Origin of the sequence: Phaeobacter sp. JH20_26 (assembly GCF_048056275.1) — a bacterium.
GTDB classification, from domain to species: Bacteria; Pseudomonadota; Alphaproteobacteria; order Rhodobacterales; family Rhodobacteraceae; genus Phaeobacter; species Phaeobacter bryozoorum.
In genome coordinates this window covers 511,244-567,677 of record NZ_JAYMWL010000013.1, presented here as the reverse complement: position 1 = coordinate 567,677, position 56,434 = coordinate 511,244, and the positions used below count along the sequence as shown (strand labels likewise).

53 protein-coding genes, 1 tRNA gene and 1 other RNA gene (2 of these 55 cut by a window edge) are annotated in these 56,434 nt (G+C 62.8%); 33 read left to right on the top strand and 22 right to left on the bottom strand.

Translation table 11 applies throughout. The annotated features are described in order from the left end of the window. Positions 1-319: the start of a LysR family transcriptional regulator gene (locus VWY60_RS08465; RefSeq protein ID WP_416540278.1), read on the bottom strand. 617 nt of this gene lie to the left of the window's left edge; only the first 319 of its 936 coding nucleotides appear in the window; it begins with the start codon at positions 317-319; the stop codon falls past the left edge of the window. A 118-nt stretch (positions 320-437) separates the two neighbouring features. Here VWY60_RS08465 and VWY60_RS08460 point away from each other — a divergent pair, with 118 nt between their 5' ends. The 3 genes from VWY60_RS08460 to purN all read left to right on the top strand — a co-directional run bounded on the left by VWY60_RS08460 (position 438) and on the right by purN (position 3,178). Beyond that, positions 438-1,415, top strand: a complete 978-nt coding sequence (locus VWY60_RS08460) for an MBL fold metallo-hydrolase (protein WP_416540277.1) — start codon at positions 438-440, stop codon at positions 1,413-1,415. Between the two features lie 123 nt (positions 1,416-1,538). Then, on the top strand, positions 1,539-2,585 hold the full coding sequence (gene purM, locus VWY60_RS08455; RefSeq protein ID WP_416540276.1) for a phosphoribosylformylglycinamidine cyclo-ligase: 1,047 nt from the start codon (positions 1,539-1,541) through the stop codon (positions 2,583-2,585). Further along, positions 2,582-3,178 (top strand): phosphoribosylglycinamide formyltransferase, encoded by a 597-nt coding sequence (gene purN / locus VWY60_RS08450; RefSeq protein WP_340545378.1) that lies wholly within the window; start codon positions 2,582-2,584, stop codon positions 3,176-3,178. The genes purM and purN overlap by 4 nt, the downstream gene beginning before the upstream one ends. A gap of 29 nt (positions 3,179-3,207) precedes the next feature. On the opposite strand, the gene VWY60_RS08445 is transcribed toward purN, so the two are convergent. Continuing rightward, on the bottom strand, positions 3,208-3,402 hold the full coding sequence (locus VWY60_RS08445; RefSeq protein WP_416540275.1) for a hypothetical protein: 195 nt from the start codon (positions 3,400-3,402) through the stop codon (positions 3,208-3,210). 229 nt (positions 3,403-3,631) lie between these two features. On the opposite strand from VWY60_RS08445, the gene rnd reads away from it, so the two are divergent. After that, positions 3,632-4,789, top strand: a complete 1,158-nt coding sequence (gene rnd / locus VWY60_RS08440; RefSeq protein WP_416536108.1) for a ribonuclease D — start codon at positions 3,632-3,634, stop codon at positions 4,787-4,789. 99 nt (positions 4,790-4,888) lie between these two features. Here the strand turns inward: rnd and VWY60_RS08435 are convergent, their stop codons facing one another. Beyond that, the gene (locus tag VWY60_RS08435) at positions 4,889-5,413 is read right to left on the bottom strand and encodes a hypothetical protein (RefSeq protein ID WP_416540274.1); all 525 of its coding nucleotides are present in this window, start codon (positions 5,411-5,413) and stop codon (positions 4,889-4,891) included. Between the two features lie 163 nt (positions 5,414-5,576). On the opposite strand from VWY60_RS08435, the gene VWY60_RS08430 reads away from it, so the two are divergent. Then, positions 5,577-5,987, top strand: coding sequence for a SufE family protein (locus VWY60_RS08430; RefSeq protein ID WP_340545382.1), 411 nt, complete (start codon positions 5,577-5,579; stop codon positions 5,985-5,987). 33 nt (positions 5,988-6,020) lie between these two features. Here VWY60_RS08430 and VWY60_RS08425 read toward each other — a convergent pair whose 3' ends face one another. After that, a complete protein-coding gene (locus VWY60_RS08425; protein WP_416540273.1) occupies positions 6,021-6,731 on the bottom strand; it encodes a helix-turn-helix transcriptional regulator in 711 nt (236 codons plus the stop codon). A gap of 95 nt (positions 6,732-6,826) precedes the next feature. Between VWY60_RS08425 and VWY60_RS08420 the strand changes: the two genes are divergently transcribed. After that, a complete protein-coding gene (locus VWY60_RS08420) occupies positions 6,827-7,456 on the top strand; it encodes a glutathione S-transferase family protein (protein ID WP_416540272.1) in 630 nt (209 codons plus the stop codon). Positions 7,457-7,502: 46 nt separating this feature from the next. Here the strand turns inward: VWY60_RS08420 and VWY60_RS08415 are convergent, their stop codons facing one another. Both VWY60_RS08415 and VWY60_RS08410 read right to left on the bottom strand, forming a co-directional pair. Continuing rightward, positions 7,503-8,228: a DUF1638 domain-containing protein gene (locus VWY60_RS08415; RefSeq protein WP_416540271.1), complete on the bottom strand. Its 726-nt coding sequence runs from the start codon at positions 8,226-8,228 to the stop codon at positions 7,503-7,505. Between the two features lies 1 nt (position 8,229). Further along, positions 8,230-8,931, bottom strand: a complete 702-nt coding sequence (locus tag VWY60_RS08410) for a corrinoid protein (RefSeq protein ID WP_340545386.1) — start codon at positions 8,929-8,931, stop codon at positions 8,230-8,232. A 222-nt stretch (positions 8,932-9,153) separates the two neighbouring features. On the opposite strand from VWY60_RS08410, the gene VWY60_RS08405 reads away from it, so the two are divergent. Beyond that, entirely contained in the window at positions 9,154-10,260 is a 1,107-nt protein-coding gene (locus VWY60_RS08405; RefSeq protein WP_416540270.1) for a PA0069 family radical SAM protein, read from the top strand. 86 nt (positions 10,261-10,346) lie between these two features. Here the strand turns inward: VWY60_RS08405 and bmt are convergent, their stop codons facing one another. The 3 genes from bmt to VWY60_RS08390 all read right to left on the bottom strand — a co-directional run bounded on the left by bmt (position 10,347) and on the right by VWY60_RS08390 (position 14,041). Continuing rightward, positions 10,347-11,363 (bottom strand): betaine--homocysteine S-methyltransferase, encoded by a 1,017-nt coding sequence (bmt, locus tag VWY60_RS08400; protein ID WP_416536100.1) that lies wholly within the window; start codon positions 11,361-11,363, stop codon positions 10,347-10,349. Positions 11,364-11,453: 90 nt separating this feature from the next. Continuing rightward, positions 11,454-13,610: a phosphatidylglycerol lysyltransferase domain-containing protein gene (locus VWY60_RS08395; RefSeq protein WP_416540269.1), complete on the bottom strand. Its 2,157-nt coding sequence runs from the start codon at positions 13,608-13,610 to the stop codon at positions 11,454-11,456. A 113-nt stretch (positions 13,611-13,723) separates the two neighbouring features. After that, positions 13,724-14,041 carry a DUF1476 domain-containing protein gene (locus VWY60_RS08390; protein WP_340545390.1) on the bottom strand — a complete coding sequence of 106 codons (318 nt, stop codon included), beginning with the start codon at positions 14,039-14,041 and terminating at the stop codon, positions 13,724-13,726. A gap of 280 nt (positions 14,042-14,321) precedes the next feature. Here VWY60_RS08390 and purC point away from each other — a divergent pair, with 280 nt between their 5' ends. From purC to VWY60_RS08355, 7 genes are all read left to right on the top strand, one after another. Further along, a complete protein-coding gene (purC, locus tag VWY60_RS08385; RefSeq protein ID WP_340545391.1) occupies positions 14,322-15,083 on the top strand; it encodes a phosphoribosylaminoimidazolesuccinocarboxamide synthase in 762 nt (253 codons plus the stop codon). 102 nt (positions 15,084-15,185) lie between these two features. Next, a complete protein-coding gene (gene purS, locus VWY60_RS08380) occupies positions 15,186-15,419 on the top strand; it encodes a phosphoribosylformylglycinamidine synthase subunit PurS (RefSeq protein WP_416536096.1) in 234 nt (77 codons plus the stop codon). Further along, positions 15,416-16,084 (top strand): phosphoribosylformylglycinamidine synthase subunit PurQ, encoded by a 669-nt coding sequence (gene purQ, locus VWY60_RS08375; RefSeq protein WP_340545393.1) that lies wholly within the window; start codon positions 15,416-15,418, stop codon positions 16,082-16,084. The genes purS and purQ overlap by 4 nt, the downstream gene beginning before the upstream one ends. 37 nt (positions 16,085-16,121) lie before the next feature. Then, positions 16,122-17,891: an ATP-binding protein gene (locus VWY60_RS08370; RefSeq protein WP_340545394.1), complete on the top strand. Its 1,770-nt coding sequence runs from the start codon at positions 16,122-16,124 to the stop codon at positions 17,889-17,891. 29 nt (positions 17,892-17,920) lie between these two features. After that, on the top strand, positions 17,921-19,258 hold the full coding sequence (locus tag VWY60_RS08365) for a sigma-54 dependent transcriptional regulator (protein WP_340545395.1): 1,338 nt from the start codon (positions 17,921-17,923) through the stop codon (positions 19,256-19,258). Between the two features lie 565 nt (positions 19,259-19,823). Then, positions 19,824-22,739, top strand: a complete 2,916-nt coding sequence (locus tag VWY60_RS08360; protein WP_416540268.1) for an Rne/Rng family ribonuclease — start codon at positions 19,824-19,826, stop codon at positions 22,737-22,739. Positions 22,740-22,814: 75 nt separating this feature from the next. Beyond that, positions 22,815-23,237 carry a DUF4440 domain-containing protein gene (locus VWY60_RS08355; protein ID WP_416540267.1) on the top strand — a complete coding sequence of 141 codons (423 nt, stop codon included), beginning with the start codon at positions 22,815-22,817 and terminating at the stop codon, positions 23,235-23,237. A gap of 82 nt (positions 23,238-23,319) precedes the next feature. Here the strand turns inward: VWY60_RS08355 and VWY60_RS08350 are convergent, their stop codons facing one another. Further along, positions 23,320-23,553, bottom strand: coding sequence for a sulfurtransferase TusA family protein (locus tag VWY60_RS08350; protein WP_340545398.1), 234 nt, complete (start codon positions 23,551-23,553; stop codon positions 23,320-23,322). A gap of 93 nt (positions 23,554-23,646) precedes the next feature. Between VWY60_RS08350 and VWY60_RS08345 the strand changes: the two genes are divergently transcribed. The 3 genes from VWY60_RS08345 to VWY60_RS08335 all read left to right on the top strand — a co-directional run bounded on the left by VWY60_RS08345 (position 23,647) and on the right by VWY60_RS08335 (position 27,330). Next, entirely contained in the window at positions 23,647-24,399 is a 753-nt protein-coding gene (locus VWY60_RS08345) for a cytochrome c biogenesis CcdA family protein (RefSeq protein WP_416536090.1), read from the top strand. Between the two features lie 244 nt (positions 24,400-24,643). After that, positions 24,644-25,894 (top strand): hypothetical protein, encoded by a 1,251-nt coding sequence (locus tag VWY60_RS08340; RefSeq protein ID WP_416540266.1) that lies wholly within the window; start codon positions 24,644-24,646, stop codon positions 25,892-25,894. Beyond that, positions 25,894-27,330, top strand: a complete 1,437-nt coding sequence (locus VWY60_RS08335) for a cytochrome P450 (protein ID WP_416540265.1) — start codon at positions 25,894-25,896, stop codon at positions 27,328-27,330. Before VWY60_RS08340 ends, VWY60_RS08335 begins: the two co-directional genes overlap by 1 nt. Before the next feature lie 48 nt (positions 27,331-27,378). Here the strand turns inward: VWY60_RS08335 and VWY60_RS08330 are convergent, their stop codons facing one another. The 4 genes from VWY60_RS08330 to fumC are packed head-to-tail and all read right to left on the bottom strand — an operon-like array spanning position 27,379 to position 29,360. Beyond that, on the bottom strand, positions 27,379-27,546 hold the full coding sequence (locus VWY60_RS08330) for a hypothetical protein (protein ID WP_416540264.1): 168 nt from the start codon (positions 27,544-27,546) through the stop codon (positions 27,379-27,381). 29 nt (positions 27,547-27,575) lie between these two features. Then, positions 27,576-27,794, bottom strand: a complete 219-nt coding sequence (locus VWY60_RS08325) for a ribbon-helix-helix domain-containing protein (RefSeq protein ID WP_029601902.1) — start codon at positions 27,792-27,794, stop codon at positions 27,576-27,578. Then, positions 27,787-27,966: a DUF4169 family protein gene (locus VWY60_RS08320; protein WP_416540263.1), complete on the bottom strand. Its 180-nt coding sequence runs from the start codon at positions 27,964-27,966 to the stop codon at positions 27,787-27,789. Before VWY60_RS08320 ends, VWY60_RS08325 begins: the two co-directional genes overlap by 8 nt. Beyond that, a complete protein-coding gene (gene fumC, locus VWY60_RS08315) occupies positions 27,966-29,360 on the bottom strand; it encodes a class II fumarate hydratase (RefSeq protein WP_340545403.1) in 1,395 nt (464 codons plus the stop codon). The genes VWY60_RS08320 and fumC overlap by 1 nt, the downstream gene beginning before the upstream one ends. A 312-nt stretch (positions 29,361-29,672) precedes the next feature. Between fumC and VWY60_RS08310 the strand changes: the two genes are divergently transcribed. Beyond that, positions 29,673-30,215, top strand: coding sequence for a hypothetical protein (locus VWY60_RS08310; protein WP_340545404.1), 543 nt, complete (start codon positions 29,673-29,675; stop codon positions 30,213-30,215). 231 nt (positions 30,216-30,446) lie between these two features. Here the strand turns inward: VWY60_RS08310 and VWY60_RS08305 are convergent, their stop codons facing one another. The 5 genes from VWY60_RS08305 to VWY60_RS08285 form a co-directional block, all read right to left on the bottom strand. Next, positions 30,447-30,923: an SspB family protein gene (locus VWY60_RS08305; RefSeq protein ID WP_416538673.1), complete on the bottom strand. Its 477-nt coding sequence runs from the start codon at positions 30,921-30,923 to the stop codon at positions 30,447-30,449. 136 nt (positions 30,924-31,059) lie between these two features. Then, complete coding sequence (gene chrA / locus VWY60_RS08300; protein WP_416540262.1) at positions 31,060-32,367, bottom strand: chromate efflux transporter; 1,308 nt, start codon at positions 32,365-32,367, stop codon at positions 31,060-31,062. A 129-nt stretch (positions 32,368-32,496) separates the two neighbouring features. After that, positions 32,497-32,937 (bottom strand): nuclear transport factor 2 family protein, encoded by a 441-nt coding sequence (locus VWY60_RS08295; protein WP_416536086.1) that lies wholly within the window; start codon positions 32,935-32,937, stop codon positions 32,497-32,499. A 361-nt stretch (positions 32,938-33,298) separates the two neighbouring features. Further along, positions 33,299-33,651, bottom strand: a transfer-messenger RNA (tmRNA) gene (gene ssrA / locus VWY60_RS08290). 60 nt (positions 33,652-33,711) lie between these two features. Continuing rightward, positions 33,712-34,461, bottom strand: a complete 750-nt coding sequence (locus tag VWY60_RS08285; protein WP_340546313.1) for a FadR/GntR family transcriptional regulator — start codon at positions 34,459-34,461, stop codon at positions 33,712-33,714. A 226-nt stretch (positions 34,462-34,687) separates the two neighbouring features. On the opposite strand from VWY60_RS08285, the gene acuI reads away from it, so the two are divergent. Then, positions 34,688-35,680 (top strand): acryloyl-CoA reductase, encoded by a 993-nt coding sequence (gene acuI, locus VWY60_RS08280; RefSeq protein WP_416540261.1) that lies wholly within the window; start codon positions 34,688-34,690, stop codon positions 35,678-35,680. A 492-nt stretch (positions 35,681-36,172) separates the two neighbouring features. Then, on the top strand, positions 36,173-37,810 hold the full coding sequence (locus VWY60_RS08275) for a BCCT family transporter (RefSeq protein WP_416540260.1): 1,638 nt from the start codon (positions 36,173-36,175) through the stop codon (positions 37,808-37,810). A gap of 67 nt (positions 37,811-37,877) precedes the next feature. Here VWY60_RS08275 and VWY60_RS08270 read toward each other — a convergent pair whose 3' ends face one another. After that, positions 37,878-38,258: a VOC family protein gene (locus VWY60_RS08270; protein WP_416536081.1), complete on the bottom strand. Its 381-nt coding sequence runs from the start codon at positions 38,256-38,258 to the stop codon at positions 37,878-37,880. A 149-nt stretch (positions 38,259-38,407) separates the two neighbouring features. Here VWY60_RS08270 and VWY60_RS08265 point away from each other — a divergent pair, with 149 nt between their 5' ends. The 13 genes from VWY60_RS08265 (at position 38,408) to VWY60_RS08205 (ending at position 53,723) form a co-directional block, all read left to right on the top strand. Then, entirely contained in the window at positions 38,408-39,631 is a 1,224-nt protein-coding gene (locus VWY60_RS08265) for an aminotransferase class V-fold PLP-dependent enzyme (protein ID WP_416540259.1), read from the top strand. 32 nt (positions 39,632-39,663) lie between these two features. Continuing rightward, positions 39,664-41,103 carry a cryptochrome/photolyase family protein gene (locus tag VWY60_RS08260; protein WP_416540258.1) on the top strand — a complete coding sequence of 480 codons (1,440 nt, stop codon included), beginning with the start codon at positions 39,664-39,666 and terminating at the stop codon, positions 41,101-41,103. Positions 41,104-41,193: 90 nt separating this feature from the next. Then, on the top strand, positions 41,194-42,399 hold the full coding sequence (locus tag VWY60_RS08255; RefSeq protein ID WP_416540257.1) for a class I SAM-dependent methyltransferase: 1,206 nt from the start codon (positions 41,194-41,196) through the stop codon (positions 42,397-42,399). A gap of 15 nt (positions 42,400-42,414) precedes the next feature. Then, entirely contained in the window at positions 42,415-42,855 is a 441-nt protein-coding gene (locus tag VWY60_RS08250; protein ID WP_340545414.1) for a TrgA family protein, read from the top strand. Positions 42,856-42,884: 29 nt separating this feature from the next. Continuing rightward, the gene (locus VWY60_RS08245; protein ID WP_416540256.1) at positions 42,885-44,003 is read left to right on the top strand and encodes an NUDIX domain-containing protein; all 1,119 of its coding nucleotides are present in this window, start codon (positions 42,885-42,887) and stop codon (positions 44,001-44,003) included. Between the two features lie 90 nt (positions 44,004-44,093). Further along, positions 44,094-45,128 carry a cysteine synthase A gene (locus VWY60_RS08240; RefSeq protein WP_340545416.1) on the top strand — a complete coding sequence of 345 codons (1,035 nt, stop codon included), beginning with the start codon at positions 44,094-44,096 and terminating at the stop codon, positions 45,126-45,128. Beyond that, positions 45,125-47,653 carry a DUF3772 domain-containing protein gene (locus tag VWY60_RS08235; protein ID WP_416540255.1) on the top strand — a complete coding sequence of 843 codons (2,529 nt, stop codon included), beginning with the start codon at positions 45,125-45,127 and terminating at the stop codon, positions 47,651-47,653. The genes VWY60_RS08240 and VWY60_RS08235 overlap by 4 nt, the downstream gene beginning before the upstream one ends. Further along, positions 47,650-48,381 carry an alanyl-tRNA editing protein gene (locus tag VWY60_RS08230; protein ID WP_416540254.1) on the top strand — a complete coding sequence of 244 codons (732 nt, stop codon included), beginning with the start codon at positions 47,650-47,652 and terminating at the stop codon, positions 48,379-48,381. The genes VWY60_RS08235 and VWY60_RS08230 overlap by 4 nt, the downstream gene beginning before the upstream one ends. 92 nt (positions 48,382-48,473) lie before the next feature. Continuing rightward, positions 48,474-48,563 (top strand) — tRNA-Ser (locus VWY60_RS08225). Positions 48,564-48,759: 196 nt separating this feature from the next. Continuing rightward, positions 48,760-49,824 carry a LacI family DNA-binding transcriptional regulator gene (locus VWY60_RS08220; RefSeq protein WP_416540253.1) on the top strand — a complete coding sequence of 355 codons (1,065 nt, stop codon included), beginning with the start codon at positions 48,760-48,762 and terminating at the stop codon, positions 49,822-49,824. Positions 49,825-49,826: 2 nt separating this feature from the next. Continuing rightward, positions 49,827-51,131, top strand: coding sequence for a xylose isomerase (xylA, locus tag VWY60_RS08215; RefSeq protein WP_416540252.1), 1,305 nt, complete (start codon positions 49,827-49,829; stop codon positions 51,129-51,131). 39 nt (positions 51,132-51,170) lie between these two features. Further along, positions 51,171-52,607, top strand: a complete 1,437-nt coding sequence (gene xylB, locus VWY60_RS08210) for a xylulokinase (protein WP_416540251.1) — start codon at positions 51,171-51,173, stop codon at positions 52,605-52,607. Between the two features lie 423 nt (positions 52,608-53,030). Next, entirely contained in the window at positions 53,031-53,723 is a 693-nt protein-coding gene (locus VWY60_RS08205; RefSeq protein ID WP_416540785.1) for a Hint domain-containing protein, read from the top strand. Between the two features lie 9 nt (positions 53,724-53,732). On the opposite strand, the gene VWY60_RS08200 is transcribed toward VWY60_RS08205, so the two are convergent. Continuing rightward, positions 53,733-54,395 (bottom strand): nucleotidyltransferase family protein, encoded by a 663-nt coding sequence (locus VWY60_RS08200; protein WP_416540250.1) that lies wholly within the window; start codon positions 54,393-54,395, stop codon positions 53,733-53,735. Positions 54,396-54,640: 245 nt separating this feature from the next. Next, positions 54,641-56,434 carry the 3' portion of a GcvT family protein gene (locus tag VWY60_RS08195; RefSeq protein ID WP_416540249.1) on the bottom strand. It continues 624 nt past the right edge of the window, so only the last 1,794 of its 2,418 coding nucleotides appear in the window; the start codon falls outside the window, past its right edge; it ends in the stop codon at positions 54,641-54,643.

Below are 56,434 nucleotides of genomic sequence, written 5' to 3'. Positions count from 1 at the left end.
TCACACTGCGCCCCAGAAAGGAGTTCACGCTGATGCGGAAGGTGCCGGAGACGCTGCCTTCCAGGGCGTCCACTTCGGCTGTCATGCGGTTGTAGCCGGACAGCAGGGCCTGCGCATGGCTGAACACCAGATCGCCTGCGCGGGTGGCGTGAATGCCCTTGGCGGTGCGGTGCAGCAATTGCTGGCCCATCAGCGCCTCTAGTTGCTTGATCTGCTGACTAACTGCAGACTGGGTAATGCCGCGGCGCTGGGCAGTGCGGTTCAGGCTGCCTTCGTCCAGGGCGATGGTGAAGGTTTCCAGCAGGGTCAGTTTGTCCATGGGGGCCTATAAGAGTTGCTAATAACAGTTATCGGTGCTGCCGGGCTGCAAGCCGTGAAATTACGACCTTAAGTCCGGTGCACGGGAATATTTCCTGAAACAGATATTGGAGTTTCTTATGACAATCAATCGTAGGGCATTTCTGGGCGGGCTGGTAGCGGCCCCCGCGGCAGTGGCAACCGGGTTCGCGGGCGGCAGCTGGGCTTGGGCGGCAGAAGGGGCTGTAACGGCGAGCCCGGTTATCCACGCATTCACACTTGGGGATGCCAGAATCACGGTATTGCTGGATGGCCACTTGCCGCTGGGGACGCAGCTCTTCAACGACTACGATGCTGCCAAGGCCGAAACCGTCCTGGCACAGGGCCTGCACCGGCTTCAGAACGATGCGTTGCAGATCGCCGTCAACGGCTACCTGGTGGAGCGGGGCGGGAAGAAGCTGTTGATCGACACCGGCACCGCGCAGCTGATGGGGCCGGGGCTGGGGGCGCTGGGTGCCGGACTGGCCGCAGCGGGCGTCGCGCCGGAGAGTATTGATACTGTACTCTTGACCCATATCCACCCGGATCATTCCGGCGGGCTGATCACGCCCGACGGTGCTGCGGCCTTTGCCAGTGCTGAGCTGGTCGTGGCGCAGCGGGAATGGGATTTCTGGCATGACGATGCCATCATGGCGGGCGTACCGCAAAGCAACCGCGGTTTCTTTGAAATGGCGCGCCGCACGGTTGCCCCCTATGCGGACCGCCTGCGCCTCCTACAGGGCGAGGGCGAGGCCGCGCCTGGCTTCACCGCGCTGGAACTGCCGGGCCATACGCCGGGCCATACCGGCTTCATGCTGGATGCGGGCGGCGAGGGGTTGCTGTTCTGGGGTGACCTGATCCACAGCGCCGCGCTGCAGTTCGCGCTGCCGGAGTGGACCATCGCCTTTGACACCGATCCGGCCCAGACCGCTCAGACACGGCGGCGGATGATGGACCGGGCGGCGGCGGACAACCTGCTGGTCACTGGCGCGCATCTCGACTTCCCGGCGCTGGGCCGGGTGCTGCGGCAGGGGGACGCCTTTGCCTATCAGGCAGCGCCTTGGCAGTTTGGCATCTGAGACAGCTGTCCCGTCTTGAACAACAGCCTGCTGCGCCGTCCGGGATGGCGCAGCGGATTCCCTAGTTCCCTTCTGATGCGCCTTGCGCTAAAGGCTGCCCAACGTCTTTGAAGGAGCACTGAGATGACCAGCGGCAAGAACGGTTTGACCTACGCGGACGCGGGGGTGGATATTGATGCAGGCAACGCTTTGGTGGACCGCATCAAGCCCGCCGCGAAACGGACCAACCGTTCTGGCGTGATGAGCGGCCTTGGCGGCTTTGGCGCGCTGTTCGATCTGAAGGACGCAGGCTACAGCGACCCCATTCTGGTTGGCGCCACCGATGGTGTCGGCACCAAACTGCGGATTGCCATCGACACCGGTGTGGTGGATGGCGTTGGCATCGACCTGGTGGCGATGTGCGTCAACGATCTGGTCTGCCAGGGTGCTGAGCCGCTGTTTTTCCTCGACTATTTCGCAACCGGCAAGCTGGAAACCGACGTGGCGGCCCGCATCATCGAAGGTATCGCCGAGGGCTGCGTGCGCTCTGGCTGTGCGCTGATCGGCGGTGAGACGGCCGAAATGCCAGGCATGTACCCCGCAGGGGATTTCGACCTGGCCGGCTTTGCGGTGGGCGCAATGGAACGCGGCAGCGCGCTGCCTGCCGACGTGCAAGAAGGCGACGTGCTTCTGGGGTTGGCCTCTGACGGCGTGCACTCCAACGGTTACTCGCTGGTGCGCAAGCTGGTTGACGTCTCCGGCCTCGGCTGGGACGCGGACTGCCCCTTCGGCGAGGGCACGCTGGGTGCGGCGCTGCTGACGCCGACCCGTCTCTATGTAAAACAATGCCTGGCTGCGGTGCGGGCGGGCGGCGTTCATGCGCTGGCTCATATCACCGGCGGTGGTCTGACCGAAAACCTGCCGCGTGTCCTGCCCGAGGATCTGGGCGCTGACATCGACCTGAATGCCTGGGACTTGCCGCCCGTGTTCAAATGGATGGCCGAGACTGGCGGTATTGCCGAGGCAGAGATGCTGAAGACCTTCAACTGCGGCATTGGCATGATCCTGTCTGTCTCTGCCGACCGCGCGGATGAACTGGTGAAGGTGCTGGAAACCGAGGGCGAGACCGTCTCGCGTCTGGGCACCGTCACAGCAGGCGCCGGTATGCGCTATTCGGGCAAGCTGCTGTGAGCCACAAGAAGGTCGCGATCCTGATTTCGGGCGGCGGCTCCAACATGGTGTCGCTGGTCGAAAGCATGACCGGCGATCATCCGGCGCGGCCCTGTCTGGTCTTGTCCAACATCGCCAGTGCCGGTGGCCTGACGAAGGCTGCCGCCGCAGGCATTCCAACTGCGGTGGTGGACCACAAACCCTATGGCAAGGATCGCGCCGCATTTGAGGCGGAACTGGTCAAGCCGATCCTTGCCTCCGGCGCGGATATCGTCTGTCTCGCGGGGTTCATGCGCGTTCTGACTGATGGTTTTGTATCGCAGTTTCAGGGGCGGATGCTGAATATTCACCCCTCGCTGCTGCCGAAATACACCGGTCTCAACACCCATGCACGGGCACTCGCGGCGGGCGACCGCCAGCATGGCTGCACCGTACATGAGGTGACGGCCGTGCTCGACGACGGGCCGATCCTGGGGCAGGCGCGGGTCGATGTCGCTGCTGACGACACGCCGGAGAGCCTGGCCGCAAAAGTTCTGGTGCAGGAGCATCAGCTCTATCCGGCCGTGTTGCGTCGCTATGCCGCCGGAGATCGCACGCCAGTCTATCTGCCCTGACGATCTGCCCCGACGACTATCTTCCCGGTCTAATTGCTCGGTTCTGGCATAGGCAGTGTCGCGCTGTTGCCATGCCAGTCCGGCGTCGCCCCCTGTGGTGACGGGGCCATCAGGGCGGGCAGGCCAAGCACCAGGACAAGCGCCACTGCTGCCAGGCTGGCGGCGGACAACCCGGGGCAGGCGAGGGCAAGGCGGCTGGTTTCACAGGGGGTCAGGGCGGTCATCGGTCATGCTCCTTTTTGGCTATATGACCAACCTAGCCATCCGTTAGGTATTCCGAAAATGAATGTTTGATTGCCCTGTCATCACGTAAATTGAACACTTTCAGCGACTGTGCGCCTGCTACATCACGGCGGGGCTGAAATCCTCTGGCCCCCTCTGCACATGTTTGCATTGACCGGGACAAGCGCGTATCACGGCCCAATAATTCAGATAAAGAAAAAGCCGTAATTGATGAAAACTCTGACCTCTACCGAAGAACTGCAGGCCTTCTGCGAAGCTGCAGCGCAGCACGCCTATGTCACGGTGGATACCGAGTTTCTGCGTGAACGGACATATTATTCCAAGCTCTGCCTGATTCAGCTGGCCTTCTCCGGTGACGGAGAGACTGACGCCGTTCTGGTTGATCCGCTGGCTGACGGGATTTCTCTGGAACCGCTCTATGCGTTGTTTCGCAACGAGAATGTGGTCAAGGTGTTCCATGCCGCGCGGCAGGATCTGGAAATCTTCTGGGTTGACGCGCAGGTCTTTCCCAAGCCGCTGTTTGACACGCAGGTCGCGGCGATGGTCTGCGGCTTTGGCGAACAGGTGGGCTATGAGACACTGGTGCGCAAGATCGCCAAACAGGGGGTCGACAAGACTTCGCGGTTTACCGACTGGTCGCGTCGCCCGCTGAGCGAGGCGCAGAAAACCTATGCGCTGGCGGATGTGACCCATCTGCGCCAGATCTACGAACATCTCGCGGCCGAGCTGCAGCGCACCGAACGCGCCCATTGGGTGGCTGAAGAGCTGCAGGTGCTCACCGATCCGGCGACCTATGATGTCGACCCGCAAGAGGCGTGGCGGCGCGTGAAAACCCGCACCAACTCCGGCAAGTTCCTTGCAATCGTGCGCGAGCTGGCGGCTTTTCGCGAGAGCTACGCCAAGACCAACAATGTCCCGCGCAACCGTGTGTTCAAGGATGACGCCTTGGTAGAGCTGGCCTCGACCAAGCCGAAGAACAGCTCAGACCTCGGCAATTCGCGGTTGCTGCTGCGCGAGGCCCGCAAGGGCGCAATCGCCGAAGGCATCCTTCAGGCGGTTGCCAAGGGTGTGAACTGCCCGGCGGGATCACAGCCGCAACCGGATCGCAGCCGTGAGAAAATGCAGGTGAATCCGGCGCTCGCCGATCTGCTGCGGGTGCTTCTGAAGGCCAAGACCGAGGCCTCCGGTGTTGCGGCCAAGTTGATTGCCCCCAGCTCCGATCTGGACGCCATCGCGGCCGGTCAGCGCGATGTTCCCGCGCTTAATGGCTGGCGTCACGAGGTGTTTGGCGCCGATGCGCTACGTCTCTGCAACGGCGAGATCGCGCTGGCTGCAAAGGGGCAATACGTGAAGGTTGTAACCCTCTGATCGCTGCCCGATCACGTCGCCGGGGCACCGGAACATAAAACAATAAAGGCGCCTGTTGCAGGCGCCTTTTGCATATTCAGCCTATGTTGGGCGTGAACCTCAGCGGCGGCTTTCGCGTGCGTTCTGTGCGGCGACAACCCGGATGCTGCGTACGCTGGCAAGCTCCTGCTTGCTGAGGCTGAAAGCAGCGCGCAAGGTCCGGGTGCGGTCGCTGCCGACAGCCGTCCGATACTCGGGGTAGGTGGCGCGGAATGTGAAATCCAGCGTGTCGTCACGGGTGCGCACGTCGCGATCGGCCTCGTCCAGGCGCAGCTCGACCCCATAGGCGCCCTGCCGCGCGGCAATGCCGGTAGCATAGACGATTGCGCCGGTTGGCGTGCGTTCCACCCGCATCTCGCTGACGCTTTGCACCAGCACGCTGCTGTCCACCGCATCGGGGCGGGCAAAGACGCTGACGCGGGTCTTCACCGGGATCAGCGGATTGACCGGCTCACCGCTGGTCTCCTGCACCTCGACCTCATCGGAGCCGCCAAACCAGTTCAACGGGTTCACCCGCGAATCGCGAAACCCACAGCCAGATAGCGCCACGGCTCCAATCAGGAGGAGTGCGAGAGATCGTTGCATGATGGTTCACCCGTTCGATATGTCCTCGCATGTGGTTACCCGATTGCAAGCCACTTGAAAAGCAGTTGAAAAGCCATTGTTTGCGCCTTAGGTCCAGCGGTGCCGGTGGTTGCGTCGATCAGCGCAGGGCACCGGGCCGCAAAACCAGACGAGGAACACCCCCATGGCCAGTGCCGCCTTTGAAGAGATTGTCGAAGATTTCGAGTTTCTCGACGATTGGGAAGATCGCTACCGCCATGTCATCGAACAGGGCAAGGCGATGGATCCGCTGGAAGACGCGCTGAAGGTGCCCGCAACCAAGGTTGACGGCTGCGCCAGTCAGGTCTGGCTGCATCCCACCATCGAAAACGGTGTGTTCCACTTCGACGGTGAAAGCGACGCAATGATCGTGCGCGGGCTGATCGCGGTGTTGCGTGCGCTGTATAACGGCCTCTCCCTTGAGGAGGTGCTGGCGGTCGACGCGCGGGCCGAACTGGCGCGGCTGGGTCTCAATGATCATCTGTCGGCGCAGCGTTCAAACGGGCTGACTGCCATGGTCCAGCGCATTCGCGAAACGGCAGCGGCGGCCGTCTGATCCAGCGGGCCGGTCCCGGGTGATCATCGCCCGTCATCGGGCCGCGCCTTCGCCACCGCGATCCCGCGAATGAAGGTGGTCAATGAACGTACGCAGCAGGGTGACACGCCGGGGGCGAAAGCTTTCTCCGGTCTTGCTGTAACCATCAATCCGGGTCACATGGAAACTGCGGAAGTCCTCGCGTTTGCAGCACCAGGCCAGCAGCATCACGCTGCGGTCGTGATAGGACGGCGCCAGCGGATAGATCCGCCGCGTGGTCCGGGCGTCTTTCAGGTCGCGATAACCTATATCCAGCGCCTCCTCCGCCCACATCGCTTCGCGCAGGAGGGTCATGTCAATGGTGGGTTTGGCCGGTGCATAATAGCGATGGACCAGATTGACCGCATGCATGGCCTGCCGCTGCTGGCGTTCGGGCAATGTTGCGAGGATCTTGACCAGCGCATCTGTCGCTGCCTTCGCCAGATCGGGGTCGCCGCGCTGATTCACATCCGACAGCCCAAGGGTCAGCGCTTCCAGCTCGATCTGGGAAAAGGTCTGCGGCGGCAGCGCCGGATCTTCGGTCATCGTATAACCCAGCCCCGCCTCTCCCTCGATCCGCGCCCCTGCCGCGCGCAGGCTGTCGATGTCACGGTAGATCGTACGCTCCGACACCTCCATCGCGGCGGCAAGCCGGGCCGCCGTGACCGGCGGGCGCAACCCCCGGATCAGATGCAGCAGACGAAAAAGGCGATCTGTTTTAGGCATGGGTCCATCTATCCGCAAGCATCCTGACAGAATTTGGCAGGAGGGTAGTCGCATATCACTACCATCAGCAACATAACAAATGGAAAGTCATTGAAATGCCGACGCTTTATCATTGCCCCAACAGCCGCTCCTCTCGTGTCATTGCGCAGCTTATGCTCATCAGTAAACTGGATGCGGTCGAGGTCGTTCCCGTCAGCGTAGAGCGCTTTGATGGCACCGGTCGCCGTGATCCACGCAATCCTCATCCCGAGGGGAAAGTCCCCTATCTGGTCACCGATGAGGGGCAGGGTGTCCGCGAGAGCGCTGCCATCATGATGTATCTGGATGAGCTGTACGGTCAGCCGCTCAGCCCCAAGATAGGCACGCCGGATCGTGGCCGCTATCTCAGCTGGATGACCTACGCCGGCGGCGTGCTGGATCCGGTTCTGGTGGCGGCCTTCTCAGGCTTGGATCATCCGGCCATCAACGGGGCATATCGCGGTTTGGCTGAAGTCTGCACGGCGCTGGAAACAGCCCTGGCCGAAGGTGACTTCCTGCTGGGCGATACGCTCTGCCTCGCCGATATCCTGTTGGCGTCGCCATTTCAGTGGGCGCCGCATCTGATGCCCGACAGCGCCGTGATCAAGGCCTGGGTGGAGCGGGTCAGCGCCGCGCAGGACGGTCAGGCCATCGCGGCCTACGAGGCCGAAACAACCGCGCAGTTGAGCGCGCTGGAAGACGCCTGAGCGGGTCAGGGCAGCCACCCATTCCGATAAATCTGCGGCGCGCGGTCTAATCGCGCGCCATCTTATCGCTCCAGGCCAGCACCGCGGTTTTCAGATCCCCATACCCGGTGTGGCGATGTTCAAACGCCAGCCCCATGCGCTTGGCGCAGAGTTCGGCTTTCTCAACCAGTGCCGGATCATCGATCTGCGACTGGTAAACCAGCTTGGTGTAGTTGCCGAACACCATGTCCCGCAGTTCCGGGTGCTTATCCAATCCCATCGGCCGCCAGACAAAGGCGTCGAATTGCTTCACCAGAAAATCCGTCAGGTAAAAGGCGGTGATCTCTCCGGCCTCGCCATGGGCGGTAAATTGGTCGTTGCCTTCGAAGAACGAATAGCAATGCGGGCCGGCAATCATCTCGACACCGAGCTCGGCGCATTTGCGCTCCAGCGCGCCCCCCGTACCGCAATCGGCATAGACGACATAGATGCTGTCATAGACGCGGGAATGTTTGGCGACGGCCCCGTCCACCGCATCAACAATCTGTTCAGGGTAAAGGTGCAGCTTGGCCGGCAGGCAGGTGAGATCAATGTGATCAAGCCCGTTGGCATCTTTGATAGCCAGAATTTCCCGGGCCAGCGCACCGCAGGCAATCAACAGGATACGGCCCGTTTTTCTCAAAGGTGCGGCCAGGCCCCGCTCGGTGAGGGAGGTTTCCTCAAGCGACCGCCCGGTGGGCGGTTGGAACGCCGCCCGCTCAGTCAGGCGGGCGGCGCGTCCTTTGCGTGCCAAATCAGGCGCTCATCTGGTTGTGCTTGCGCGCAACGAAGTCCTTCGCCATTTCCACGGCCACAGCCGCGTCACGGCAATAGCCATCTGCGCCAATTGCCTTGCCGAATTCTTCGTTCAGCGGCGCGCCGCCGACCAGAACGATGTAATCGTCGCGTTTGCCCTGTTCGATCATCGTGTCGATCACGACCTTCATATAGGGCATCGTGGTGGTCAGCAGGGCCGACATGCCGAGGATGTCCGGCTTGTGCTCTTCCAGAGCTTCCAGATAGTTCTCGACCGGGTTGTTGATGCCGATGTCCACCACCTCGAAACCGGCACCTTCCATCATCATGGAGACGAGGTTCTTGCCGATGTCGTGAATGTCGCCCTTCACGGTGCCGATCACCATGGAGCCCATGCGCGGTGCGCCGGTTTCCGCCAGCAGCGGCTTCAGGATGGCCATGCCGCCCTTCATCGCGTTGGCCGCCAGCAGCACCTCAGGCACAAACAGGATGCCGTCGCGGAAGTCGGCGCCCACGATGGTCATGCCACCTACCAGCGCCTCGGTCAGGATCCGGTAGGGTGCCCAACCGCGCTCGAGCAGAATATTGACACTCTCTTCGATCTCTTCCTTGAGGCCGTCATAGAGGTCATCGAACATCTGCTGGACGAGTTCCTCGTCATTGAGATCTGCCAGGATGATGTCATCTGCGTCTTCCGACATGGGTGTATTCCTTGACTGGGCGGGGTGACCCCGGTTTGGCCTCGTTTAACTCGTATTGGTCCAGATTGACCCCAAGAGACTGCATTGTTTGCGACGTTGCCTTGGTCCGAACCGACGTATAGGCGCAAAAATGGCGGAATAATAATGAAGATTTCGCATGGAAATCTTCGGTTTCTTGCGTTTGTTCTTTATTTGTTCTCAACTTTGCGGCAAGATGCCCCAATGACCGAGATCTTGCCACCACCGCCACAACGTCGCAAAGCCCGCGCCAGCCTCAGCAATGCGGCAGGGCGGTTTGATTTGGCGCGAGATGCCATTGATGACGGTTGGGGAGGGCTGCAGGATTCGCGTGATGACGGCGATGATGGCGGCGCGCCGAGGATCGAAACCGATATCCGGCATGAGGTGGCGCGCTCGTTGATTTCCTATAATAAATCGCCCGATCTGCCATTTGATCGCTCGATCAACACCTACCGCGGCTGTGAACATGGCTGCATCTATTGCTTTGCCCGTCCCAGCCATGCCTATCTGGGGCTGTCGCCGGGATTGGATTTCGAAACCCGGCTGATCGCGCGCCCCAATGCCGCCGAGGTGTTGCGCCGCGAACTGTCGCAGCCGCGCTACAAGGTGGCGCCGATTGCCATCGGGACCAATACCGATCCCTACCAGCCGTGTGAGCGTGATCTCGGGCTGACCCGCGCCTGTCTGGAGGTGCTGGATCAGTTCTCTCATCCGGTCGCCATCGTCACCAAGGGGACCCTGATTGAGCGGGATCTTGATATTCTGTCGGCCATGGCCGGGCGTGGCCTTGTGCGGGTTGGCATCTCCGTCACCACATTGGATGCGGAGCTGTCGCGCCGCATGGAGCCGCGCGCGCCGACGCCCGCCCGTCGCCTCGCGACCATCCGGCGCCTGTCTGAGGCGGGTGTCCCGGTGCGGATCATGACCTCGCCCGTCGTGCCGGGGCTGACCGACCATGAGCTGGAGGCGCTGCTGGCCGCCGGGGCCGATGCCGGCGCCGATGCGGCAAGCTGGATCATGCTGCGGCTGCCGCGTGACGTGTCGGAGCTCTGGCAGGAATGGCTGGCGGAGCATGTGCCGCTGCGCGCCGAAAAAGTCATGGCACGGCTGCGCGAAATGCACGGAGGGCGAGACTATGACCCGCGCTGGGGGCATCGTATGCGTGGCGAGGGGCCTTATGCGGCGGTGATCGCCAACCGGTTCAATGCCGCGTGCAAACGGCTGGGCCTTGCGCAGCGCGCGCCTCAGCTGCGCTGTGATCTCTTTGCAAAACCGGCACAGGCCGGGGATCAGCTGGCGCTGTTCTAAAAGTCGTCGCAGGGCCGCGAAGGTGATCGCCCGAAGCCATCCTGATACCGCTTCGGGCTGAAAACGCAATGCCGGTCGGGCGGGTGTTACCCGCGCCTGCGGCCGCGACGGCTGCGCCGTTCGGGCGCGTTATCCTCGCCGGTGCCATCGCTGTCTGAGCTGAACGGCCCGAGGATCTGGACAATCTGCTCCAGCGTCGGCTGCTCGCCGCGAGGGCGGGTATCCAGTGCCTCGCGCATGGCGCGCAGATGATCGGGCATGGTGCCACAGCAGCCGCCAATGATCTTGGCGCCGCAATCGCGCGCCATGGCGGCATATTCGCCCATCAGGGCTGGCGTGCCGTCATAATGGATGTGACCATCGACATATTTGGGAATGCCCGCGTTGCCCTTGGAAATGATCGGGCGGCTGGTGCCCTGCGCAGCAAAGCCAAGCACGGTGCGCAGAATATCCGAGGCACCGGTGCCGCAGTTGGCGCCAAACGCCAGCGGTGCCGGATCAAACTCCTCGACCAGCTCCGCCATGTCGGATGAGGTCACGCCCATCATGGTGCGCCCTGCGGTGTCAAAGCTCATGGTGCCGCACCAGGGCATATCCGCGAGTTTGAACGCCTCCGCCGCGGCGCGAAATTCCTCGGGCGCGGAGATCGTCTCCAGCCACAGAACATCAACGCCGCCTTCCTTCAGGGCCTCGGCCTGTTCATGGAACATCTCGACGGCCAGCGCGTGGCTCAATTCGCCCACCGGCTGCATGATTTCGCCGGTCGGGCCAACGGATCCGGCCACCGCGATCTTGCGCTCGGAGCGATCGGCGACATTGCGACCCAGCTCTGCGCCGGCAATGTTCAGCTCCCGCACACGGCGCTGCGCGTCGTGCAGCTTCAGCCGGGCTGCGGTGCCGCCAAAGGTGTTGGTCAGAAACAGGTCGCTGCCTGCATCGACCGATCCCTGATAAAGCGCGGTGATCTTCTTGGGTTCGTCCACATTCCACAGTTCAGGCGCGTCACCGGATTGCAGTCCCATATTGAACAGATTGGTACCAGTGGCCCCATCGGCAAGCAGGGCGTCCTTGGTTTCCAGCAGGGTTGTGAAAGTATTTGTCATGGGATGTTCCTGTGGGGTGATGTCGGTTGTTTGGGCCGCGGCTCGCCGCTATCGGCACCTGGGGTCGGCTTGTGTCAATGGCCCGGTCTGTCATGCGCGGCGGGTGAGGGCAATTTCATTTTCTTCATCTTCATTATGAAGGCGATCACCATCGGGCGGCGGATCATCGCGATCTGCCGCGTCGGACCATCTGCCCGAGGCCTGCCTTCGGGCCGCGCGGGCAGCTGCTGCGCGGCGCTCGAATTTGCGCCACAGGCTCTCTTCGGTCCGGGCGTTTGTGTCGGCAACGCTGCCGTTCAGCCGCTCGCCATCCGGTCCACGGTCGCCATCGCGCGGTGCTGTGTCGCCGCTGCCATCGGTTTCGGTCGATCTGGGCCAATGGGGCAGCGGCGCAGGATGATGGACCAGCCGCAGCAGTTCGCCAAGGGCGATGAGCATGTGCAGGAATGTGGGCGCGGCCACATAGCGATCTTCCCACGTCGGGGCAAAGCTGGTCTTGAAGCGGCGCAAGCCGGGATCCAGGCGCTTGGCAAAACGATGATCGGGCACCGCGGCGAGTGACAGTCGCGAAACGCCGCTCTCCGCCGCCGCAGCAAGCGCCGCGCTGATCAGCGCGTGGCCGGTGCCATCGGGGGCATCGGGCAGCAGGCGCACCAGATCGAGGCACCATTCATGTGCGATGGCGTGAAAGCTGACAAAGCCGACCATGCGCTTGTCATGCCAGGCGATAAACACCTGCTGCTGTGCCAGATATTCTGCCTGAAACCGTCCCATCGTCGTGCCCTTGGCTTGTCCGTGGGTGGACTGCCAGGCGACATCGATGGCTTTCATCTGTTCAATCGGCAGCTCGGCGGCTGCGGGCAGGGCGCAGACGCCCGCCTTTTCGGCCTGCCGGAGTTTGCGTCGCAGCTGCCGCCGGCTTGAGCCTGTTTCGCTGAAGGTCGCGGGGTGAAGCACCGCCTCCTGAGCAATCCGAAGCACCCGCCAGCTGGCACGGCGACACTCAACCGCCTCGCGGGCCGTGCACTTATAGAGGCAGGCAACGGCATTGCGGTGTTTGGCATGGTGGTGAAGGCCCGGAAGAAGTTCGCTTAGATGACCGCTCACCGCACCAAAGAGCGCGATTGAGGCCTGCGGGCTGTCCAGCAGCGCCACCTGATTGAAGCCAAAAGCATGCAGATGTCCGCCATTCTGCTGGATCACGGCGGTTTCGGCGACAGGACGGATCTGCGGCAGCTGTGCGGCTGGGCGCATCCGACTGCCGCTGAGGGCATGCATGTCTTCGGGACCAGAGAGCTCAGCGTCGGGCGCATTGCTTGCCAATCGTCGTGGCAGTTCGGCCAGCGCAGGCCACCCGAGGCAGATCCCGCCAATGATCGCCGGCAGCAGGTAGTAGACCAGACGAAACCCGAGGATAGCCGCGATAACTTCGGGGGTGATATCTGCGGGCAACATCGCGCAAAGCGCCAGTTCGAATGCACCGGCGCCGCCGGGCGCCGAGGAAAGGATCGCAGCGCCAAGCGCCAGAAAATAGGCGGGCAACATTGCAGCAAGAGACAGCTCGACAGAGGCAGGCAGCAGCAGCCACAGCGCTGTGCCAGCTGCCACCACGTCGATCATGGCCCAGAACCCAAGCGCGGAAATCGCCATCAGCGAGGGCCAGCGCAGGGTCATCCGGCCGATCCGCACCACCGGCACCGCCACCATGGCAGCGGTCATGGCGAAAGTTGCAAGGAGAATAGCCGATCCCAGCCATGGGCTGGACACCGGGGGTGGGCTCAGGATCAGGGCACCGCCACAGATACCCGCCAGTGCAATCAGGAAGGTGATGGCGACCATTCCGGTCAGCTGGGCTGCACGGATCGGGCGCAGCCCCGTCAGCATGCGCCAGCGGGCAAAGGCGCCGGTGACCAGACCAAACCCAAGGGTTTGCGACACCGCGATGGCAATCATACCGGCGCGCCGCGCCTGCGGGCCATCCAGCCCGGTCCCGAGGTGCCTGTGCGCAACGCTGTCATAGCGGCCCAGAGCCCAGAAGCTTACCGCGGTGGCCATCAGCGCAGCGCCCCATTGCCACGGCGCAAGAGAGCGCAATATCCCGCGCAGTTCCGCCAGATCGGGCAGCGCCACATGGGCCTGCAGCAATGCCAGACAGCCGATCATGACGGCGACAGGCAGCATCAGGCGCAGACCGCGTGCGGCAGTCCGCGCAAAGATGCGGGCGGCAGGGGGCAGTAGGCTGGGCATCAGCATCCTTGTGTCAAATGGCAGGTCGCCATCCGACACGCTACACCTGATGGATTGTCACCCGGTTAATGCCAGTCCCATCGCTGCCGGTTCTGCGTGAAATGCGCGTAAAATCATGCGCTGTCGTTCAGAACCTGGTCCTTGGCCTCCGGCAGCAGGGCGGCCCGCTTCTGGCGTACCTCATCCGCGGTGGCCCGACCTTCCAGATCAGCACTGACCTTGCGCAGCACATCTTCAAACCCCGGTTCCTCGAAATCGGATTTGATCACCTCATGCGCATAGGCCTCGGCATCAGCGCCGGTTTTGCCCAGCAGCCCAGCGGCCCACAACCCGAGCATCTTGTTGCAGCGGGCCTGCGCCTTGAACTGCATTTCCTCGTCATGGGCGTATTTCGCTTCAAAGGCGTGTTCGCGGTCGTCGAAAGTGGTCATGGATCCTCCCTCAGGGCGATAAGTGTCGTAGATCATTGTGATATGTGGATGGCGCGCGGCGCCAACAAGAGGCGGGCGGGGCAATTGATCCCAGAATCCGAGTGGCTCCCCGACCACGCCGGGCCATCATAGCACAGCAAGCCCGCAGGGACGAAAAGCCCGTCTCCCCAATCGTGATTGCGGGCGGGCCGGGACCAAGCTTGCGGCACGGCCCCCCTTGCCGTATGAGGGCGACAGTTCCCGGGCATGAGATTCCCGCTTTTTTCCCGAAAGGCTCCGCATGGCACGTCGCAAGAAGATCTACGAAGGCAAGGCGAAGACACTTTATGAAGGTCCCGAACCGGGCACCATCGTTCAGTACTTCAAGGACGACGCCACCGCTTTCAACGCGGAAAAGCGGGATGTCATCGAAGGCAAGGGCGTGCTCAACAACCTGTTGAGCGAGTTCTTCATGCAAGGTCTGGGGCAGATCGGCGTGCCGACCCATTTCCTGAAGCGGCTCAATATGCGTGAACAGCTGGTGCGCAGCTGCGAGATCATTCCCTTGGAAGTGATCGTGCGCAACTATGCGGCCGGGTCGATCTCCAAACGCCTCGGCATTGACGAGGGCACCCAGCTGCCGCGCCCGATTGTGGAATACTGCTACAAGGACGACGCGCTGGGGGATCCTCTGGTCACCGAGGAGCATATCGCCGCCTTCGGCTGGGCCAGCCAGCAGGATATGGATGATATCCTCAGCCTCGCGCTACGGGTGAACGACTTCCTGTCCGGTGTCATGCTGGCGGTCGGGATCAAGCTGGTGGACTTCAAGATCGAAATCGGCCGGATCTATGACGGCGATTTCCAGCGTCTGGTCGTCGCCGATGAAATCAGCCCCGACAGCTGCCGTCTGTGGGACATGAAAACCGGTCAGAAGCTGGACAAGGATGTGTTCCGCCGCGACCTTGGCAATCTGACCGACGCCTATACCGAGGTGGCCCGGCGTCTGGGCGTGATGCCGAACAACCCGCCGGCGAGCGGCAAGCCGACGCTGGTAAACTGACCTGATTCATGGATCCCGCCCTGACCAAAGGGCGGGATTTTGACTATCTAACTTAGAGGCCCCTAATCCGGGCTTTGCCATCGAAACCTGAGGGAAAATGCGATGAAGGCACGCGTGCATGTAATGCTGAAAAACGGGGTTCTGGATCCGCAGGGCGAGGCCGTGCGCCACGCGCTTGGCGCCATGGGCTTTGACAAGGTGGGCGGCGTGCGTCAGGGCAAGGTGATCGACCTCGATCTGGCGGATGATGCCACCGAGGCGGATGTGACCGCGATGTGCGAAAAGCTGCTGGCCAACACCGTGATCGAATCCTACAGCATCGAGATGCAGGGATGAAGGCGGCTGTTGTTGTCTTCCCCGGGTCCAACTGCGACCGCGATCTGGCGGTGGCGTTTGAACAGGCGGGCTGTGACGTCTCCATGGTCTGGCACAAGGACAGCGCGCTGCCCGAGGGTGTCGATATCGTTGGCGTGCCGGGCGGGTTTTCCTATGGCGACTATCTGCGCTGCGGCGCCATTGCCGCCCAGTCACCGATCTGCCAAGCGGTTGTCGATCATGCTAATCGCGGTGGCTATGCCATCGGCGTGTGCAACGGCTTCCAGATTCTGACCGAAACCGGCGTGCTGCCGGGCGCGCTGTTGCGCAATGCCGGTCTGAAATACATCTGCCGCACCGTCGATCTGCAGGTGGCGACAGCCGACAGCGTCTTTACCGAAGGCTATGCGGCAGGTGATGTGATCGGCGTGCCGATCGCGCATCACGACGGCAACTACTATGCCGATGCCGACACCATCGCCGCCCTTCAGGATCAGGACCGCGTCGCCTTCCGCTATGTCGACAATCCCAATGGCTCGGTGGCCGATATTGCCGGTATCCTGTCGGAAAACCGCCGGGTTCTGGGCATGATGCCTCACCCGGAGCGGGCTGCGGATGCAGGCCACGGGGGTACCGACGGGGCGGCAGTGTTCCGCGCATTGGCTGGGCTAGTCACTGCGGCGTGACTTGTGAATGCGCGGCGGCTTGCGTTAGGTTTTGCCTATGACTGCCGCGCGTGACGCAACCCTATCCTCTGGAAAACCGCGCTCCCGCACGACCTCGTGGCGGGTGCGTCTTGCTTTGCTCTTGCTTATGGCCGTCGCTGCGGTGACCGTCTGGGTCACCAATCGGGCGCTGACCGATCGCTTCACCGAAAGCACCCGCAACCGGGCTGAGCTGCGTCTTGCGCTCTACTCCGGCAACCTGGTGAGCGAGCTGGGGCGGCACGCCATCGTGCCGCAGCTTCTGGCGCGGGATCAGGCACTGATCTCGGCGCTGCAATCGAATGATTTTTCGCTCTCGACCCAGCGGCTGATCTCCTTTGTCGAGGAAATCGGCGCCGCCTCCATCATGCTGATGGCGCAGGACGGGCGCACCGTGGCCGCCACCGATCGCAACCGGTTGGGCCAAACTCACCGCAATGCGGGTTATTTCGTCGACGCGCTGCGCTCCAAAACGACCGTGTTCTCGGCGATCCGCAGCGAGGTCGGCAGCTATCGTTTCACCTATTCGCGCCGCATCGTCGACACCTCCGGCATCCTCGGGGTGATCGTGGTGGAGGTCGATCTGCAGAAGTTCGAGCGCGCCTGGGCAGGGATTTCGGATGCGGTGATGGTGTCCGACAGCACCGGCACCATCATTCTGGCGACGGAGTCGCGCTGGCGCGGCCTGTCGGAGGCGGATGCGCTGCAATTGCAGACCCCTGAGGGCGCCATTCAGCGGGCGATCCGGGCCACCACGGATTGGACCGCGCTGCCCGCCGATGCCTATCTCCAGGGCGAAGCGGTGATGCGGCTGGAATCCCGGATCCCGTTTCAGGGCTGGCGGCTGACCTCTTTCACCACCTACGCGTCGATCCGCGAGCGGGTGAACACGGTTTTGGCGCTTGAGATCATGGGATTCGCCATTCTGCTGGCGCTGGCTTTCTATGCGCTGAGCCGTCGCACCGCGCTGCGCATGGCGCTGTTCCAGCGCGAGTCGGCAGAGCTTCGCGTATTGAACGCACGGCTACAGCGGGAAATTGCCGAACGCGAACGCATGCAGGAGACCCTCGCAGTCGCCGAACAGAGCCTCGCGCAGAGCTCGAAACTGGCCGCTCTGGGTGAGATGTCGGCGGCCGTCAGCCACGAGCTGAACCAGCCGCTGGCGGCGATGAAAACCTATCTGGCGGGGGCGCGGCTGCTGCTCAATCGCAACCGCCCCGAGGAGGCGCTGGCCTCCTTTGGCAGGATCGACGATCTGATTGAACGGATGGGCGCGATCACCCGCCAGCTGAAGTCCTACGCGCGCAAGGGCGGTGATACGTTCAGCCCCGTAAATATGGGCGATGCGCTTGCCTCCTCGCTGTCGATGATGGAGCCGCAGCTGCGTCAGCGGCACGTCAAGATCGCCCGTATCCTGCCCGAGGAACCGGTCTATGTGATGGGCGATCGGATGCGGATTGAGCAGGTGATGGTGAACCTGTTGCGAAACGCACTAGATGCTACAAAGTCAGTCGAAGACCCGGAGGTCGAAATCCTGCTGGCGGCGGGCGAGACAGCCACTCTGTCGGTGCGCGACAACGGGATGGGGATCAAGGACTTCGGCAGCCTGTTTGAACCCTTCTACACCACCAAGCAGCCGGGGGACGGGGTTGGGTTGGGGCTTGCCATCTCCTCGGGTATCGTGAACGACCTAGGCGGTCGGTTGACCGCCCGCAACGGGCAGAGCGGTGGCGCCGTATTTGAAATGCAACTGCCGATCCTTGTGGACGGTATCGAGGCCGCGGAATAGCGCGGTATCACTGGATGGAGGGCACGCGAATGGCACAGGCCATGAAAATCGCGATCGTCGATGATGAACAGGATATGCGGCAGTCGATCAGCCAATGGCTGGCGCTGTCTGGCTATGACACCGAGACCTTTGCCAGCGCCGAGGACGCGCTAAAGGTGCTGGGGCCGGATTATCCCGGGATTGTCATCTCGGATATCAAGATGCCGGGCATGGACGGGATGCAGTTCCTGAAGAAACTGATGGGCAGCGACTCTGCCTTGCCGGTCATCATGATCACCGGTCACGGTGATGTGCCAATGGCGGTTGAGGCGATGCGGGTTGGCGCATTCGACTTTCTCGAAAAACCCTTTAACCCGGATCGCATGTCGGAACTGGCCAAGCGCGCCACCGGGGCCCGCCGCCTGACGCTCGACAACCGGGTGCTGCGGCGCGAGCTCTCCGACGGCAGCACCATCATGAAGAAACTCATCGGCTCCAGCCCGGTGATGGAGCGCCTGCGCGAGGATATCCTGGATCTGGGGCAGGCGGATGGCCATGTGCTGATCGACGGCGAAACCGGCACCGGCAAGACGCTGGTGGCCCACGCGCTGCACGCGGTCGGCAGCCGGGCGGGCAAGAAATTCGTGCTGGTCTCCTGCGCCGCGCTGGAAGAGGAGGCGCTGTCCAAACGCCTGTTCGGTCCGATGCAGCCCGAAGACAGCTCGCTCCCCGCCATTGAGGAGGCCCGTGGCGGCACCCTGGTGCTGGAAGATGTCGAAGCCCTGAGCGAAACGCTCCAGGCCAAGCTGCTTAGCGTCATCAATGAGCAGGGCATTCCGGGGGAGACGCGCATCGTGGCGATCTCCAACCTGCAGGAAGCCGGCAAGACCTGCGAAGACGCGCTGCGCCCGGATCTGTTCTACCGGCTTGCCGCGCTTCGGATCACCGTGCCGCCACTGCGCCAGCGCGGCGAGGATATCCTGACGCTGTTCACCCGCCTGTCCGAACAGTTTTCCGAAGAATACGGCTGTGACGCACCTCAGGTGAGCGCCCAGGAGGCCGCGCAGCTGTTGCAGGCGCCCTGGCCGGGCAATGTGCGCCAGCTGATCAATATCGCCGAACGCGCGGTGCTTCAGTCGCGCCGTGGCTCGGGGACCATTGCATCGCTGTTGATGTCGGACCACGAGGACATGCAACCGGTGATGACCACCGAAGGCAAGCCGCTGAAGGAATATGTCGAAGCCTTCGAACGGATGCTGATCGACAACACCATGCGGCGCCACAAAGGGTCCATCGCCAGCGTCATGGATGAGCTGTGCCTGCCGCGCCGGACGCTCAACGAAAAGATGGCCAAATACGGGCTGCAACGTTCCGACTATCTGTCCTGACCGCCAAACCGCGCGTTAACCAAGATTGGGCCGCCTCCCTCCTGGGGGCGGTCCTTGTCGTTCCGGTAACGGAATATTCATGATTTTCAGCCTAGGAACCAAGAGGATAGCATTTAGATTGCAGGTGTGACGAATGACCATTGTCATTACCTATCCACAGGTCTTATGCTGCCTAAATGGGGACGGGACTAGAGTGATCCTGCCCCTCTTGATGAGATTCGCTGCCTTTGTTTTTGTCCGGCAAGATCCGAGAAAGCAAAGTCAGACCGATTGGCCCCGCAGTATTTCGGGGCAGTTTAGCACCTGACTGGGGTTTCCCAGCAGGGATATAATCAGGGCAGGGCGCGGATATTCCCACCTGTCGGAGAAGAAACGCGATGACGCGCGCGAGAGAGAACAGCAGACAGGCAGGAGGGCCGGACAGATGTTCCGGGGCTAACCGCTGTACTGCATGGGCCAATCGCGCGCTTCAAGACATCGCCCAGACAAGACACCACCCCAATCGTTCACGTCCGCCCGGAAACGGGCCAGATGCGCGCGTGCGCGGCAGGTGCACCAAGGACTCATGGCAAAGAAGATGCTTATTGATGCCACCCACGCGGAAGAGACCCGCGTTGTGGTGGTCGATGGAAACAAGGTTGAGGAATTTGACTTTGAATCCGAAAACAAACGTCAGCTCGCTGGCAATATCTACCTCGCAAAAGTAACCCGCGTCGAACCTTCGCTGCAGGCAGCTTTTGTGGACTATGGCGGCAACCGCCATGGCTTCCTCGCTTTTTCGGAAATTCATCCCGACTATTACCAGATCCCCGTCGCCGACCGTGAGGCCCTGATGGAGGAAGAGCGCGCCTATGCCGAGGCACAGCGCGCCCGTGATGACGAGGAAGAGGCAAGGCCTGCCAAGCGCCAGTCGCGGTCGCGTCGTGGTCGCACTCGGGCTGCCGAGGTGAAATCCGCCGATGTCGTCGAGACGAAGGATGTCAGCCCGGAGGCCAGCGAAGGCGGCGCCGACATCGCGGGTATGGAAACCATCGACCTGACCGATGACATGGCCGCCGCTGACACCAAGCTGGCGGATGTGCCCGAGGCCACAGACGGCAATGAGACCGCCGCCGCAGAGGTGGTTGTCGAAGAAGCGGTGAAGGAAGCTTCCCCAGAGCCGGAAGCACAGGACGACAGCTCCGCTGACGATCTCGCGGCAGAGGCAGAAGACGCTTCTGATGCGTCTGCCGATGACGACGGCGACGATGCCGAGACCGCTGCCGATGCGACGGCCAAGGATGAGAATATCGAATCTGTTGCCGAGGAAGACGACAGCGAAGACATTCGTCCGGTGCGCAAACCGCGCCCGCGTCGCTACAAGATCCAGGAAGTCATTAAAGTCCGTCAGGTCCTGCTGGTTCAGGTCGTGAAAGAAGAGCGCGGCAACAAAGGCGCAGCACTCACCACCTATCTGTCGTTGGCTGGCCGCTATTGCGTGCTGATGCCCAACACAGCGCGCGGTGGTGGTATCTCGCGCAAGATCACCAATGCCGCCGACCGCAAAAAGCTGAAAGATATCGCGGTTGAACTGGACGTGCCGACCGGCGCGGGGCTGATCGTGCGCACCGCCGGTGCCAAACGCACGAAATCCGAGATCAAGCGTGACTATGAATACCTCCAGCGCCTGTGGGAGCAGATCCGCGAACTGACGCTGAAATCCATCGCACCGGCTAAGATCTACGAAGAGGGCGATCTGATCAAACGCTCGATCCGCGACCTCTACAGCCGCGAGATCGACGAGGTTCTGGTTGAGGGCGAACGCGGCTACCGCATCGCCAAGGACTTCATGAAAATGATCATGCCGTCCCACGCCAAGAACGTGAAAAACTATCAGGATCAGCTGCCGCTCTTTGCCCGGTTCCAGGTCGAAAGCTACCTCGGTGCGATGTTCAATCCGACCGTTCAGCTGAAATCCGGCGGTTACATCGTGATCGGCGTGACCGAGGCGCTGGTGGCAATCGACGTGAACTCCGGTCGCGCCACCAAGGAAGGCTCGATCGAGGAAACCGCGCTCAAGACCAACCTGGAGGCCGCCGAAGAGGTGGCGCGCCAGTTGCGTCTGCGTGACCTTGCCGGTCTGATCGTCATCGACTTCATCGACATGGACGAGCGCAAGAACAACGCCGCCGTCGAAAAGCGCATGAAGGACAAGCTGAAGACCGACCGCGCCCGTATTCAGGTGGGCCGGATCTCCGGCTTTGGCCTGATGGAGATGTCGCGTCAGCGTCTGCGTCCCGGCATGATCGAGGCGACCACCGCGCCGTGTCCGCATTGTCACGGCACCGGTCTGATCCGGTCGGATGACTCGCTGGCGCTGTCGATCCTGCGCCAGATCGAGGAAGAGGGCACCCGCCGTCGTTCCCGCGAGGTGCTGGTGCGCTGCCCGGTCAGCATTGCCAACTATCTGATGAACCAGAAACGCGAGCATATCGCCCAGATCGAAACCCGTTATGGCCTGTCCGTGCGGATCGAGGGTGACCCGCATCTGGTCAGCCCGGATTTCTCGCTCGAGAAGTTCAAGACCGCCTCGCGTGTGGTTCCTGTTGTCACGACGCCGGTGGTATCCGTTGATACCTCGATCATGGATCAGGTCGACGCCGACGAGGCGGCCGAGGAGGCCGATGATGAGGTCGAGACCGATACCAATGACGCGGATGTCGCAGAGACCCAAGCCTCTGGCGACGAGGGCGATGGGGACAACAAACCCAAGCGCAAGCGTCGTCGTCGGCGGCGGCGGAAGTCCTCCGGCGGTGAGGGCGATGAGACCAACGGCGACGCTCAGGCGGATGCGAAATCTGATGACCAGAAGGCCGGAGACTCGGCAGATGGCGACGCAGACGACAGCGACGACAAAGCTGATGCCGCCGAAGGCAAGGACGCCGCACCCGAGGAGGGTGAGGGCGAGGTGAAGAAACGCACCCGCACCCGCACCCGTTCGCGCAGCCGCAAGAAGAAGACCGATGAGACCGTGGCAGCCGATGGTGAGACACCGGCCGAAGCCGGCGCAGAGGAAGCGGATCCCGCCCCGGAGCCCTCGGATGAGCAGGTGACGGCAGAGGAGGCGTCTGTGGAGGCCCCGACCGAGGAGGAGGTGGCACCCACACCAGCAGCAGCTCTCAACGGGGCGGCTCCGGTGGAAGAAACCCAAGCGGCAGACACCGTCTCCACACCCGAACAGCCAGACGCAGCGGAGGTTGAGCCGACCGCCGCGCAGGAGGTTCCAGCCGAACCGGCAACGGCCGACCCGATCGAGACCGATGAAGCGACCGCGCAGGATGTGGCGGCAGATCACGTCGAGGCGCCGACGGAGACCGCTGCCGAAGCGCCTAGCGAAGCGGCGCCTGAGGACCAGGCCGAACCTGCGCTGGCAGGCGCAGAGGCGGAGCCAGTCAGCCCGCCCAAGCCCAAGCGGCGCGGCTGGTGGTCGGTTGGCAGCTGATCAGCAAAACCAAAGAAAGGCGGGCGTTTAGCCCGCCTTTTTCATGTCAGATCTCAAGGCATCAGGAGCACCTCCATGCAGAGCGAGCCCCCCGTGATGGATCCGTTATTGGAGCAGCTGCTGGCGGCGGAAACCGCCGTCTGGACGGCGTTGCGGCGGGGTGATGTTGCCGCGGACCGCGCCGCGCTGCATCCGCAGTTTCTGGGCGTCTACCCCAGCGGCTTTGCCGGGCGCGACGATCATTGCGAACAGCTGGCCAACGGACCCACAGTGGCATGGTTCAGACTTGAGCAGGCGCGCGTCCTGTCGTTGGCACCCGATTGCGCGTTGCTCGCCTATCGTGCCACCTATGCCCGCCCGGACCAGACCGGCGGGGATGCAGAGGCCGCCGCAATGTATGTCAGTTCAATCTGGCAGCGCGTCGATGCGGTCTGGATCAATATCTTCAGCCAGGACACCGAGGCCCTGCCAGAGGGGGCGGAAAACCCGCTCCCCTAGGCGCTGGCGATCACCAGCCCGCCCAGGCGCGCAGCCTGTCCATATCCGTACCCCGAACAGAGGGTTGCACGGGCAGATAGGCTCAGCCGCCTTTGCGGATCAGATAGGTCTGATGCTTCGGATTGTCGCGGATTTCCAACAGCTCATGGCCCGCCTCATGACAGAAATGCGGGATATCCACCACCGCTGCCGGATCGTCGGCATGAACCTCCAGAACCATGCCAGAGGCCAATGGTTTCAGGCGTTTGCGTGCCTTCAGTACGGGCAGGGGGCACAGCAGCCCGATTGCGTCCAGAGTCTCTTTGGTGTCGGTCATACCTTGCAGATAATCCGGTTGTTTCATCCTGTCCACAAGGTTGTGACCGGCGCCCCCCGTGACCTTTGCAAGAGGCTGGTCTAAGGATTGGGCATGTTTGGTATTGAAATCATCGACGCAGGGCTGATCCCTGCCATGCTGGTGGCGCTGACGGCTGGATTGATCAGCTTTCTGTCGCCCTGTGTGCTGCCCATCGTGCCGCCCTATCTGGCCTATATGAGCGGCGTTTCCATTGGCGAGATTCAGGGCACGACCCATGCCCGGCGCAAGGCCATCGTCGCGGCGCTGTTCTTTGTCATGGGGCTGTCGACGGTGTTTCTGCTGCTTGGGTTCACGGCCTCGGCTTTTGGTGCCTTTGTGCTGCAGAATCAGGAACTCTTTGCGCAGATCTCAGGCGTTGTTGTAATCATTTTCGGCCTGCATTTCCTGTCGGTTTTCCGCATTCCGATCCTTGACCGCGAGGCGCGGATGGAAACCGATCAATCCGGCGGCTCGGCCGTGGGGGCCTATATTCTCGGGCTCGCCTTTGCCTTTGGCTGGACGCCCTGTATCGGCCCGCAGCTCGGTGCCATTCTTTCGCTGGCGGCGACCGAGGCATCGGTGGCGCGCGGTACGCTGCTGCTCGGGATCTACGCGCTTGGTCTTGGCGTGCCGTTCCTGCTGGCGGCGATCTTCCTGACCCGGTCGATGGTCCTGATGAACCGGATCAAACCCTACATGGGGGTGATCGAGAAGTTCATGGGCCTGCTGCTGATTGTTGTCGGGTTCATGCTGGTCACCGGCCTGTTCTCTGAGTTCTCTTTCTGGCTGCTTGAGACCTTCCCGGCGCTGGCCACCCTCGGCTAACCTGCCGTCCGGGCTGGCGGTCCCTTTGCGCCGTTGCCACGGCATCCCCGCCCGAGATCGCCCCGTCTGACAGAGGTCCGGCGGGGCTTACTCTTTTTGCAAGGCACCGCTAAGCTGGCGCGACGACAAACAGGCAAATCGGGTCGCGCAGTCCGTGCAAGAGCAAACAACCAAGACATCCGCCGTTGGCAAGCCCGATGCGCAAAAGAGTGGCGCCTCCCCGTGCGACGGGCAGGATCCGCCCGTGCGCCGCCGCAAGCTGTTCTACATCCCGGGCTATGATCCGATGCCACCGCGCCGCTACCGCGAGCTCTACCGGACGGAGGGCGCCCGGCAGGCGGAGATTTCCGGCTACCAGTTGTCGCTCTCGCCCCGATCTGAGAGACCGCCGGCAGCTGTCGCAACACCCGGGTTCGGCTGGCAGGTCACCGCACAGATCGAGGGCTGCAAGGTCCACACCGATGTTGATGTGCTGATCTGGTCCGACATTGTTCAGGGCAGCATGGCGCCGTCGATTGCGCAGACCTATTGGCAGATGCTGCGCACCGCCTGGATCTATATCTCCACCGGCACCCTGCGGCGGCTCATGTGGCTGCGCAAAGGCCCAGTGATCGCGGCGCTTTATCCTGTGGGTATGCTGCTGCTCCAGCTGGTGCTTGCCTGTCTGCTTGCCGTGGCCATCGCCCGGCTCGGGCAGGGCGCTGTTGCCTGGCTTGGTCTCTCCGCGGGCTGGGCTGCTGCGGCGGCAGCGGTGGTGTTCTGGGCGCTGGGGCTGATTGCGGCGGCGGCGCTGATGCGCTGGTTCCGGCGTCAGGACGGTCGGCTGTTTGCCTATTACCTGATGCATGATTACGCCCATTCCGCCGCGCTGCGCGGCGCCTATGCGCCCGAACTGGGACAGCGTATTGCGCAATTCGCCGGGGAGGTTGCCGTCGCCCTGAGTGACCCCAGCTATGACGAGGTGCTGGTCGTCGGTCATTCCTCCGGCGCCTATATCGGGGTCAGCGTACTGGCCGATGTGCAGCGCAGCGGGCTGGCCGGACGTCATGCCACCCTCGGCTTTCTGAGCCTCGGCCAGGTGGTCCCGATGGTCTCCTTCCTGCCCGAGGCACATCGGCTGCGCCGTGATCTGCACGACCTGTCCGGGCGCGGGGATCTGTGCTGGGTGGATGTCACCGCGCCGGGAGATGGCTGTGCCTTTGCGCTTTGTGATCCCGTTGCCGTGAGCGGCGTTGCTCCCGCGACAAAACGTTGGCCGCTGGTGATCTCGGCGGCCTTTACCCAGACCCTCAGCCCGGAACGATGGGCCGCGCTGCGGTGGCGGTTTTTCCGGCTGCATTTTCAATATCTCTGCGCCTTCGACCAGCCGGGGGATTACGATTATTTTCAGATCACGGCAGGGCCAAGGACGCTCGAAAGCCGCTATCGCAACCGCAACCCCTCGCGGTCCCGGATTGATGTCACCGCGTCCAAATATACTTCGTTGGGGGACTGATGGCGGGCAAAGGCAAAACGTCAGATCCAACCACAGCCATACCCGGCTCGGCGCCTGGTTCCGCAGGATCAACGGTAACCCCGCCGAAGCCGCCCGCGCGCGCCGACAAGGTCTCGCTCTGGCGCTATCTGCGGCTGTTTCGCGCCGATCTTCTATCGGCACAGCCCGCCAAACTCTACCGCGCCTGGATGGCAGAGTTTCGCACACCTTTCTTTCGCTCTTATCTGGTCAATCAGCCGGATCTGGTTGATACGGTACTGAAACAGCGCCCGGAGAGCTTCCCGAAATCCAGCCGCATCAGCGAGGGGCTGCGCCCGCTGCTCGGGAATTCGGTGTTTCTGACCAATGGCGAGGTCTGGAAGCGCCAGCGCCGGATCATTGACCCGGCCTTTGAAGGTGGCCGCCTGCGCCAGATCTATCCGGCTATCCATGACGCCGCCGAGGCCGCCGTGGCGCGGCTCACCGATCAACAGCGCGAAACCCCCGGCCACCCGGTCGAAATCGAATCCGTGACCTCTCACGCGGCGGCCGATGTGATCTTTCGCACGCTGTTTTCGATCCCGATAGAGCATCATATGGCGCAGGAGGTCTTTCATCGCTTTCGGGCCTATCAGCAGGCGCAGCCGATCCTCAATATTGCCGCCTTGGTGCCGCTGCCGCGCTGGATGCCGCGGTTTCACCGCCTTGCCACACGCCGCAACGCCGCGCGGATCCGGGCTCTGATCACCGATCTCACCCAACAGCGGATGGCGACCATCGCGGCAGGCGGCGCCCCGGATGATCTGGCCACCAAGATCATGACCACGGCGGATCCCGAAACCGGAGATCTGTTCTCAACCCAGGAGATGGTCGATCAGGTCGCGATTTTCTTTCTGGCCGGGCATGAAACCAGTGCCTCGGCCCTGGCCTGGGCACTCTATCTGGTAGCCCTTGCGCCCGACTGGCAGGACAGGATCGCGGCGGAGGCTCAGGATCTGTCACTCGACAGTTTCGCGGAAGTGGGCAAGCTCAGGGTCAGCCGTGATGTATTCCGCGAGGCGCTGCGGCTTTACCCGCCGGTGCCAATGATGGTGCGCGAGACGACCTGTCCGCAGCAATTTCGTGGCCGCACCCTGCCAAAGGGCGCTCAGGTCGTGCTCAGCCCCTGGCACCTGCACCGCCATACGCGGCTCTGGGAGAACCCGGACGGGTTTGATCCGAGGCGGTGGCAGACCGAGAATGGCAAGACCTGTCAGCGCGAGGCTTATATCCCCTTTTCGGCCGGACCACGCGTCTGTACCGGCGCGGGGTTTGCCATGGTCGAGGGGCCGCTGATCCTGTCGATGATCCTGCGAAGGTTTCGCGTGACGCCGGTATCAGGCAAAGAGCCGATCCCGGTGGCCCATCTGACAGTTCGGTCAAAGAACGGGATCTGGCTGCAGCTGACACCGCGCTAGCCAAGAAAATTCGAATTTTATTGGCACATTTCGTCTAAGATATTGGCGTCACTGAATGATGCGCATTGCGTCCTGATGGCAAAAGAGGATCACCTGACTTACGTTTTCAATCGCGTGAAAGCCCCTGCGTTTCAGCTCGCGCCGAAAACGCTCCCAACCCAGCAGCCGGTCGATGTCGCGCTTCTGGCGGCTGTCGGTGGTAGGCGGGGCGGGCATCGGTATGGCGATACGATCCCAAGCCCTGATTAACGTGACCTTAAGCGTCGCAAGACATGCAGGCGGATGGCCGAGGCCAGACCGCAATCCACGCCGCGCGTTTCGTCGATCTCGGCGGCCAGATCATTGATGGCGCGCCCGTCTTCGGCTGCAATCTCGCGGAAGGCCTGCCAGAATTCATCTTCCAGCGAGACCGAGGTGCGGTGGCCCCGCAGCGTCAGAGAGTGTTTTCTGGGCCGGTTAGTCATCGTCGCGCCGGTGCTTGTCCAGCCGGTCGATCTCCTGCGCAATGCGCGCCTTGTCGAGATCCTTCTCGGCTTTGGTCCGGCCATAGGTCACGGCGTTTCGGTCAGCGCGGGCCTTTTTCTCGGCCCGCGCCTTGTCTTTGCGATACCGGTTCAGATTGACCGGTTTCACCATCAGCCCTTGGGACCGATCATCTGCTCAGGCCGCACCACCGCGTCAAATGTCGCCTCATCCACGAAGCCAAGCGCAATGGCCTCTTCCTTCAGCGTGGTGCCGTTCTTATGCGCGGTCTTGGCAACCTTGGTGGCATTGTCATAGCCAATTGTCGGCGCCAGCGCGGTGACCAGCATCAGCGATTCCTTCATCAGCTTGTCGATGCGCGGCTCATTGGCCTCGATGCCGTTCAGCATCCGCTCGGTGAAGCTGTCCGCCGCATCGCCCAGGAGCTGGATCGACTGCAGGAGGTTGTAGGACATCATCGGGTTGTAGACGTTCAGCTCGAAATGGCCCTGCGAGCCTGCGAATTTGATCGCGGCATCATTGCCCATCACGTGGGCGGCAACCTGGGTCAGCGCCTCTGCTTGGGTCGGGTTCACCTTACCCGGCATGATCGACGATCCCGGCTCATTCTCTGGCAGGATCAGCTCGCCCAGACCAGAGCGCGGGCCGGAGCCGAGGAAGCGGATGTCATTGGCGATCTTGTAGCAGCTGCCCGCAATGGTCGCGAGCGCGCCGGACAGGAACACCATGGCGTCATGGGCGGCCAGTGCCTCGAACTTGTTCGGCGCAGTGACAAACGGCAGGCCAGTGATCTCGGCCATGTTGGCAGCGACCGTCTCGCCCCAGCCTTTTTGCGTGTTCAGTCCGGTGCCAACGGCGGTGCCGCCCTGTGCCAGCTCGTAGATGCCGGGCATCGCCGCCTCGACCCGGGCCAGACCCTGACGGATCTGATGGGCGTAGCCGCCGAATTCCTGGCCCAGCGTCAGCGGGGTGGCATCCTGCGTATGGGTGCGGCCAATCTTGATGATATCCTTGAAGGCCTCGGATTTGGCTTCCAGCCCTTCGGCCAGTTTCGTCAGCCCCGGCACCAGCACGTCGCGCACCATCATCGCGGTGGCGATATGCATCGCGGTGGGGAAGGTGTCGTTTGAGGACTGGCCCATGTTGCAGTGATCATTCGGATGCACCGGATCCTTGGAGCCGATGGTACCGCCGAGAATTTCGATGGCGCGGTTGGCGATCACCTCGTTGGAGTTCATGTTGGACTGGGTGCCGGACCCGGTCTGCCAGACCACCAGCGGGAAGTTGTCATCGAACTTGCCCTCGATCACTTCGCCCGCAGCTTGGATGATGGCATCCGCCAGCGTCGCATCCAGCGCGCCCGATGCCTTGTTGGCCATGGCGCAGGCCTGTTTGATCACCCCCAGCGCGCGCACGATGGCGACGGGCTGTTTTTCCCAGCCAATAGGGAAGTTCATGATCGAGCGCTGGGTCTGAGCGCCCCAGTACTTGTCTGCAGGGACCTCAAGCGGACCGAAGCTGTCGGTTTCGGTGCGGGTATCGGACATAAGTCTCTCTCCGTCTGATGATGACTAAATGTATGCGTTGGTATGCCGTCTACCCCGTGCCGGACCACGAGGCAATTGCGCAGTTTCGCGCAGCATAGCCATTCCGCACCCGAGGTATAGAGGCCAATGCGGGATGAGCCATTGCACCGGGGCAGAAGACCGCTAGATTAGGCTCAGACAATCCGACGTCAGCCCAAACCGAAGGATCCGCCTGTGCTCAGACACCGACCATTGCAGCCATCTCAGGCCATCTCACAGGGCAGGCGCCACTGCCCGCCCGAGGCGGCGACGCGGTGTGTATCACGGCTGCAGATGCGTCTTCAGGCCGGGTTTCTGACACTTGCGCTGATCGTGATTTTTGCCGGGCAGGCGCTGGCCGCTGATGTGCGGCCATTCTTTGGCCGCTATCAGGGCTCTCTGGTGGTGCCCAACGCTGACGGCAGCGAGGAACACCGTGATGCCACCGTGCAGATCGGCCCGATCGCCAAAAGCGATGAAGGCTTCTACGTGCAATGGACAACCACCTCGCTGAAGAAGGATGGGCGGCGCAAGACCAAGTCCTATAGTGTCGAGTTCCAGCCGACTGAGCGGGACGATATCTTTGCCGCCGCGATGAAACGCAATGTGTTTGGCCATACCGTGCAGCTCGATCCGATGAAGGGCGAACCCTATGTCTGGGGCCGCATCGTGGGCGATACGCTGACGGTTTTCTCGATGTTCATCGGCCCCAATGGCGACTACGAGATGCAGCAATATGACCGGACATTGGCAGAGGGCGGGCTGGATCTGGTCTATTCCTCTCATCGCAACGGGTTGCCGCGCAAAGAGCTGAAAACTTTCCTCGAACGTCACTGACCGCCGCGACGAATCCGGCGAAATATTTTATTAACAGTCTCTTGCGGCGCAAAGCTAAGGCGTCACGGGCGGCGTCAAACAGGCGCGGCTACGGGGCGTGTCAGGGCTGCACCGCACGAGACACCGTCTATCGAGGCCCATTCAGTGGCTCCACAGGAGCGCACCGATGCAAGCACCGGTTCACGAACCTTAGCGGTCAGATGTGAATGAATGGGCGCGTGGAACCGCGTGTTACTTGCGGAAACTGTCCAACGATACTACGTCGGCGGCCTTCTTCGCGTCCGGGTCTTCGTCGACCTCGATCTCGATGCCGTCGTCCAGTTCGGCAATCATCTCTTCGGCGTCGTCGTCATCCTCTGGCGTCTCAAACCTCAGGCCGAACTCAACCGAGGGATCGACAAAGGTCTTGATGGCGTCATAGGGGATATAGAGAGGCTCCGGCGCATCGCCGAAATTCAGCGTGATGGCAAAGCCGTCCTCGCCGACCTCCAGATTGTCGAACCAGTGCTGCATGACCACGGTCATCTCGCCAGGGTAGCGATCCGACAGCCAATCTGCCAGCTCCGCATCGGGGTGCGAGGTGTCGAAGGTGATGAAAAAATGATGATTTCCGGGCAGCCCGTGTTCAGCCACCCCATCCAGTACAGATCGGATCAGACCACGCATGGCCGAATGCATCAGATTTCCATAGTCAATTTCGCGGGACATTCCGATACCCTTAAGTCTCTATTGGTTTCAGAATACGGATTTCTACCGGAAACTAAAGGCCCGCTCGTTAGGGATTCGTAAATAATTTCTGACACTAGCAGAGGAATGCCCGACATTTGCGCTGGGATTGCGTTGCTCAGATGACCTGCGCCAGAAGGATGCCAAGTCCGCCCATCACCGGCAGTATCAGCGCCAGTCGTCCACCGCAGGCCAGCGCCACCACCGGTGCGGCCAGCACCAAAAGCGCAGCGCTGACATTCAGGCTGGCCATGACCGGCATCATCAGGGTGAGCGCGGGCAGCTCCAGAACCGCAATTTCGCGAAACAGCACATGCAGCAGGAACCAGACCGACAGGTTCAGGATGACGCCGACCACGGCCGCGGTGATTGCGCGCAGCGCAGCGCCCAGCCGGGGATGGCTGGCAATCCGCTCCACATGTGGAGCCGCGAGAAAGATCCACAGAAAACAGGGCAGAAAGGTCGCCCAAAGCGCGACCAGCCCGGCCGCAATCGCCATCAATGCCCCGGAGGCCAGCGCACCGGCCAGCATCGCCACAAATTGCGTCACCAGAATCAGCGGCCCCGGTGTGGTTTCCGCCAGCCCCAGCGCATCAATCATCTGGCCGGTATCGATCCACTGGTACTGCCCGACCACCGTCTGCGACATATAGGCCAGAACCGCATAGGCTCCGCCAAAGGTGACAACCGCCAGCTTGGCAAAGAACCAGCCGATATCTGCCAGCAGCTGCGGGCCGAACAGGCTCAAAGCAGCCAGCGGCAGCAGCCAGAGCCCGCCCCAGATCAGCAGTGTCGACCAGAACGGCGTTGCGGCCTCGGGCCCGTGACCGATCGGTCCGGCGGGAGAGGGGGGCGCCGACCGGGCCGCCAGCGCGCCGATCAGCGCAGCCGCCAGAACCACCAGCGGAAACGGCAGCCCGAACAGGAACAGCGCAACAAAGCCAAAAGCCGCCAGCCCATAATCGGTGACACCATGCAGCGCCTTCTTTCCCAGCCGTTGCAGCGCCTGAAGGACAATCGCGACCACCGCTGCCTTGATGCCGAGGAAAGCCGCCTGAGCAACAGGTTGGGTGCCAAAGTTCACGTATAGAAAGACCAGGGCGGCGATCACCAGCGCGCCCGGCAGGACAAACAACAGCCCTGCAATCAGCCCGCCGATGCCACCGCGCAGCCGCCAGCCGGCGTAGGTGGCCAGCTGCATCGCTTCCGGTCCCGGCAACATCATGCAGAACGACAGCGCACGCAGAAATCCGGCCTCGCTCAGCAAGGGGCGATCCTCGACCAGCTCCTTGTGCATCAATGCAATCTGCGCCGCTGGCCCGCCAAAGGACAGCAGCCCAATGCGGCCAAACACCCGGATCAGATCCGCCATCGCGATCTGGGGGGGGATTGGGCTGATCTCGGGGTCTGCGGACATGTCGGTCATAGGCGCACCATTGGCTGGACGCTGACCTTGTAGCATTCTGCGCGACCAGTGCCAGTGGCCGCGGACCGTGGAGAGGCCGAAAACCGAAGAGGTTACAGAAACTTCACAGTGCCGCCTGCGGCTGCCTGGTCAGGTGTCATCCATCCAGGTCAGCCGCTCACCGGTCATGCAGATCGGCAGACAGTCCTGTGGCAGCTGGCCGAGCTGCTCGAACATGGTCATATAGTCGAAGTTGGACAGGAATTCCCGGATCTGACCATCCTGCATCCGCACAATCAGCTGGCCGTAGTAGTCCAGTTTGTCATCCGAACTGCGGCCATAGCACCGCACGTGGACCCGGATCGCGCAATAGTCGCCGTCATCCAGCGCATGGGTCAGGGTCAGGTCAAGATCCTCCATGAGATTGTGCAGCGTGCCGACAATTTCGCGGTAGTCCGCAGCAATTGCGATTGCGCCATGCAGAGGGCCGTTTACCTCAAGCTCAGGATGAAACATCGGCTCAATCTGGTCGAGGTCCAGACCGACCCAGACATCGTGAAACCATCGAAAGAGCCGTTCACTGTTTTTCATTTATTCCCTAAGGGTCAGAAACTGACACCGGTTGAAGCATCGGGGTTGCGCAGGCAGCCTTATTCAGGGTTGCAGCATTGGTCAAAACAACGCCTGACGCGGGACTGGACCGTCGTCAGACATGAGACTGAAGCACAAGTGTTAACAACAATTCAATGGGCATTCGCACCGGATGGCGCTGCCCGCAGTCGAGTTTGATCGCCTCTGGTGCCTCCCGCATCTGCGCTGGTGTATCGACCTTCGGCGTGGCCCCGGATGTGGCGTCAGGGGGCGCCTGTGGTACCGAGATGCCTGCATTGTGAGAAACAGATATTGCGGTAGGGCCGAGGCCAAGATCGAAGTCGGGAGTAGGCGAGGAGGAAGTGCAGGTTTCTGTTGCCAGGTACCTGCGAACCCCGCCTTACGCGGCTAGGCGCAAGGACTTAGTTTCGGCGACATTAACAGCTTACGCTGCTACTGCCATTGCCGGAGCACGATTGTCATTTGCAATTGTACAAGTTTCGCCGATAACGGTGGCAGACAGCCGAGACAAAGCTAACCCCTTTAGACGTTCGTCGATCCTGTTTCGACCCCATGATCCCCAAATGAAGGATGTTTGGTGGAGTCGCCGGGTACCGCCCCCGGGTCCGATCCGCTTATTACGAGCGCGTTTATGTCCATAGTTCCCGAAGGAACACCCTGAATATAGGCCGTGCCGATACGGAGTTAAAGGGGAAATGACACATAAAATACGTCCCGGCGGGAGCGGCTGCACCACGACGCCGGGGCGGTGGTTTAGCCATGGTCGCCCCTGGTCGCTTCGGCAGCCCGCCGGGCAAAGACCGCAGCGGCCAGCGTGCGGGTCTCGTCCTCCAATGCGGTCAGCCCGGCAGTGGCGGCGGCCTCGTCGCGCCCCTCCAGCGCATCGGCAATGGCGCCATGCAGTGCCACCATCCGGGCGCGGTCGCGCGCGGTAAAGGTGATCATGTTCATCAGCGGCTGCATCGCCTCGACCGCTCCGGCCAGCTGGTAGGACAACACCGGATTGCCCGCCGCATCGACCAGCGCCCGGTGAAAGGCCACATCCGAGGCGCAGAACGCCTCATCCGTCAGCCCGGGCTGGCCCTGACGAAAGATCTCGGCGCGCATGGTCGCCAGCTGATCCGCCGTCCGACGTGCCGCCGCCAGCGGCGCGCAGGCCCGTTCCAGCGCATAGCGCGCCTCGCAGGCGGTGTCGAAACTAACAGCATTCATGCTCAGCAGCAGCGTCGATGTGGTCACCTGCTGGGCGTAGGCATCCTCAAAACTCAGCCGGTTGACAAAGGCGCCGCCGGTGGCGCCGCGCTGGGTGCGGATCAGCGCCTGCGCGGCCAGCCGCTTCAGGGCTTCGCGGACTGTTGGCCGGGACACCTGAAACTGCTCGGCCAGTTCGGCCTCCGAGGGCAGGCGCTGGTCCACAGGCAGGGCGCCGCTGATGATCGCATCGCGGATGGCTTCGGCAATCTGCGCCGACAGATCGGCGGCGCTACGGGGGTTCAGCTTCATGTCGGTGCCCTGTGTGGTGCCCTGTGTGGTGGCCAGTGTCTTCGCCTGTGTGATGATCTCTGTGATGACCTGTGGCGTGGCGCGCGTCTCGGCAGAAATCATTTGTCAGACATTTAAAAGTCTGACATTTGATTGGCAAGAGTTGAGTCGCCCGCCATCGCCGTTTCGGCTGCACGGCGGGTCCGCGCTCCTGGCGCGTCAGGTTGAATTCAGAGGAGGACCCATCATGTTCAACGCATTGGTTGTGACCAAGGACGAAGACAGCGGCGAGACATCCGCCGCCGTGCAAACGCTCAGCCTCGAGCAGCTGCCGGATGCCGAGGTGACCGTGGCAGTGGACTACTCAACCGTGAACTACAAGGATGGCCTCTGTCTTGGTCCGGGCGGCGGACTGGTGCGCAAATATCCGCATGTGCCGGGCATTGATTTTGCAGGCACGGTCGAGACCTCCAGCGATGAGCGTTACAAACCCGGCGACAAGGTTGTGCTGACCGGCTGGCGCGTCGGCGAAGCCCATTGGGGCGGTTATGCGCAAAAGGCCCGCGTGCGCGCCGATTGGCTGGTGCCCTTGCCGGATGGGATCGACACGCGCCAGGCCATGGCTGTTGGCACAGCGGGTTTTACCGCAATGCTGGCCGTCATGGCGCTAGAGGATCACGGGCTGACACCCGGCCGCGGTCCGGTGCTGGTGACCGGCGCTGCGGGTGGCGTGGGGTCGGTGGCAACCGCGATCCTCGCCAACCTCGGCTATGAGGTTGCGGCGGTCACCGGGCGCCCTGAGACATCCGACTATCTCACCGCCCTTGGCGCCACCCAGATCGTGCCGCGCGAAGAGCTGAACGAGACGGTAAAGCGCCCTCTCGAAAGCGAGAACTGGGCGGGCTGCATTGATGCGGTCGGTGGTGCGATGCTGGCGCGGGTTCTGGGCCAGATGAAATATGGGGCCTCGGTGGCGGCGGTTGGCCTTGCAGGCGGGGCCGGTCTGCCCGCCACGGTGATCCCGTTTCTGTTGCGCGGCGTCAACCTTCTGGGCATCGACAGCGTGATGCAGCCTTATGACAACCGCCTGCGGGCCTGGCAGCGCATCGCCACCGATCTGCCGATGGATAAGCTGGAGGCGATGGTGCAGCCGGCCACCCTGTCCGATCTGCCACAGCTGGGCGCCGATATCCTGAAAGGGCAGGTGAAGGGCCGCGTTGTCGTTGATGTGAACGGCTGACACGGCCTCTGCTGACGGGGCAACCCGCCTGAAGGTCGACAGATCAGAGATAGATCGGGCGATGATCACAGGGAAACCTGTCAGAACGCGCAGCCAGCCTGCGCGTTCTTTGCGCGTCCGCGGGGCCAGCTGGTCAATCCCCGCGTCATAGACCCGGCAACCGGGCGCATATCGCGCAGCGATTGCACCGCTGTCACGCAGATCGCCCCACAAGGCGCGACATTTGCATGGTTTTCTGCTAGGCTGGTGATCTGTCCATGGCCACGCCAGCCGCTGCCTGACCGCAGCGCGTGACTGGGCTGACGCGGATCTATCGGCGATCGTTGTCGGCATGAGCGCTGTGATGATCGCGCCCGACCGCCTGCTCAGCGGGCGCCGGTCATGGAGAGGCACCCGTGCGGGGGCTGCATTTTTTTCGCGATCGGCGGGAACCTGCGCAGCGCGCGACGGTTGAGACACTGGACGTTCACATAAGACAGAACAGGGACACCCATGACAGACGAAACGGCCAATCAGGGCATACCCGCCCCCGACGGTGAGGCCGCCGTCATCGACACCGAATATGAAATCGGACAGGACAATCTGGAAGGATCCGTGGGACCGATTGGATTTGACATCCATAACCCGGTTTTCATGGTCTCCGGCATCAGCATCATGCTGTTTGTGTTCTACGCGCTGGTTCTGCCGGAACAGGCGGCAACCTTCTTTGGCTGGCTGCGCCCCGCCGTGACCAGCTCGTTCGACTGGTTCTTCCTCAGCGCGGGCAATATCTTCGTGCTGTTCTGTTTCTTCCTGATCGTCTCGCCCTGGGGCAAGGTGCGCCTTGGCGGGGCCGACGCGGCACCCGATTATACCTACATCGGCTGGTTTGCGATGCTGTTTGCGGCCGGCATGGGCATCGGCCTGATGTTCTACGGTGTCAGCGAACCGATGAGCCATTACTCCACCGCCTTTGGTGGCGTGAGCATGGGTGAAAATGGCGCCCGCACCGATTGGGCGCCGCTGGGCGGCGCAGCCGGGGACAGCACCGAAGCCGTGCGTCTGGGCATGGCGGCGACGATCTATCACTGGGGCCTGCACCCATGGGCGATCTACGCGATTGTTGCCCTGTCGCTGGCGCTGTTCTCCTTCAACAAGGGGCTGCCACTCACCATCCGCTCGGCCTTCTACCCGATCTTCGGCGAGCGGGTCTGGGGCTGGACCGGCCATATCATCGACATTCTGGCGGTTTTCGCCACGCTGTTTGACCTTGCAACCTCGCTGGGTTTTGGCGCGACACAGGCCAATGCGGGCCTGAACGAGCTGTTCGGTGTGCCGGTTGGCTCGACCACCGAGGTGCTGCTGATCTCCGCCATCACCGCGGTTGCGCTGATCTCGGTTGTGCGCGGTCTTGATGGCGGTGTGAAAGTGCTGAGCGAAATCAACATGGGGCTGGCCTTCCTGCTGTTGATCTTCGTGCTTTTGGTCGGGCCAACGCTGCTGATCATCACCGGCTTCTTCGACAGTCTGGTGGCCTATGTGCAGTATCTGCCGGCGCTCTCCATGCCCTTCGGCCGCGAGGATGCCAACTACAGCCAGGGCTGGACCGCCTTTTACTGGGCGTGGTGGATCAGCTGGTCGCCGTTTGTCGGCATGTTCATCGCCCGCGTCAGCCGGGGCCGCACCGTGCGCGAGTTCATCATCTGCGTTCTGCTGATCCCCAGCCTGGTCTGCGTCCTGTGGATGAGCGTCTTTGGCGGCACCGCCATTCATCAGGTGGTGGCTGATGGCTATACCGGCGCGCAGGATGCCGCACTTGAGCTGAAGCTGTTCAAGATGCTGGATCAGCTGCCGCTGGCCTCGATCACCTCCTTTGTCGGCATCCTTCTGGTGATCGTGTTCTTCGTCACCTCTTCGGATTCCGGCTCGCTGGTGATCGACACCATCACCGCAGGCGGCAAGGTCGACGCGCCGCTGCCGCAACGGGTCTTCTGGTGCGTGTTCGAAGGTGCGGTTGCGATCGTGCTGCTGCTCGGCGGTGGTCTTGTGGCCCTGCAGGCGATGGTGATCTCCACCGGCTTGCCGTTCACCATCGTGCTGCTGCTGATGTGCTGGGCGATCCTGCGCGGATTGCAGACCGAGGCGCGCTGATCCCGCGCCGCCATCCCGGGACAGCAACGCCCAGAAACGCCCCGGAGAACTCCGGGGCGTTTGCCGTTCAGCTCTTGGCCTCATAGAAGCCGACCGAATTGCCGTCGGGGTCTTTGGCGTAGAAGAACTGCCCGTCGGGCAGCGGCACCGCCTCTGACACCACCTGCCCACCGGCGTCGGTCACCCGCGTCATCACATCGGCCAGCGCACCTTCGGCGGCCAGATGCAGGGTCGGGCCAACACCATCCGGGGCCGGGGTGCCGGGATAGATGCTCAGCGCGACCCCGGTTGCCGGGTCCTTGGGGCGAAACAGCAGCATCGGGTTGGGGCCATCGCTGACCAGTTCCAGCGCGGCGCCGGTCACATGCTCGTAGAACTTGCGCGCGCCGTCCATGTCGGTGACGGGGATTTCTCCCCAGACCAGAAAATCCTTGGGCGTATAGGCCATCATCTGCATCCTTTCGTGTTGATGTATCCCCTAGCTACCCGCCACTGTTGACAGAAAATGACATCAGGTCAGCGGTGGCCGCAGTCTCTCCGCGCTTGACCTTGCGCATCATCGCCGTCACTTCTTCTGAGACAGAAAGAGGAGAGACCATGGCCCTTGATATCGACTTTGTCCGCAGCCAGTTTCCGGCCTTTGCAGCGCCCAACCTGCAAGGTCAGGCCTTTTTCGAGAACGCCGGTGGCTCTTATACCTGTCAGCAGGTGATCAACCGGCTCACCCGTTTTTATACCGAACGCAAAGTGCAGCCCTATGCCCCCTATGAGGCCTCGACGCTGGCGGGCGACGAGATGGACGAGGCGCGGCACCGGCTTTCCGGCATCCTCGGGGTGGCACGGGATGAGCTGAGCTTTGGCCCCTCGACCACCCAGAATACCTATGTGCTGGCGCAGGCCTTTCGCCAGTTCCTGTCTCCGGGGGAGGCGATCATCGTCACCAATCAGGATCACGAGGCCAACAGCGGCCCGTGGCGGCGCCTTGCGGATGCCGGGATCGAGGTGCGCGAATGGCAGATCGACCCGCAAACCGGCCATCTGAACCCCGCAGATCTGGAAAATCTTCTGGACGAAAACGTCCGGCTGGTCTGTTTTCCGCATTGTTCCAACGTGGTCGGGGAGCTGAACCCGGTCACCGAAATCACCGCTCTGGCCCATGCGGCCGGCGCCTTTGTCTGTGTCGATGGTGTCTCTTACGCGCCCCATGGCCTGCCCAATGTCGGCGAGCTGGGGCCGGATATCTATCTGTTCTCCGCCTATAAGACCTACGGGCCGCATCAGGGGCTGATGGTGATCCGCCGCGCCCTGGGGGAGCTGCTGCCCAATCAGGGACATTTCTTCAACGGTGACACGCTCTACAAACGCTTCACTCCGGCGGGGCCGGACCACGCTCAGGTCGCCGCCTGCGCGGGCATGGCCGACTACATCGCCGCGCTGGCCCATCATCACGGCGGCCCGCTGACCGAAGGCGCGGCACAGGGGGCCTTTGTCCACGATCTGATGCGCGCCCATGAGGTGGAGCTGCTGCAACCGCTGCTCGATATGGTGAAGGACCGCAACGATCTGCGCCTGATCGGCCCCTCTGATGCCAGCAGACGCGCGCCCACCGTGGCACTGGCGCTGGATCGCCCCGCCGAAGCCGTAGCCGGTGAACTGGCCGAACATGGCATCATGGCGGGGGGCGGTGATTTCTACGCCCTGCGTGCCCTGAATGCGATGGGTGTCTCTACCGTTGACGGCGTGCTGCGGCTCAGTTTTACGCATTACACCTCGAAAAAAGAGATGACACAGTTGATCGAGGCCCTAGATCGCGTGTTGTGAAAACCGCAGCGATACAGGGACCTTGATCTTTCATGACTGACCATACCCCGCCACAGGCGCCGGTGATCTGGTGGCTGCGCCGAGACCTGCGGCTCGCCGACAACCCCGCCCTTGAGGCGGCCGTCGCCCGGGGCACCCCGGTGATCCCGCTCTTTGTCTTTGACACGCTGGATGAACACCTAGGTGCTGCGCCAAAGTTCCGGCTGGGGCTGGGGCTTGCCCATCTGGCCAAGGTGCTGGAGCAGCGCGGCAGCCGCCTGATCCTGCGGCGTGGTCCGGCAGCCGAGGTGCTGGCACAGGTGATCGCGGAGACCGGGGCAGGGGCGGTGCACTGGAGCCGCGCCTATGATCCCGACGCCATCGCCCGCGACACCACCATCAAGGAACAGCTGAATGGGCAGGGCGTTGCGGCGCAGTCTTTTGGTGGTCATCTGCTGTTTGAACCCTGGACCGTCGAGACCAAGACCGGCGGCATGTACCGGGTCTATTCGCCCTACTGGAAATCCGTGCGCGACCGCGATGTCGCGGATCTGATCGCCGCCCCATCCCGAATACCCGCGCCGGAGCAATGGCCCGCCTCTGATGATCTGGACAGCTGGAAACTCGCCGCTGATATGCGCCGCGGCGCTGACATCGTGGCGCAATATTGCCGGGTCGGGGAAGATGCCGCGCAGGAGCGGCTGGCGGAATTCCTCGACTCCCGCGTGGCCGACTACAAACCGGACCGAGACTTTCCCGCGGTGGATGCCACGTCCGGCCTGTCTGAAAACCTCGCCTGGGGAGAAATCAGCCCGCGCCGCATGTGGCATCACGGGCTGGAGGCACGTCGCGCAGGCAAATCCGGCGCTGAGCATTTTCTCAAGGAAATCGTCTGGCGCGAATTCGCCTACCACCTGATGTTCCACACTCCGCATATCCTGACCCGCAACTGGCGCCCCGAATGGGAGAGCTTCCGCTGGTCCGAGCAGGACGACGACCGGGTAGATGCCTGGCGGCGTGGTCAGACCGGTTACAATTTCGTCGATGCCGCCATGCGCGAACTCTATGTGACCGGCAAGATGCACAACCGCGCCCGGATGATCGTGGCCAGTTTCCTGACCAAACATATGCTCACCCACTGGCGCATCGGTCAGAAATGGTTCGAGGAGTGTCTGGTGGACTGGGATCCGGCCTCCAACGCCATGGGCTGGCAGTGGGTGGCCGGCTCCGGCCCCGATGCCTCGCCGTTTTTTCGGATATTCAACCCCGACGGCCAGCTGGAGAAATTCGACCCCAAGGGCCGCTACCAATCCGCGTGGATCGCCGAAGGTCAGGACAGCCCGCCGCAGACGGCGCTGGATTTCTACCGCGCGACACCCCTGTCCTGGGAGCTGTCGCCGCAGGACAGACGCGCCAGCCCCTTCGTTGATCTGAAAGAGGGTCGCGCCCGCGCGCTTGAGGTCTACGGCCAGCGCGAGCTGCCCGAGGACTGATAGATCCCTTGCCAGAAGCGCCTGATTTGGCCTAGCCTTTTCTCTGGACAGGGGCCGTGAACCCACCGGACCCGTCTAGGGGAGGAGAGAATGGCGCTCACACAGACCGAAGGACAGGCCAATCTGCCGCGCTATTTCGCGGCGATCTTTGACCAGTTGCAGGCGCTGGAGGTGGGGCAGCTGGACATCCATCTGCCGGACGGCCGGGTGTTCCGTGTCACTGGCGACCGCCCCGGTCCGGTGGCCGATCTGCGCATTCACAACCCCGATTGTTTCGCCCGGCTGATCCGCGAGGGGGATCTGGGGTTCTCCGATGCCTATCTTGATGGCTGGTGGAGCACATCCGATCTTCAGGCCTTCATGGATCTGGTGCATCTGGGGTCTGAAACCGTCTATGATGGCTTTCCGGGACGCGGGCTGATCCGCGCCTATGAACAGTTCCGCTTCTGGCTGCAACGCAATCACCGCGCGCAGGCCAAGGCGAATATCTCCTATCACTATGACCTCGGCAACGCCTTCTACGGGCTGTGGCTTGATGACACGATGACCTATTCCAGCGCCCTGTTCAAAACCGGGCAGGAAAGCCTGGAGGCGGCGCAGACCGCCAAATATGCCTCCATGGTTGACCAGATGGGCGTGCAGCCCGGCGATCACGTGCTGGAGGTCGGCTGCGGCTGGGGCGGGTTTGCCGAATATGCAGCCCGCGAACGCGGCCTGCGGGTCACGGGCCTGACCATCAGCGAAGAACAGTTGAAATACGCCCGCGAGCGCATTGAAAAGGCGGGGCTTTCCGACAGGGTCGAGCTCAGGATGCAGGATTACCGCGACTGCGAAGGCACCTTCGATGGCATTGCCTCTATCGAGATGTTCGAGGCGGTGGGCGAAAAATACTGGCCCGCCTATTTCAGGATGATCCACGACCGGCTGCGCCCCGGCGGTCAGGCCACCTTGCAGATCATCACCGTCGCCGACCGGCGCTGGACGGTCTACAAACGCGGCGTTGATTTCATCCAGAAACACATCTTTCCCGGCGGCATGCTCCCTGCACCCGGGATCTTGCGCCAGCAGGTTGAAAATGCCGGGCTAAAGGTCATGAAATCGCTCGAATTCGGTGATAGCTACGATCAGACGCTGCGGCGTTGGCACACCACCTTTAACAGTCGCTGGGACGAGATTGCGGCCATGGGATTTGATGATCGGTTCAAAAAGATGTGGAATTTCTATCTCACCTCCTGCGCCGCCGCGTTCAAGGCGCAAACCTGCGACGTGACCCAGATCACGCTGGCCCACCGCTGAACGAAAGCCCGGATCATGCCCACAGCCGCCCGTCTTATCGCCGCCGTCAGCATGGCGCTTGTCGCGATTGCCGCCTCTTTCCTGATCATGCCACTGATGCCCGAGGGCACCGATTTCGGCTATTTCGTGCCGCTCAACGCCGCGCTTGGCGCGCTGATCGGCTGGGTCTGGGTCGGCCGCCATGTCGGCCGCGGCGTGGTCAATGCGATCAACAACGGCGTCACCGGTGTGGCCCTGCTGGTGCTCTGGGGGCTGTTCCTGCAAGGCGCCTGGGAAATGTTTCGCCTCGCCATGCGCAACCGCTATGACGGCCCGTTTGAGGCGCTTTCGGCGATTTTTGTCATCGGTTTGGATTTCTTTTTCGTGATGGCGGTGCCACATGTGTTGCTGGCGCTGGTGATCGGCGGCATCTTCAGCGGTCTGGTGACCGAGAATGCCGCAAGACGCTGGCGCTGAGATAACAGAATTCCAACAGGATACAGACCGTGGTTGATCTTTTTGTCTATGGCACGCTGCGCCATATGCCGCTGCTTGAACTGGTGTTGGGGCGGTCCGGTGCCGCGCTGGATGTCACCCCTGCACATCTGCCCGATCACGGTGCCTTTGCGGTGGTGGATCAGCCTTTCCCGGCGATAGAGGCCCGCGTCGGCCACCGCGCACCGGGGCTGCTGCTGCGCGGTCTCACCCCGGACGATATGGCGGCGCTGAATTTCTACGAAGGCGGGTTCGACTATACGCTGCGCCCTGTCACGGTCGCGCTGGACGCAGGCGGCAGCGCCCCGGCGGAGGTCTATTTCCCAGAGCCGGGCCTGTGGCAGACCGGGGCGGCCTGGGATCTGGGCGACTGGCAGCAGAAATGGGGCGCCTTGTCGCTGCGCGCGGCAGAGGAGGTCATGGCCTATCGCGGTCGCCTGACCGCCGCCGAGGTGGCCGAGCGGTTCCGCCCGATCCGCATCCGCGCCGCCGCCTGGCTCGCGGCGCAGAACCGCCCCGGCGATCCAGATCACGATCTGGCCCGCGACGTCGTCGTCCACCAGCATAAACGCGCCTATCTCAACTTCTTCGCGATGGAGGAGATGGACCTGCAATTCCGCCGCTATGACGGCAGCCTCAGCCCGGTGATCAACCGGGGCGTCGCGCTGGTGGGGCAGGCGGCGGTGGTGCTGCCCTATGATCGCCGCCGCGACGCGGTTTTGCTGATCGAACAGTTCCGCGCCGCCACCTATATCGCGGGCAACCAGCGCCCCTGGATGTGGGAGCCGGTGGCCGGGCTGATCGACCCCGGCGAAACCCCCGAACAGGCCGCCCGCCGCGAGGCGATGGAGGAGGCGGGGCTGAAGATCGACCAGCTGGAAACCGTCGCCCAGGTCTACCCCTCCAGCGGCGCCTCAGGCGAATTTCTGCATATTTTTGTGGGTCTCTGCGACTTTGACGAGATCGCCGGCGGCGGCGGACTGGAGAGCGAGGGCGAAGATATCCGCAGCCAGATCCTGCCCTATGAGGCGCTGATACAGGGCGTAGATGACCAGACCTATCAGGACATGCCACTGGTCACCGCCGCCCTCTGGCTGTCACGCCATCGTGAGCGCTTGCGGCAGGGCTGACCCCGCCAACCGCGCGGCGCGCCGCTATCTCGGCTTGTGGTTGTCCAATGCCTTGGCTACACCTCAACTGGAATGATCGAAAGGGATACCATGCGCATTGCACATGATCTGGCCGACGCGATCGGCCACACGCCTCTGATCCGCCTGAACCGCGTCAGCGATGAAACCGGATGTGAGATTCTGGGAAAGGCCGAGTTCATGAACCCCGGCCAGTCGGTCAAGGACCGCGCCGCACTTTATATCATCAAGGACGCCATCGCGCGCGGTGATCTGAAGCCGGGCGGCACCATCGTCGAGGGCACTGCCGGTAACACCGGGATCGGCCTGGCGCTGGTTGGCGCGTCGATGGGCTTCAAAACGGTGATCGTGATCCCCGAAACCCAGTCCGAAGAGAAAAAGGACATGTTGCGACTGGCCGGCGCCCAGCTGGTGCAGGTCCCCGCAGCGCCTTATCGCAATCCCAATAACTTTGTCCGCTATTCGGAACGTCTGGCCAAGGAACTGGCCAAGACCGAACCCAATGGTGCGATCTGGGCCAATCAGTTCGACAATGTCGCCAACCGGCAGGCCCATATCGAAACCACCGCACCCGAGATCTGGGAGCAGACCGACGGCAAGGTGGACGGCTTTGTCTGCGCGGTCGGTTCTGGCGGCACGCTGGCAGGTGTGGCCGATGTGCTCCAGCCCAAGGGCGTGAAAATCGGCCTTGCCGATCCGATGGGCGCGGCGCTTTATTCCTACTACACCACCGGTGAAATCGTGACCGAAGGCGGCTCCATCGCAGAAGGCATCGGCCAGGTGCGCATCACCAAGAACCTTGAAGGGTTCAAACCGGATTTCTGCTACCAGATCGAGGACCGCGACGCGCTGCCCTATGTCTTCGACCTCCTGCACGAAGAGGGTCTGGTGCTGGGCGGCTCCTCGGCGATCAATATCGCCGGTGCCGTGCGCATGGCCAAGGACATGGGACCGGGCAAGACCATCGTCACCGTGCTCTGTGACTACGGGACGCGCTACCAGTCGAAACTGTTCAACCCCGACTTCCTGCGTGAAAAGAACCTGCCGGTGCCGGATTGGATGACTCACACCCCGGCCTCTATCCCCGGCGTGTTCGAGGACGTATGATCGCCCTCATGCGTGGTTTTGTGAAATGTCTGGCCGGGCTGGTTCTTCTGATCAGCCTGGCCTTTCCCGCTCTGGCCCAGCTCGATGCGCGTTCGAAATCCTATTACGAGAATTGGCTGCGCACCGCGAACCGGGCCGAAAACGTCATTGATGCCAGCCGCGCCTCCAATATCGCCTTGGAACAGCTGCGCAGCGAGCTGGCCGAATTCCGACAGACCTTCCAGACCAAGCGTGGGGAAAACGGCGAGCGTATCCAGACCCTTCAGGGCCAGCTGGACGCGCTTGGCGCCCCACCGGGCGAGGGCGAGGAAGAGCCCGAAGACATCGCCCAGCTGCGTGACGCGCTGACCCAGCAGCTCAATGAGCTGCGGGTGCCGCGTATCGTCGCCGAAGAGGCCTACAGCCGCGCCGACGGCCTGATCAACGAGATCGACAAGATTGTCCGCGAACGGCTGACCAAACGACTGTTTGAACGCGGCACCTCGCCGCTCAACCCCGAACATTGGCCCGGCGCGCTGCGGGATCTGGTCCACGCCAGCCGCGCCGTGGGCAATGAAACTCTGTCGCAGCTGCGCAATGACACCACCAGCGAACGCATCAGCGGCGATCTGGTGGGCATTCTTGTGCTGGTGCTGATCGGTATGCTGCTGATCCTGCGCGGGCGCCCATGGGCGCATCTGGCGGGTGATTACCTGCGGCGCTACGGCGCGCGGGGCACCGGCGTCTGGACCTTTGTCGTCTCGCTGCTACAGGTGCTGCTGCCGCTGATCGGTGTCATCTTTCTGGTCGCAGCGGTCGATCTTTCGGGCATTCTTGGGGTGCGCGGCAGCATCTTCCTCGAATCCGTGCCGGCCTGGGCCTTTATCATGCTGTCGTTCCACTGGCTGGGTGAGCAGCTCTATACCAATCAGATCGAGAATGATCTGCTGCCCGTACAGGAGGGCAATCAGGCCGAGACCCGCTTTCTGATCGACATGATGGCGGTGATCCTGGTGCTGCAGGATGTTTTTGCCACCATCGAGCGGATCCAGAACATCCCGGACAGCAGTTCCGCGGTCTATGCCTTTCCGCTGATCAGCTGTGCTGCGCTGATCCTGCTGCGTCTGCACCGCATCGGGGCCAAGCAGCGTCAGGCACAGAGCGAGGAGGAGCCCGAGGAAGGCGCCATCGCCGCCGGGGCCAATCGCATCATCGCGGTGGTGCGCCGGGCGATCTACCTTCTCGGCTTTGCTGGGCCGCTGCTGGCTGCGGTGGGCTATCTCAACGCGGCCGAGGCGGTGATCTACCCGGCCATGCTGACGCTGGCGATGCTGGCGGGCCTGTTTGTCCTGCAACGGTTCTTTGCCGATCTCTACGGCTTTGTCACCGGCAAGGGTAGCGCCGCCCGCGACTCGCTCTTCACGGCGCTGATCGGCTTTGCGCTGGCGCTGGTGGCGCTGCCGATGCTGGCGCTGATCTGGGGCGCGCGCGTTGCGGATCTGACGGAGCTGTGGTCGAACTTCCTCGAGGGCTTCCAGATTGGCGACACCCGTATTTCGCCCACCGCCTTTCTGACCTTTGTGACCATCTTTGCCGTCGGCTACGGTCTGACCCGGCTGGTGCAGGGCAGCCTGCGCAACGCGCTGCTGCCCAAGACCCGCATTGATGTCGGCGGCCAGAATGCCATCGTCTCCGGCATGGGCTATGTCGGGATTTTTCTGGCCGCTCTGGTGGCGATTTCGATGGCCGGTCTGGATCTGTCCTCGCTCGCCATTGTCGCCGGTGCGCTCTCTGTGGGCATCGGCTTTGGTCTGCAAACCATCGTGTCGAACTTTGTCTCCGGCATCATCCTTCTGGTCGAGCGCCCGGTGTCCAAGGGCGACTGGATCGAGGTTGGCGGCCTGATGGGCTATGTGCGCGATATCTCCGTGCGCTCCACCCGGATCGAGACCTTCGACCGCACCGATGTGATTGTTCCGAACTCGGATCTGATCACCGGCACCGTCACCAATTACACCCGCGGCAATACCGTGGGCCGGGTGATCGTGCCTGTCGGCGTCAGCTACGGCACCGACCCGCGCAAGGTCGAGGCCATCCTGATCGAGGTCGCCAAGGCACATCCGATGGTGTTGATGAACCCGCCGCCATCGGTGGTGTTTCAGGGCTTTGGGGCGGACAGTCTCAACTTTGAGATCCGCGCGATCCTGCGCGATGTGAACTGGGTCCTGTCGGTGAAATCCGACATGAACTACGACATCGCCCGCCGCTTCGACGAGGCCGGGATCGAGATCCCCTTCGCCCAGCGCGATATCTGGATCCGCAACCCCGAGGCGCTGGCCGGGGCGGCGGCGGCGGCGCCTGAAGCTGCGCCCGACTCTGGCCCCGGATCTGGCCCCGGATCTGTTCAGGACAGCGCGGCCCGGCCATCACCGGCTGCGGCAGCGGCGCCCGCCAGCAAACGCCCCGAAACCCCGGATCTGGAGGACCTCTCCAACCGGGACGATGCAGCTGACAGCGGCGATGAAGACGGAGACGGCGATCGATGACCGACCAATTGTTCCTGACGGATGCCTATGCACAACAGGCCCCGGCGCAGATCATTGACCACACAAACGAAGGCGGGCTGGTGCTGAACCAGTCCGTCTTTTACGCAACCGGGGGCGGGCAACCGGGCGATACCGGTCATCTCAGCTGGTCCGATGGGGCAGGGGCGCACCGCCTGACGATCACTAATACGGTAAAGGGGGAGGCGGGCGCCATTGTCCTGCTGCCGGAACCTGACCAGCCGCTGCCCAGCGTCGGGCAGGAGGTGACGCAGACCCTCGACTGGGACCGCCGCCTTGGCCATATGCGCATCCATACCGCGCTGCATCTCCTCTCGGTGGTGATTCCCCTGCCGGTCTCCGGCGGTTCCATCGGCGCCGACAAGGGGCGGCTTGACTTCAACATGCCCGAGGCGCCGGAGGACAAACAGGCGCTGGAGGATGCGCTCAACGCCGTCATCAGCCGCGATCTGGAGGTCAGCGAGCGCTGGATCACCGAGGAGGAGCTGGATGCAAACCCCGATCTGGTGAAAACCATGTCGGTGGCGCCGCCCCGTGGCAATGGCCGCATTCGGCTGGTGCGGATCGGTACGACGCAGGAGCAGATCGACCTGCAACCCTGCGGCGGCACCCATGTGCGCAGCACCGCTGAAATTGGTCCTATCCGCCTTGGAAAGGTTGAAAAAAAGGGCAAGCAGAACCGCCGTGTCTACCTGCATCTGGGGGCTTGAGCGCGGGCTGCAAATAAGTTTCTGCAAGAGTGAATTTTTTGCTGTTTTCGCTCTTGCAATTGCTTCCGTGATCCGTCAAAAGTCCGCCCAACGGAGAGGTGGCCGAGTGGTCGAAGGCGCACGCCTGGAAAGTGTGTAGGCGGGGAACCGTCTCCAGGGTTCGAATCCCTGTCTCTCCGCCATAACATCTAGACCAAGATGGTTTTATAACAGCCGCCACAGCATGTGGTGGCTTTTTGCGTTTCAGACCTTGCCCCCGTGATCCATCAGCCACCTGTCAGATCGTGGCGACCGCGGCTTGATCGACAAAATGATAGACGTCTATCAGAAAATGATATACGTCTGTCAAAAACTGCCGGAAACAGATGGGCTGCAAGGATGGGAAAACCAACCCTACATGATGTCGCTGCCGCGGCCGGGGTCAGCTACGCCACGGCGGACCGGGTGCTGAACAATCGCGGCGGGGTGGCGAAAAAATCGCAGGACCGGGTGCGCGCGGCCATTGCCGAGCTGGGCTATCAGCGCGATATCACCGCCGCCAATCTGTCACGCCGTCGCCGCTACCGGTTTGCCTTTCTGCTGCCGATGGCGGGCGAGGGCTTCTTTGCCCGGCTGCATGAGCATCTCCAAAGCGAACAGACCCGCCGCGCGCAGGCGCGCCAGCAGATCACCATCACCCATGTGCCTGCCTTTGATGCGGCGGCGCTGGTGCGGGCGATCGAAAACTGCGCCGCCGAGGATTACGACGGTCTCTGCCTTGTGGCGGTGGAGGATCCGCAGGTTGAGGCCGCGCTGACCAGCCTGCGGGCCAGGGGTGTTGCCGTGGTCACACTGGTCGCCGACAGCCCGGAAACCACGCGGGATGCCTATGTGGGGATCGACAACCGGACCGCAGGTCGCACCGCAGGCGACCTGATGGTGCTGGCCCATCGCGGAGCGGCCTCCGAAGGGCGGGGCCGGATCCTTCCCATCACCGGCAGTCTCAGCGCCCGCGATCATGCCGACCGCTACGCCGGGTTCTGCGATGTGGTCTCGCCCGGTCTGCCGGTGCTGCCACCGCTGGAGACAGGCGACGACCCCGATGTGCTGGAACAGGCGCTGCGCCGCGCGCTTGATGCAAACCCCGACATTACCGGGGTCTACAATCTGGGTGCCGGCATTCCGGGGCTGGTCGCGGCCCTGTCGGCGACGGAACGGCCGCACCCTCCGGTGGTGATCAGCCACGAACTCTGCGCCGCGACCCGCGATGCCGTGGCGCAGGGCCTTATTGATGCGGTGATCGACCAGAAACCGGCGCAGGAAATCACCGCCGCCCTAGCGGCCCTTGTCGCGCTCAGCGACGGGCTGCCGTTCGACCCGCTGACCGCGCAGATCATTCCCGCCGTCCATTTCAAACACAACATGCCCCCGCAGCCTGCGGTCGGGCCAGAAGAGAGGGCCTGACCATGGCTGGCTATTTCGACGACATCGCAGCAGTCACCTACAATCCAGATGGCAACGGGCTGGCCTATCGCCACTACAACCCCGATGAAATGATCATGGGCAAACGGATGGAAGACCACCTGCGCTTTGCCGTCTGCTACTGGCACAACTTTGTTTGGGAGGGGAACGACCCGTTTGGCGGGCAGACCTTTGATCGGCCGTGGTTCCCCGCCGATACCATGGATCTGGCGCGCATGAAGGCGGAGGCCGCCTTTGACATGTTCCGCATCCTCGGCGTGCCGTACTACTGTTTCCACGACCACGATATCCGGCCAGAAGGCGGAAGCCTCGCCGAAAGCCACAAACGCCTGAACCAGATGGGCGATCTGCTGGAACAGAAAATGGCAGATGGTGGCCCGAAACTCCTGTGGGGGACGGCCAATATGTTCTCCAACCGCCGCTATATGGCCGGCGCCAGCACCAATCCCGACCCGGATGTCTTTGCCTATTGCGCCTCCACCGTGCGCGCCTGCATGGATCTGACCCATCGTCTGAACGGCGAGAACTATGTCCTTTGGGGCGGACGCGAGGGCTATGAAACCCTGCTCAACACCGATCTGTCGCGTGAGCTGGAGCAGATGGGCCGCTTCCTGTCGATGGTGGTCGATTACAAACACAAGATCGGCTTCAAAGGCGCAATCCTGATCGAGCCAAAGCCGCAGGAGCCGACCAAACATCAATATGACTATGACGTTGCCACCGTTTACGGCTTCCTCAAACGCTTTGGTCTTGAGGATGAGGTGAAGGTGAACATTGAACAGGGTCACGCCATCCTCGCCGGTCACAGCTTTGAACATGAGATCGCCATGGCCAATGCGCTGGGGATCTTTGGCTCCATCGACATGAACCGCAACGACTACCAGTCCGGCTGGGACACCGATCAGTTCCCCAACAACGTGCCGGAGGTGGCGCTGGCCTATTATGAAATTCTGCGCGGCGGTGGCTTTACCAGCGGCGGCACCAATTTCGATGCCAAGCTGCGCCGTCAGTCGCTGGATGCCGAGGATCTGATCGCGGCCCATGTGGGGGCCATGGACGTCTGCGCGCGGGGGCTACGCGCCGCCGCTGCCTTGCTGGAAAGTGATAGCCTTGAGGCCAATTGCCGCGACCGTTACGCCGGTTGGACCACTGCCGAGGCGCAGGCCTATCTGGCCGAGGGCGCAACGCTGGAGGCCATCGCCGATCAGGCCGAGGCCAGGGCGCTTGATCCGCAGCCGGTCTCTGGCCGTCAGGAACAGCTGGAGGCGCTGGTCAACCGTTTCGTCTGAGGCGGCGGAACCATGGCGTAATGGGGAGAGGGCACAGATATGTATCTTGGCATTGATCTTGGCACATCGGGACTGCGTGCGCTGATGACCGGTGCGGCGGGCAGGCCCGTCGCCTCGGCTGAGGCGCAGTATTGCGTGCAGACCCCCCATCCCGGCTGGTCGGAACAGGATCCCGGCGACTGGATCACCGCGCTGGATCGCGCGATGGACCAGCTGCGGGATACCCCCGGCTATGGTCAGATATGCGGCATTGCCGTGGCAGGGCATATGCACGGTGCGGTGCTGCTGGACGGCGCCGATCAGGTGCTGCGGCCCTGCATCCTGTGGAACGACACCCGTTCCGCCGCTGAGGCGGCTGAGCTGGACGCGACGGCGAAGGTCCGCGATCTGAGCGGCAATATCGTCTTTCCGGGGTTCACCGCGCCGAAACTTTTGTGGGTGCAGCGCCACGAGCCGGAGATTTTTGCCAATACGGCCAAGGTCCTGCTGCCTGCGGCCTATCTGAACCTGCATCTGACCGGGCGCCATGTGGCCGACATGTCCGACAGCGCAGGCACCTCCTGGCTGGATGTGGGGGCGCGGGACTGGTCGGAGCCCCTGCTGCGCGCGGGTCGCATGCGGCGTGATCAAATGCCGGATCTGGTCGAAGGCTGCGAGCCTGGTGGTATCCTGCGTCCCGAACTGGCCGCGCGCTGGGGATTTGGCAAAGACGTGACCGTGGCCGGTGGCGCAGGCGACAATGCCGCTGCGGCCTGTGGCACCGGGGTGATGGCACCGGGGCAGGGGTTTGTCTCGCTTGGCACCTCCGGTGTGGTGCTGACCGCGCGCGACGGATTCCACCCGGATCCGGCAACGGCGGTGCATACCTTCTGTCACGCGATCCCGGAGCGCTGGTATCAGATGGGGGTGATGCTCTCGGCCACCGATTGCCTGAACTGGCTGGGCCGGATCACCGGACGCAGCCCTGCGGATCTGACAGCAGGTCTTGGCGATCAGCTGCGCCCCCCCGGCGAGGTGACATTCCTTCCCTATCTCTCCGGTGAGCGCACGCCGCATAACTCGGCAAGCCTGCGCGGTGGGTTTCAGGGGCTGTCGGTCGCGACCACGACCGAGGATATGGCCCGCGCGGTGATGGAGGGTGTCTGCTACGGGCTGCGCGACTGTCTGGCGGCGCTGCGCAGCACCGGCGCTGAGCTGGACAGCTGTCTGGTCATCGGCGGCGGCAGCAGATCACCCTATTGGGTCAAGCTGCTGGCCACGGTGCTGGACCTGCCGCTGCATCTCCCGCAGGGGGGCGAGTTCGGCGCCGCGCTTGGTGCGGCGCGACTGGCCCGGCTGGCGGTGACATGTGAGGATCCCGCCGAGGTTCTGACCGCGCCGCAGATCGCGCGCACGGTCACCCCCGATGCTGCCCTGCGCGATGGTTTTGACGCAGCCTATGCGACCTTTCGCCAGCGGGTCAGCGACATGATCTGAGCGCTGGTCGGCGCCTCAGGCGGCGTCACGGGGCCGGGCGAATCGTAAATCAGCCCGTGGTGGCGACAAGTTGTCTAAAATTCTCCCCATTGTTGCGCGCCATGGGACAACCCCTGCGCCCAGCGGTTCGCGTGATGGATCTGACAGAGGGCGGCTGTGCGCTCTGATGATCTGCCATTGTTTGCAGGATGGCGACAAACGGAGGTTGTTTCGCGGCGGTGACGGCAGATTCTGCGGGATCGCCCGGTGACGGCGGTCAGACCGGAAACAATCCCCGGCCTCTGGGGACGGGATCATCGGACGGCCGGGCCGGCGGATGCACGCTGATTAAGATTTTGTTCTTTTTTAGGCAGATTTGCCCGCGTAGGGTAATCCCATGCTGCCACAGGATGAGTGGCGCTCTCTTCAAAGCTGTACCCCGAGGTGTGGCGCCCCTTTGCAATACCAAGGCAGGCTAGGGACCGGTTGCACGGCTGTGCGACCGGGGTGGTCGGGCTTTTGGACGGAGATCATGACGTGCCTTGCTTTACGCCCGGAACAACTGTTGCGACCCCTCAGGGGAGCTGCGCCGTGGAGGATCTGAGCGTCGGGGACCGTGTGGTGACCCGTGACAATGGTCTGCAGCCCATTCGCTGGATCGGGCGGCGGAGGCTGGATCGCAGCGCCCTGCAGGCGGCGGCACATCTGCAACCGGTGCTGATCGCGGCAGGGTCGCTTGGCAATGGGATGCCGGAGCGGGATCTGCTGCTCAGCCCGAGCCATCGGGTGCTGATCGGCAATGACAAGACCGCGTTTTATTTCGAGAATCGCGAGATACTGGTCGCGGCCAAACATCTGACCGGATTGTCCGGAGTCGATGCGGTAGAGACCACCAGCATCGACTATCTGCATTTTGTCTGTGAGGACCATCAGGTGGTCTGTGCCGACGGGGCGTGGATCGAGTGTTTTCAGCCTGCCGACCAGTCCCTGCGCGGGTTGGATCGCGCCCAGCGCGATGAGGTGCTGATGCTGTTTCCCGAGTTGCAGACACGGCCGCCGGTGCCCGGTGCGCCCCCTGCGCAGCCGTCACGCCGACGGCCGGGGTGCAAGGCGGGGGCGCAGTGGTTCATCCACTAGCCCTGTGGCCTAATCGCTTTTGAATGTCGTTCGCGCGCGGCGCCAGGCCGTCCACGCCTCGGGCGTGTCCAGATCGGTGAGCGCATGGGCCTCGGGCAGCGGCACCGGGTGAATGGTCTCTCCCTGATCCTGTGCAGCCTGTAGAACCGCGCGGGCGCCCTGATCGCCGCTGAGCTGGCCGAGCGCGGCGAAATACCGGCGGGGAAAGACCACCGGATGTCCAAACCGCTCCTGCGCCCCGGTGATTGGGCCTGTGGCTGCACCGGTTGCTGTCCCGGTCGCGCGCAGGATCCGGTCTGGCAGCGCCATAGCGCTGCCCGCGACCTGCGCCAGATCGGCTTGCGTCAACTCCGGCATATCGGCAGGCAGGATCATCACCGCCTCGTAGCTCTTGGTCAGACCTGCGATGCCTGAGCGAATGGAGGCGGCCATGCCCTCCTGCGCGTCCGGCACAAAGAGCGCTGTTGCAGCGGGGCAGGCGCGGCTGAGCAGCTGGGCTCTTGGGTGGGGTGCGGCTGGCAAGGTGACATAGGTGTCCTGCCCGGTGCCAAGGGCCGCCCCGCAGATCCAGGCCAGAAGCGGTGTTCCGTCGATCTCCTCCAGCAGTTTGTCACGCCCGCGCATCCGCGAGGCGCTGCCGGCAGCGAGGATCAGAATGGCGATGGCGGTCATATCTGTCGCCTCCCTGGCGTGGTGCCGCGCTGTCGGAAGCCTCCGGCGGGGATATTTAGGGCCAGAAGAGGAGAGGGGTCCAGCAAAAGTGACAGGGCAAGTCAGTGAGGCTGACATAATGTTTCGCGTGCGAAACATTGGGGCCGGGGCAGGACCTATCTGTTGCGCGAAAGCGGCGGCCCGGCGCGCGCCGACATGGCAACAGTGGGGGAGACGGGTCAGAAGTATTGACCCGCCTGCTGCTGTCAGCCGCGCATCCGGGCGCCGTCGGCATCAAACAGCGGCCTGGTGATCAGTCGGGCCTTTTGCATCTTGCCCAGGATCTCGATCTCGACCTCGAGCCCGTCCTGAGCGCGGTCGGTGGGGACAAAGCCCAGTGCGATGGATTTCTGCGCGTGGTGGGAGTAGCCGCCGGAGGTGCAGAAGCCCACAACTGCGCCGTCCAGCCAGATCGGCTCATAGGCGGTCACATCTGCGTCGTCAGCCTCCACCTCAAAGGCGCAGAGCCGGCGGGCTGGCGGTGTGTCGCGTTCGGCCTCGGCTGCAGCGCGGCCAATGAAATCAACGGGTTTCTTGAAGGAGATAAAGCGGTCCAAGCCGGTTTCCGCCGCCGTGTAATCGGGGGAGAATTCGCGCAGCCAGGAGCCGAAGAACCTGTCGAGCCTGAGTGACATCATCGCCCGCATGCCGAAGGGCTTCATGCCATGCGGCTGGCCAGCATTCCACAGCGCATCCCACAGGGCGCGCTGGCTGGGCAGGTCGCAGTAGATTTCATAGCCCAGATCCCCGGTATAGCTGACCCGCTGAACGATACAGTCGGCCATGCCCACGGTCAGGCGGCGCACATCCATGAAGCGCATGTCCGAGATGTCTTGCCTTGTGCAGGCTTGCAGGACCGCGCGCGCGCGGGGGCCTGCGATCTGGAAGCCTGTGCGGGTGTCGGAGATGTTCTCAATGCTGATGCCGTCGTCGTTATTCTGCAGGAACCAGCGCATATGGTAGGCCTGCGCGCCGTAAGAGGCGGTGAGCTGGAACTCGTCCTCGGACAGGCAGGAGATGGTGAAATCACCGATCAGGCGACCCTTTGGCGACAGCATCGGTGTCAGCGACAGGCGGCCCGGCTGTGGCAACCGGCCGGCCATGATGCGGTCGAGCCAGGCGCGGGCGCCTGCACCTTTGACCCGGTATTTGCCGAAATTGTGGACCTCGTTGATGCCGACGTTTTCGCGCACCGCTTTCACTTCGCGTGCAGTGGCCGCGAACGCGTTGGAGCGGCGGAAGGAGGGGGTTTCATAGCGCGGCTCGTCGCCTGTGGCGAAGTAGTTCGGGACCTCCAGCCCGTATTGGGCACCCCAGACCGCGCCCATGCCATCGAAGATGTCATACATCGGGGTGCTGCGGAACGGGCGGGCCGCAGGCAGCTCCTCGTTCGGGTAGGCGATGGAGAAGCGTTTCTGATAGTTTTCAATGACTTTGGGCCGAGTATAGCCCGGAGTGATCCAGCCGCCGAAGCGGGCGCAGTCCATTGCAAAGGTATCGCGCTCGCATTCGCCCTCAACCATCCATTGCGCCAGCATCAACCCGACGCCGCCGCCCTGGCTAAAGCCGGCCATGACGGCGCAGGCTGACCAGTAGTTGCGCATCCCCGGCACCGGGCCGACCAGCGGGTTACCGTCGGGGGCAAAGGTGAAGGGGCCGTGGATCACCGATTTGACGCCTGCGCGTTCGAGCGCCGGGAAGCGTTTGTAGGCGAAGGCGATGCTGTCCTCGATCTTGTCGAAATCATCGGGCAGCAGTTCGTGGCCGAAGTCCCATGGCGTGCCATCGACGGCCCAGGGTTTGCAGGGCTGTTCATAGAAGCCGATGCAGAGGCCGCGGCCTTCCTGACGGAGGTAGCTTTCGCCGGCCGGGTCCATCACATGCGGATGCTCGCCCCCTGCGTTGATGATTTCGGCGATCTCCGGCACCTCGTCGGTGACGATATATTGATGCTCCATCGGGTGCAGGGGCATGTAGATGCCTGCCATGGCGCCCACCTC

Bases quoted from the DNA above. Each gene is read 5' to 3' on its own strand.
- VWY60_RS08275 (WP_416540260.1), top strand. From the start codon at position 36,173: ATGACAGACGAAACGGCCAATCAGGGCATACCCGCCCCCGACGGTGAG.
- VWY60_RS08270 (WP_416536081.1), bottom strand. From the start codon at position 38,258: ATGGCCTATACGCCCAAGGATTTTCTGGTCTGGGGAGAAATCCCCGTC.
- VWY60_RS08285 (WP_340546313.1), bottom strand. From the start codon at position 34,461: ATGAAGCTGAACCCCCGTAGCGCCGCCGATCTGTCGGCGCAGATTGCC.
- VWY60_RS08310 (WP_340545404.1), top strand. From the start codon at position 29,673: ATGCGTCTTCAGGCCGGGTTTCTGACACTTGCGCTGATCGTGATTTTT.
- fumC (WP_340545403.1), bottom strand. From the start codon at position 29,360: ATGTCCGATACCCGCACCGAAACCGACAGCTTCGGTCCGCTTGAGGTC.
- VWY60_RS08355 (WP_416540267.1), top strand. From the start codon at position 22,815: ATGCAGAGCGAGCCCCCCGTGATGGATCCGTTATTGGAGCAGCTGCTG.
- VWY60_RS08460 (WP_416540277.1), top strand. From the start codon at position 438: ATGACAATCAATCGTAGGGCATTTCTGGGCGGGCTGGTAGCGGCCCCC.
- VWY60_RS08435 (WP_416540274.1), bottom strand. From the start codon at position 5,413: ATGCAACGATCTCTCGCACTCCTCCTGATTGGAGCCGTGGCGCTATCT.
- VWY60_RS08430 (WP_340545382.1), top strand. From the start codon at position 5,577: ATGGCCAGTGCCGCCTTTGAAGAGATTGTCGAAGATTTCGAGTTTCTC.
- VWY60_RS08235 (WP_416540255.1), top strand. From the start codon at position 45,125: ATGATCGCCCTCATGCGTGGTTTTGTGAAATGTCTGGCCGGGCTGGTT.
- VWY60_RS08345 (WP_416536090.1), top strand. From the start codon at position 23,647: ATGTTTGGTATTGAAATCATCGACGCAGGGCTGATCCCTGCCATGCTG.
- bmt (WP_416536100.1), bottom strand. From the start codon at position 11,363: ATGACAAATACTTTCACAACCCTGCTGGAAACCAAGGACGCCCTGCTT.
- VWY60_RS08445 (WP_416540275.1), bottom strand. From the start codon at position 3,402: ATGACCGCCCTGACCCCCTGTGAAACCAGCCGCCTTGCCCTCGCCTGC.
- VWY60_RS08420 (WP_416540272.1), top strand. From the start codon at position 6,827: ATGCCGACGCTTTATCATTGCCCCAACAGCCGCTCCTCTCGTGTCATT.
- VWY60_RS08370 (WP_340545394.1), top strand. From the start codon at position 16,122: ATGACTGCCGCGCGTGACGCAACCCTATCCTCTGGAAAACCGCGCTCC.
- VWY60_RS08330 (WP_416540264.1), bottom strand. From the start codon at position 27,546: ATGCCCGCCCCGCCTACCACCGACAGCCGCCAGAAGCGCGACATCGAC.
- VWY60_RS08220 (WP_416540253.1), top strand. From the start codon at position 48,760: ATGGGAAAACCAACCCTACATGATGTCGCTGCCGCGGCCGGGGTCAGC.
- VWY60_RS08240 (WP_340545416.1), top strand. From the start codon at position 44,094: ATGCGCATTGCACATGATCTGGCCGACGCGATCGGCCACACGCCTCTG.
- purC (WP_340545391.1), top strand. From the start codon at position 14,322: ATGGCACGTCGCAAGAAGATCTACGAAGGCAAGGCGAAGACACTTTAT.
- purM (WP_416540276.1), top strand. From the start codon at position 1,539: ATGACCAGCGGCAAGAACGGTTTGACCTACGCGGACGCGGGGGTGGAT.
- xylA (WP_416540252.1), top strand. From the start codon at position 49,827: ATGGCTGGCTATTTCGACGACATCGCAGCAGTCACCTACAATCCAGAT.
- VWY60_RS08365 (WP_340545395.1), top strand. From the start codon at position 17,921: ATGGCACAGGCCATGAAAATCGCGATCGTCGATGATGAACAGGATATG.
- VWY60_RS08265 (WP_416540259.1), top strand. From the start codon at position 38,408: ATGGCCCTTGATATCGACTTTGTCCGCAGCCAGTTTCCGGCCTTTGCA.
- acuI (WP_416540261.1), top strand. From the start codon at position 34,688: ATGTTCAACGCATTGGTTGTGACCAAGGACGAAGACAGCGGCGAGACA.
- VWY60_RS08395 (WP_416540269.1), bottom strand. From the start codon at position 13,610: ATGCCCAGCCTACTGCCCCCTGCCGCCCGCATCTTTGCGCGGACTGCC.
- VWY60_RS08230 (WP_416540254.1), top strand. From the start codon at position 47,650: ATGACCGACCAATTGTTCCTGACGGATGCCTATGCACAACAGGCCCCG.
- VWY60_RS08200 (WP_416540250.1), bottom strand. From the start codon at position 54,395: ATGACCGCCATCGCCATTCTGATCCTCGCTGCCGGCAGCGCCTCGCGG.
- VWY60_RS08260 (WP_416540258.1), top strand. From the start codon at position 39,664: ATGACTGACCATACCCCGCCACAGGCGCCGGTGATCTGGTGGCTGCGC.
- VWY60_RS08325 (WP_029601902.1), bottom strand. From the start codon at position 27,794: ATGACTAACCGGCCCAGAAAACACTCTCTGACGCTGCGGGGCCACCGC.
- VWY60_RS08425 (WP_416540273.1), bottom strand. From the start codon at position 6,731: ATGCCTAAAACAGATCGCCTTTTTCGTCTGCTGCATCTGATCCGGGGG.
- chrA (WP_416540262.1), bottom strand. From the start codon at position 32,367: ATGACCGACATGTCCGCAGACCCCGAGATCAGCCCAATCCCCCCCCAG.
- VWY60_RS08295 (WP_416536086.1), bottom strand. From the start codon at position 32,937: ATGAAAAACAGTGAACGGCTCTTTCGATGGTTTCACGATGTCTGGGTC.
- VWY60_RS08410 (WP_340545386.1), bottom strand. From the start codon at position 8,931: ATGTCGGAAGACGCAGATGACATCATCCTGGCAGATCTCAATGACGAG.
- VWY60_RS08320 (WP_416540263.1), bottom strand. From the start codon at position 27,966: ATGGTGAAACCGGTCAATCTGAACCGGTATCGCAAAGACAAGGCGCGG.
- xylB (WP_416540251.1), top strand. From the start codon at position 51,171: ATGTATCTTGGCATTGATCTTGGCACATCGGGACTGCGTGCGCTGATG.
- VWY60_RS08405 (WP_416540270.1), top strand. From the start codon at position 9,154: ATGACCGAGATCTTGCCACCACCGCCACAACGTCGCAAAGCCCGCGCC.
- VWY60_RS08335 (WP_416540265.1), top strand. From the start codon at position 25,894: ATGGCGGGCAAAGGCAAAACGTCAGATCCAACCACAGCCATACCCGGC.
- VWY60_RS08250 (WP_340545414.1), top strand. From the start codon at position 42,415: ATGCCCACAGCCGCCCGTCTTATCGCCGCCGTCAGCATGGCGCTTGTC.
- rnd (WP_416536108.1), top strand. From the start codon at position 3,632: ATGAAAACTCTGACCTCTACCGAAGAACTGCAGGCCTTCTGCGAAGCT.
- VWY60_RS08350 (WP_340545398.1), bottom strand. From the start codon at position 23,553: ATGACCGACACCAAAGAGACTCTGGACGCAATCGGGCTGCTGTGCCCC.
- VWY60_RS08360 (WP_416540268.1), top strand. From the start codon at position 19,824: ATGGCAAAGAAGATGCTTATTGATGCCACCCACGCGGAAGAGACCCGC.
- purQ (WP_340545393.1), top strand. From the start codon at position 15,416: ATGAAGGCGGCTGTTGTTGTCTTCCCCGGGTCCAACTGCGACCGCGAT.
- VWY60_RS08390 (WP_340545390.1), bottom strand. From the start codon at position 14,041: ATGACCACTTTCGACGACCGCGAACACGCCTTTGAAGCGAAATACGCC.
- VWY60_RS08255 (WP_416540257.1), top strand. From the start codon at position 41,194: ATGGCGCTCACACAGACCGAAGGACAGGCCAATCTGCCGCGCTATTTC.
- VWY60_RS08305 (WP_416538673.1), bottom strand. From the start codon at position 30,923: ATGTCCCGCGAAATTGACTATGGAAATCTGATGCATTCGGCCATGCGT.
- purS (WP_416536096.1), top strand. From the start codon at position 15,186: ATGAAGGCACGCGTGCATGTAATGCTGAAAAACGGGGTTCTGGATCCG.